This is a genomic window from Streptomyces sp. NPDC048420 (assembly GCF_040651535.1).
Lineage (GTDB): Bacteria > Actinomycetota > Actinomycetes > Streptomycetales > Streptomycetaceae > Streptomyces.
Window position 1 is genome coordinate 1 of record NZ_JBEZKG010000036.1, and the last position, 56178, is coordinate 56178.

General features: G+C 70.5%; 53 protein-coding genes and 2 pseudogenes (1 of these 55 only partly in view). 21 read left to right on the forward strand and 34 right to left on the reverse strand.

Annotated elements, in window-relative coordinates; all coding sequences use genetic code 11:
• Nucleotides 1-474 precede the first annotated feature (474 nt).
• Complete coding sequence (locus AB0D34_RS41695; RefSeq protein WP_362672030.1) at nt 475-1023, reverse strand: M23 family metallopeptidase; 549 nt, start codon at nt 1021-1023, stop codon at nt 475-477.
• A gap of 388 nt (nt 1024-1411) precedes the next feature.
• Between AB0D34_RS41695 and AB0D34_RS41700 the strand changes: the two genes are divergently transcribed.
• Together AB0D34_RS41700 and AB0D34_RS41705 are read left to right on the forward strand one after the other, a co-directional pair.
• Nucleotides 1412-2038: an HAD family acid phosphatase gene (locus AB0D34_RS41700; protein WP_362672033.1), complete on the forward strand. Its 627-nt coding sequence runs from the start codon at nt 1412-1414 to the stop codon at nt 2036-2038.
• Between the two features lie 46 nt (nt 2039-2084).
• Nucleotides 2085-5129 carry an NACHT domain-containing protein gene (locus AB0D34_RS41705; RefSeq protein WP_362672035.1) on the forward strand — a complete coding sequence of 1015 codons (3045 nt, stop codon included), beginning with the start codon at nt 2085-2087 and terminating at the stop codon, nt 5127-5129.
• 63 nt (nt 5130-5192) lie between these two features.
• Here AB0D34_RS41705 and AB0D34_RS41710 read toward each other — a convergent pair whose 3' ends face one another.
• Entirely contained in the window at nt 5193-7718 is a 2526-nt protein-coding gene (locus AB0D34_RS41710) for an ATP-dependent Clp protease ATP-binding subunit (RefSeq protein WP_362672038.1), read from the reverse strand.
• A gap of 430 nt (nt 7719-8148) precedes the next feature.
• On the opposite strand from AB0D34_RS41710, the pseudogene AB0D34_RS41715 reads away from it, so the two are divergent.
• Together AB0D34_RS41715 and AB0D34_RS41720 are read left to right on the forward strand one after the other, a co-directional pair.
• Nucleotides 8149-8550 (forward strand): annotated as a pseudogene (locus AB0D34_RS41715) (SCO3374 family protein); the annotation flags it as partial.
• A gap of 441 nt (nt 8551-8991) precedes the next feature.
• Nucleotides 8992-9177: pseudogene (locus tag AB0D34_RS41720) on the forward strand (hypothetical protein); the annotation flags it as partial.
• Nucleotides 9178-9212: 35 nt separating this feature from the next.
• Here AB0D34_RS41720 and AB0D34_RS41725 read toward each other — a convergent pair.
• The 10 genes from AB0D34_RS41725 to AB0D34_RS41770 all read right to left on the reverse strand — a co-directional run bounded on the left by AB0D34_RS41725 (nt 9213) and on the right by AB0D34_RS41770 (nt 17329).
• Nucleotides 9213-9548, reverse strand: coding sequence for an Lsr2 family protein (locus tag AB0D34_RS41725; RefSeq protein WP_362672040.1), 336 nt, complete (start codon nt 9546-9548; stop codon nt 9213-9215).
• Between the two features lie 171 nt (nt 9549-9719).
• On the reverse strand, nt 9720-10268 hold the full coding sequence (locus AB0D34_RS41730) for an amino-acid N-acetyltransferase (RefSeq protein WP_362672043.1): 549 nt from the start codon (nt 10266-10268) through the stop codon (nt 9720-9722).
• A 9-nt stretch (nt 10269-10277) separates the two neighbouring features.
• Nucleotides 10278-10670, reverse strand: coding sequence for a BlaI/MecI/CopY family transcriptional regulator (locus AB0D34_RS41735; RefSeq protein ID WP_362672045.1), 393 nt, complete (start codon nt 10668-10670; stop codon nt 10278-10280).
• Between the two features lie 156 nt (nt 10671-10826).
• The gene (locus AB0D34_RS41740; RefSeq protein WP_362672048.1) at nt 10827-11003 is read right to left on the reverse strand and encodes a hypothetical protein; all 177 of its coding nucleotides are present in this window, start codon (nt 11001-11003) and stop codon (nt 10827-10829) included.
• Between the two features lie 59 nt (nt 11004-11062).
• The gene (locus tag AB0D34_RS41745) at nt 11063-11743 is read right to left on the reverse strand and encodes a hypothetical protein (RefSeq protein WP_362672169.1); all 681 of its coding nucleotides are present in this window, start codon (nt 11741-11743) and stop codon (nt 11063-11065) included.
• A 130-nt stretch (nt 11744-11873) separates the two neighbouring features.
• Nucleotides 11874-12671, reverse strand: coding sequence for a type III pantothenate kinase (locus tag AB0D34_RS41750; RefSeq protein WP_059209184.1), 798 nt, complete (start codon nt 12669-12671; stop codon nt 11874-11876).
• A 5-nt stretch (nt 12672-12676) separates the two neighbouring features.
• The gene (nadC, locus tag AB0D34_RS41755; RefSeq protein WP_362672051.1) at nt 12677-13654 is read right to left on the reverse strand and encodes a carboxylating nicotinate-nucleotide diphosphorylase; all 978 of its coding nucleotides are present in this window, start codon (nt 13652-13654) and stop codon (nt 12677-12679) included.
• A 5-nt stretch (nt 13655-13659) separates the two neighbouring features.
• Nucleotides 13660-15375 (reverse strand): L-aspartate oxidase, encoded by a 1716-nt coding sequence (locus AB0D34_RS41760; protein ID WP_362672053.1) that lies wholly within the window; start codon nt 15373-15375, stop codon nt 13660-13662.
• A complete protein-coding gene (panC, locus tag AB0D34_RS41765) occupies nt 15372-16403 on the reverse strand; it encodes a pantoate--beta-alanine ligase (RefSeq protein ID WP_362672056.1) in 1032 nt (343 codons plus the stop codon). The genes AB0D34_RS41760 and panC overlap by 4 nt, the downstream gene beginning before the upstream one ends.
• Nucleotides 16400-17329 carry a DUF2520 domain-containing protein gene (locus AB0D34_RS41770; RefSeq protein ID WP_362672059.1) on the reverse strand — a complete coding sequence of 310 codons (930 nt, stop codon included), beginning with the start codon at nt 17327-17329 and terminating at the stop codon, nt 16400-16402. Before AB0D34_RS41770 ends, panC begins: the two co-directional genes overlap by 4 nt.
• Nucleotides 17330-17501: 172 nt before the next feature.
• Here AB0D34_RS41770 and AB0D34_RS41775 point away from each other — a divergent pair, with 172 nt between their 5' ends.
• Nucleotides 17502-18713 (forward strand): beta-eliminating lyase-related protein, encoded by a 1212-nt coding sequence (locus AB0D34_RS41775; protein WP_362672061.1) that lies wholly within the window; start codon nt 17502-17504, stop codon nt 18711-18713.
• Nucleotides 18714-18878: 165 nt separating this feature from the next.
• The gene (locus tag AB0D34_RS41780; protein WP_362672063.1) at nt 18879-19985 is read left to right on the forward strand and encodes a DUF5937 family protein; all 1107 of its coding nucleotides are present in this window, start codon (nt 18879-18881) and stop codon (nt 19983-19985) included.
• 31 nt (nt 19986-20016) lie between these two features.
• On the opposite strand, the gene AB0D34_RS41785 is transcribed toward AB0D34_RS41780, so the two are convergent.
• Nucleotides 20017-20688, reverse strand: a complete 672-nt coding sequence (locus tag AB0D34_RS41785) for a response regulator transcription factor (protein WP_362672065.1) — start codon at nt 20686-20688, stop codon at nt 20017-20019.
• Nucleotides 20689-20769: 81 nt separating this feature from the next.
• Complete coding sequence (locus AB0D34_RS41790; protein WP_362672068.1) at nt 20770-21972, reverse strand: sensor histidine kinase; 1203 nt, start codon at nt 21970-21972, stop codon at nt 20770-20772.
• Nucleotides 21973-22090: 118 nt separating this feature from the next.
• Between AB0D34_RS41790 and AB0D34_RS41795 the strand changes: the two genes are divergently transcribed.
• Entirely contained in the window at nt 22091-23104 is a 1014-nt protein-coding gene (locus tag AB0D34_RS41795; protein WP_362672070.1) for an SAM-dependent methyltransferase, read from the forward strand.
• Here the strand turns inward: AB0D34_RS41795 and AB0D34_RS41800 are convergent.
• Nucleotides 23069-24220: an NADH-quinone oxidoreductase subunit D gene (locus AB0D34_RS41800; protein WP_362672073.1), complete on the reverse strand. Its 1152-nt coding sequence runs from the start codon at nt 24218-24220 to the stop codon at nt 23069-23071. The genes AB0D34_RS41795 and AB0D34_RS41800 overlap by 36 nt on opposite strands.
• 31 nt (nt 24221-24251) lie before the next feature.
• Between AB0D34_RS41800 and AB0D34_RS41805 the strand changes: the two genes are divergently transcribed.
• Both AB0D34_RS41805 and AB0D34_RS41810 read left to right on the forward strand, forming a co-directional pair.
• The gene (locus AB0D34_RS41805; RefSeq protein ID WP_362672075.1) at nt 24252-24755 is read left to right on the forward strand and encodes a PH domain-containing protein; all 504 of its coding nucleotides are present in this window, start codon (nt 24252-24254) and stop codon (nt 24753-24755) included.
• Nucleotides 24752-26095: a PH domain-containing protein gene (locus AB0D34_RS41810; protein WP_362672077.1), complete on the forward strand. Its 1344-nt coding sequence runs from the start codon at nt 24752-24754 to the stop codon at nt 26093-26095. Before AB0D34_RS41805 ends, AB0D34_RS41810 begins: the two co-directional genes overlap by 4 nt.
• Before the next feature lie 30 nt (nt 26096-26125).
• Here the strand turns inward: AB0D34_RS41810 and AB0D34_RS41815 are convergent, their stop codons facing one another.
• Nucleotides 26126-27331, reverse strand: a complete 1206-nt coding sequence (locus AB0D34_RS41815; RefSeq protein WP_362672080.1) for a hypothetical protein — start codon at nt 27329-27331, stop codon at nt 26126-26128.
• Between the two features lie 111 nt (nt 27332-27442).
• Complete coding sequence (locus AB0D34_RS41820; protein WP_362672083.1) at nt 27443-28570, reverse strand: alpha/beta hydrolase-fold protein; 1128 nt, start codon at nt 28568-28570, stop codon at nt 27443-27445.
• Nucleotides 28571-28742: 172 nt separating this feature from the next.
• Between AB0D34_RS41820 and AB0D34_RS41825 the strand changes: the two genes are divergently transcribed.
• From AB0D34_RS41825 to AB0D34_RS41850, 6 genes are all read left to right on the forward strand, one after another.
• On the forward strand, nt 28743-30554 hold the full coding sequence (locus AB0D34_RS41825) for a phosphatidylglycerol lysyltransferase domain-containing protein (RefSeq protein ID WP_362672085.1): 1812 nt from the start codon (nt 28743-28745) through the stop codon (nt 30552-30554).
• 50 nt (nt 30555-30604) lie between these two features.
• On the forward strand, nt 30605-31510 hold the full coding sequence (folP, locus tag AB0D34_RS41830; protein ID WP_362672087.1) for a dihydropteroate synthase: 906 nt from the start codon (nt 30605-30607) through the stop codon (nt 31508-31510).
• Entirely contained in the window at nt 31507-32010 is a 504-nt protein-coding gene (locus AB0D34_RS41835; RefSeq protein WP_362672089.1) for a nuclear transport factor 2 family protein, read from the forward strand. The genes folP and AB0D34_RS41835 overlap by 4 nt, the downstream gene beginning before the upstream one ends.
• A gap of 256 nt (nt 32011-32266) precedes the next feature.
• On the forward strand, nt 32267-32626 hold the full coding sequence (gene folB / locus AB0D34_RS41840; protein WP_362672091.1) for a dihydroneopterin aldolase: 360 nt from the start codon (nt 32267-32269) through the stop codon (nt 32624-32626).
• A complete protein-coding gene (gene folK, locus AB0D34_RS41845) occupies nt 32623-33234 on the forward strand; it encodes a 2-amino-4-hydroxy-6-hydroxymethyldihydropteridine diphosphokinase (protein WP_362672093.1) in 612 nt (203 codons plus the stop codon). Before folB ends, folK begins: the two co-directional genes overlap by 4 nt.
• Nucleotides 33235-33291: 57 nt before the next feature.
• Entirely contained in the window at nt 33292-33777 is a 486-nt protein-coding gene (locus AB0D34_RS41850) for a DUF3180 domain-containing protein (RefSeq protein WP_362672096.1), read from the forward strand.
• Between the two features lie 22 nt (nt 33778-33799).
• On the opposite strand, the gene folE is transcribed toward AB0D34_RS41850, so the two are convergent.
• The 6 genes from folE to dacB all read right to left on the reverse strand — a co-directional run bounded on the left by folE (nt 33800) and on the right by dacB (nt 41452).
• Entirely contained in the window at nt 33800-34405 is a 606-nt protein-coding gene (gene folE / locus AB0D34_RS41855; protein WP_362672098.1) for a GTP cyclohydrolase I FolE, read from the reverse strand.
• Between the two features lie 124 nt (nt 34406-34529).
• Nucleotides 34530-36563, reverse strand: coding sequence for an ATP-dependent zinc metalloprotease FtsH (gene ftsH, locus AB0D34_RS41860; protein ID WP_362672100.1), 2034 nt, complete (start codon nt 36561-36563; stop codon nt 34530-34532).
• A gap of 185 nt (nt 36564-36748) precedes the next feature.
• The gene (hpt, locus tag AB0D34_RS41865) at nt 36749-37288 is read right to left on the reverse strand and encodes a hypoxanthine phosphoribosyltransferase (protein WP_362672171.1); all 540 of its coding nucleotides are present in this window, start codon (nt 37286-37288) and stop codon (nt 36749-36751) included.
• A 75-nt stretch (nt 37289-37363) separates the two neighbouring features.
• Nucleotides 37364-38398: a tRNA lysidine(34) synthetase TilS gene (gene tilS, locus AB0D34_RS41870; RefSeq protein WP_362672102.1), complete on the reverse strand. Its 1035-nt coding sequence runs from the start codon at nt 38396-38398 to the stop codon at nt 37364-37366.
• Between the two features lie 192 nt (nt 38399-38590).
• A complete protein-coding gene (locus AB0D34_RS41875; RefSeq protein WP_362672104.1) occupies nt 38591-39727 on the reverse strand; it encodes a zinc-dependent metalloprotease in 1137 nt (378 codons plus the stop codon).
• 87 nt (nt 39728-39814) lie between these two features.
• Complete coding sequence (gene dacB, locus AB0D34_RS41880; protein WP_362672107.1) at nt 39815-41452, reverse strand: D-alanyl-D-alanine carboxypeptidase/D-alanyl-D-alanine-endopeptidase; 1638 nt, start codon at nt 41450-41452, stop codon at nt 39815-39817.
• 79 nt (nt 41453-41531) lie between these two features.
• On the opposite strand from dacB, the gene AB0D34_RS41885 reads away from it, so the two are divergent.
• Together AB0D34_RS41885 and AB0D34_RS41890 are read left to right on the forward strand one after the other, a co-directional pair.
• On the forward strand, nt 41532-42023 hold the full coding sequence (locus AB0D34_RS41885) for an inorganic diphosphatase (protein ID WP_059193998.1): 492 nt from the start codon (nt 41532-41534) through the stop codon (nt 42021-42023).
• A 101-nt stretch (nt 42024-42124) separates the two neighbouring features.
• Nucleotides 42125-43792 (forward strand): threonine/serine exporter family protein, encoded by a 1668-nt coding sequence (locus AB0D34_RS41890; protein WP_362672109.1) that lies wholly within the window; start codon nt 42125-42127, stop codon nt 43790-43792.
• Nucleotides 43793-43810: 18 nt separating this feature from the next.
• Here the strand turns inward: AB0D34_RS41890 and AB0D34_RS41895 are convergent, their stop codons facing one another.
• Nucleotides 43811-44677, reverse strand: coding sequence for a VTT domain-containing protein (locus tag AB0D34_RS41895; protein ID WP_362672111.1), 867 nt, complete (start codon nt 44675-44677; stop codon nt 43811-43813).
• A 130-nt stretch (nt 44678-44807) separates the two neighbouring features.
• On the opposite strand from AB0D34_RS41895, the gene AB0D34_RS41900 reads away from it, so the two are divergent.
• Nucleotides 44808-45173: a YbjQ family protein gene (locus AB0D34_RS41900; protein WP_266561228.1), complete on the forward strand. Its 366-nt coding sequence runs from the start codon at nt 44808-44810 to the stop codon at nt 45171-45173.
• A gap of 16 nt (nt 45174-45189) precedes the next feature.
• Here the strand turns inward: AB0D34_RS41900 and AB0D34_RS41905 are convergent, their stop codons facing one another.
• Nucleotides 45190-45951 (reverse strand): MerR family transcriptional regulator, encoded by a 762-nt coding sequence (locus tag AB0D34_RS41905; RefSeq protein WP_362672113.1) that lies wholly within the window; start codon nt 45949-45951, stop codon nt 45190-45192.
• 117 nt (nt 45952-46068) lie between these two features.
• Between AB0D34_RS41905 and AB0D34_RS41910 the strand changes: the two genes are divergently transcribed.
• Nucleotides 46069-47349, forward strand: a complete 1281-nt coding sequence (locus AB0D34_RS41910; protein WP_362672115.1) for an ion channel protein — start codon at nt 46069-46071, stop codon at nt 47347-47349.
• 30 nt (nt 47350-47379) lie between these two features.
• Nucleotides 47380-48786, forward strand: a complete 1407-nt coding sequence (locus AB0D34_RS41915; protein ID WP_362672118.1) for a glutamate decarboxylase — start codon at nt 47380-47382, stop codon at nt 48784-48786.
• Nucleotides 48787-48950: 164 nt separating this feature from the next.
• Here the strand turns inward: AB0D34_RS41915 and AB0D34_RS41920 are convergent, their stop codons facing one another.
• From AB0D34_RS41920 to AB0D34_RS41945, 6 genes are all read right to left on the reverse strand, one after another.
• Nucleotides 48951-49712 (reverse strand): ABC transporter permease, encoded by a 762-nt coding sequence (locus tag AB0D34_RS41920; protein ID WP_362672121.1) that lies wholly within the window; start codon nt 49710-49712, stop codon nt 48951-48953.
• Nucleotides 49709-50662: an ATP-binding cassette domain-containing protein gene (locus AB0D34_RS41925; RefSeq protein WP_362672124.1), complete on the reverse strand. Its 954-nt coding sequence runs from the start codon at nt 50660-50662 to the stop codon at nt 49709-49711. The genes AB0D34_RS41920 and AB0D34_RS41925 overlap by 4 nt, the downstream gene beginning before the upstream one ends.
• Before the next feature lie 82 nt (nt 50663-50744).
• Nucleotides 50745-51386, reverse strand: coding sequence for a PadR family transcriptional regulator (locus AB0D34_RS41930; protein WP_362672127.1), 642 nt, complete (start codon nt 51384-51386; stop codon nt 50745-50747).
• Nucleotides 51387-51404: 18 nt separating this feature from the next.
• A complete protein-coding gene (locus AB0D34_RS41935) occupies nt 51405-51941 on the reverse strand; it encodes a DinB family protein (protein ID WP_362672129.1) in 537 nt (178 codons plus the stop codon).
• A gap of 120 nt (nt 51942-52061) precedes the next feature.
• The gene (locus tag AB0D34_RS41940) at nt 52062-53522 is read right to left on the reverse strand and encodes an aldehyde dehydrogenase family protein (protein ID WP_362672130.1); all 1461 of its coding nucleotides are present in this window, start codon (nt 53520-53522) and stop codon (nt 52062-52064) included.
• Between the two features lie 112 nt (nt 53523-53634).
• Complete coding sequence (locus AB0D34_RS41945) at nt 53635-54459, reverse strand: helix-turn-helix transcriptional regulator (RefSeq protein ID WP_362672173.1); 825 nt, start codon at nt 54457-54459, stop codon at nt 53635-53637.
• A 365-nt stretch (nt 54460-54824) separates the two neighbouring features.
• Between AB0D34_RS41945 and AB0D34_RS41950 the strand changes: the two genes are divergently transcribed.
• A complete protein-coding gene (locus AB0D34_RS41950) occupies nt 54825-55325 on the forward strand; it encodes an ATP-binding protein (protein WP_362672132.1) in 501 nt (166 codons plus the stop codon).
• 89 nt (nt 55326-55414) lie between these two features.
• On the opposite strand, the gene AB0D34_RS41955 is transcribed toward AB0D34_RS41950, so the two are convergent.
• From AB0D34_RS41955 to AB0D34_RS41965, 3 genes are all read right to left on the reverse strand, one after another.
• Nucleotides 55415-55657, reverse strand: coding sequence for a DUF397 domain-containing protein (locus AB0D34_RS41955; RefSeq protein ID WP_362672134.1), 243 nt, complete (start codon nt 55655-55657; stop codon nt 55415-55417).
• A gap of 241 nt (nt 55658-55898) precedes the next feature.
• A complete protein-coding gene (gene rpsR / locus AB0D34_RS41960; protein ID WP_224737353.1) occupies nt 55899-56132 on the reverse strand; it encodes a 30S ribosomal protein S18 in 234 nt (77 codons plus the stop codon).
• A gap of 5 nt (nt 56133-56137) precedes the next feature.
• On the reverse strand, nt 56138-56178 hold the 3' end of the coding sequence (locus tag AB0D34_RS41965) for a GTP-binding protein (RefSeq protein ID WP_362672136.1). 1198 nt of this gene lie beyond the right edge of the window; the window shows 41 of its 1239 coding nt (coding positions 1199-1239); the start codon falls outside the window, past its right edge — the gene reads right to left on this strand; the stop codon is at nt 56138-56140.

Here is a 56178-nt window from a genome sequence, read left to right on the forward strand (position 1 = left end):
CACCTTCACGCCCGGCTTCCCACCGGCCGACGGGTCACCTTCACGCCCGGCTTCCCACCGGCCGACGGGTCACCTTCACGCCCGGCTTCCCACCGGCCGACGGGTCACCTTCACGCCCGACTTCCCACCGGCCGACGGGTCACCTTCACGCCCGACTTCCCACCGGCCGACGGGTCACCTTCACGCCCGACTTCCCACCGGCCGACGGGTCACCTTCACGCCCGACTTCCCACCGAGCGTCGGGCCCCCTCGCCGAGCAGCGCGCCCACCTCAAGGCCGGCCACGCCCGCATCGCGTCTTGCGACCGGCCACCCCGGCACGACCCCTCACGCCGGGCACCCCCGCTGTGCGCCGCGCGGCGGACACCCCTCCCGCTCGGACAGCCTCACGCGGCGGAACCCCACCGCCCGCTCACCCGCGCCAAAAGGCACCGCCGCCCGCAACCGACCCAAGCCGCCGGACAGCCCCCGGCCCTCAGACCTTGACGCCCTTGGTCCGCAGGAAGGCGACCGGGTCGATGGCCGAGCCGTAGTTCGCGGTCGTACGGATCTCGAAGTGCAGGTGCGGGCCGCTGGAGTTGCCGGTGTTACCTGACAGGGCGATGCGCTGCCCGGTCTTGACGATCTGGCCGACCTTGACGTTGATCCGGGACAGGTGGGCGTACTGCGAGTACCTCCCCTTGCCGTGCTTGATCACTATGGCGTTGCCGTAAGCGGGGCCGTCACCGGCACCGTTGGAGCCCGCCTTGACGACGGTCCCGCCGTGCGCCGCGACGACCTTCGTCCCGCTCGGCACGGCGAAGTCCTGCCCGCTGTGGGTGGACTGCCACATGCCGCCGGACTGCGCGTAGCTCGCGCTGAGCGTGTACTTCTTCACCGGGTCGACCCAGGAGGCGGACGACGGGGCGGCCGAGGCGACTCCGGCCCCCAGCACAGCCGACGCACCCACGGACGCGGCCATGACGGCAACCCGGGTGCGGAGCAGGGACGTACGGGAGGAGCGGGGGGAGACGCGCTGGAACATCAGAACCTCATGAAGCCGGGGACAGGAAACCACCCGGCGCACGGCGGCGACCGGATGGGGCATCCCTTGGTACCCCGGGTTCCAAAAACCCCAAAACACACGATCTACGACGGCCAGTAGTAAACAACATTGGACGACGATCCGGACACTTCGCATACAAAGCCCCTTTAGTGCCCGACCTCTCCACTACTCCACCTAGTAACGGACAAATCGCCTGTGCGGCACATCACCGGCATCCAAGATCGACCACCCCCGGAATGTGACGGCCGCTACGTTGCACGTCCCTATCCACCTACCAACCAGTAACCCTACGGTTCCCCTCGCGCCACCCTCGCCCCCGAACATGCACCAGACAACGGCATACGGACGTGAGAGGACCCCCACGAAAATGAGAAGCCGACGCCCCTGGGCGCGCCGCACAACCGTGAGCATCGTTTCCGCAGCCGCACTCGTCGCCCTGGCCGCACCCGCCGAGGCCGCGACCACCACCACGAGCAGTTCCACGACCGCCGCGGCCGCCGCCGTCGACTACGCCACCTGGCAGACCGACTGCCAGACCGTGATGAACCAGGCACTCCCGTACCTGAAGTCCCGTATCGCCGCGACCAGGCCCGGCGAGAAGCAGGCGATCGTCTTCGACATCGACAACACCACCCTGGAGACGGACTTCGGCTTCAGCTACCCCTCGCCGGCCAACAAGCCCGTCCTGGAGGTCGCGAAGTACGCCCAGGAGCACGGCGTATCGCTGTTCTTCGTGACCGCCCGCCCCGACATCATCTACTCGTTCACCGACTCCAACCTCAAGCAGGTGGGCTACCAGGTGAGCGGTCTGTACGTCCGTAACTTCATCGACCTGTTCAAGGACGTCGCCGCCTACAAGACCGCCCAGCGCGTCGACATCGAGAACAAGGGCTACACGATCATCGCCAACATCGGGAACAGTGCCACCGACCTCTCCGGCGGTCACGCCGAGAAGACGTTCAAGCTCCCCGACTACGACGGCCAGTTGTCGTAGCCGCCCGTTAGGCTCCATCCGTTCGCACGACACACGGGGGTGGCGGATGGAGCCTGCGGTACTCGGCAGCAAACTGGCGTCCGGTCTGGTCAGTCAGCTGGTGCGGAGACTCTTCCGGCCGGATGGGCCGGGCGCAGGGCTGGTCGACAAACCGGTCCGGCTGAAGGACCTGGTGTCCTTCCGCGGCGAGAAGCACACGCTGGGCGACAAGGACGTGCACAAACTCGCCGAACACCTGGTCCGGCAGGCGGTCGACTCCCCCGGCGAACCACCCTTCAGGACCGGCGAACAGACCGCCGTCGCCGACGCCCTGGCCCGTCGTCTGCTCGCCCTCGGCGACCTGGACATGGACGACATCCAGGCCGTCCGCCTCGGTCACCGCGAACTGGCCAGGAAACTGCACGACAAGGCCCCCGCGCCCGACGGACTCTCCACCGACGCCTGCCACTTCCTCGACTCCGCGACGGAGTGGGCCTGCCTCCAGATCCTGGAGTACTTCACCCGCAGGTCCACCTTCGTGGCCCGCACCCTGGTCGAGCAGACCCGGACCCAGGCCGAACTCATCGCCAAGATCGACGAGTTGATCGCCCGCAGCCCCCGCCCCGGCACCCAGGACCGCTCCTTCGAACGCCGCTACCTCCCGTACGTCGCCGACCACCACAACCACATCACCATCTACGGCATCGACCTGCGCGACTCCCCGGACCGCTGGCCCCTCGAAGTGGCCTACCTGAGCCTGGAGGCGACGGCGGCCGAGGAGCGCGGTCTCCCGGACGACCACCCCGGCACTCCTGTCACCGTCCAACTCCCGGCCGAGGAAGCCCTCCTGGCCCACGACCGCGTCCTGCTCCGCGGTGACGCGGGCTCCGGCAAGACGACCCTGGTGCAGTGGCTGGCGGTCACGGCGGCCCGGGACGGCAGCGGTGTCCCGTACGTCCTCCCCCTGCGCTCGTTGATCCGCGCGGGTGCCCTCCCGTCACCGGCGGACTTCCTGAAGGCGGTCGGCTGCCCGCACACCCCGCCCGAGGGCTGGACGGAACGCGTCCTGACGGACCGCCGCGGCCTGATCCTCGTCGACGGCCTCGACGAGATCCCCGCCGCCGACCGCAACCGCACGCGCGACTGGCTGCGTTCCCTGATCCAGGCCTTCCCGGGCAACCGCTGGCTCCTGACCTCCCGCCCCACCGCCGTGCGCCCCGACTGGCTGGCGCGGGAGGGCTTCCACGAACTGCTCCTGGTCCCGATGCGCCGCACCGAGGTGGCGACCTTCGTCCACCGCTGGCACACGGCGGCCCGGGCCCCGGAGTACGAGGCCCCGCTCCTGGACTCCCTGCGCACCAAGCGCGACCTCGCCCGCCTCGCCACCAACCCCCTGATGTGCGGCCTGATCTGCGCCCTGCACCGCGAACGGCGCGGCTATCTCCCCACCGGCCGCAAGGAGTTGTACGACGCCGCCCTCACGATGCTGCTCGCGCGCCGGGACCGGGAGCGGGGCCTGGGCACGGCGGACGAGGTGGAGCTGGGCGAGGAAGCCCAACTGGAGCTGCTCCAACGCCTCGCGTACGCCCTGGTGTTGAGCGGCCGAACGGAGATGGACACCGAGACGGCCGAGGGCATCGTGGAGCGCTGCCTGCCGACGATCGGCCAGTCGGGCGACGCCCGGCCCGTACTGCGGTCCCTCGTGCTGCGCAGCGGCCTTCTGCGCCAGCCCTCCGACGGTGTCGTCGACTTCGTCCACCGCACCTTCCAGGACTGTCTGGGCGCCCGGTACGCCGTCGAGGAGGGCCACCTCGACGTCCTGATCAGCCACGCGGACGACACCCAGTGGGAGGACGCGATCCGCATGGCGGTGGCCTACGCCAGGCCCCGGGAACGGGCCCTGCTGCTACGGCGGTTGCTTGCCCGGGACAACGCGCGGCTGACCCTGCTGGCACTGGCCTGTCTGGAACACGCCGTGGCGGTGGACCCAGAAGTGCGGACGGCGGTGGAGAGCCGGGCGGGGGCGCTCATTCCGCCACGGTCGAAGACGTACGCGAGGGCCTTGGCGGATGCCGGGCCGCTCGTTCTGGAGCTGCTGCCCGGCCCCGAGGGCCTGACGGACGAGGAGGCACTGGGCGTCACCATCACCGCGTCGCTGCTCGGCTCGGAGGAACCCGAGGGGGCACTGGCGGTGCTGCGCAGGTTCCGCTCGCACCCGAACCTAGACGTACGGCGGCAACTGGCTGGCACCTGGGGCCGTTTCGACACCGAGGAGTACGCGGCGGAGGTACTGGACCACCTGAACCGGCGGGGCCTCATCGCCGTCTGCGAGTCGGCCGAGCAGCGGGCGGCCCTGGCCCGGACGGGGCCCTGGCGCGGTCTCGCCTTTCGCGGGGACCATTCCCTGGAGGACATCCTGGCGGTCGTACGGAGGGCCGACGAGGTCTCCGTCCTGGAGCTGCGGCAGAACCCGCGTCTGACCGACCTGACCCTGCTCCTGTCGTTCTTCTCCCTGCACGGCCTGTGGCTGGTGGGCTGCCCGGCCGCCCACGGCCTGGAGAACCTCGACGTGCTCTCCCTTTCCGAGCTCACCCTCCAGCAGATCGCCGATCCCACAGGCCTGCGCTCGATGGACTCGCTCCGGCGGCTCTCGCTGACGCAGGACCTGCGCTGCGACAGCCTCACCGACGTCCTGCCGGTCGACTCCGCGCTGGAGTTCCTCTTCCTGGGCCGCAGCACCACCAACCGCCCCGGTCTGCGCGGCCTGGAGCACTGGAGCAGCCTCAGGGAACTCGGCCTCGGCCCGCTGTCGGCCCCTCTCGGCGCGGCCGACTGGCGATCCGTCGCCGCTCTCCCGCAGCTGACGGACCTCCACGTCAACGGGCGGTTCGTCACGGACTATCCGGACTCCATCAGTGCCATGCCCGAACTGCCGGAGATCGAGTCCCTCCGCGTCCCCGACATGCACGGCGCCGAGGATCTCTCCGCCCTGGCCGCCCGGCTGCCGGGACTGCGCCGAGTCACCCTCCAGGCCGTCCGCTCCCAGGACTTCCCCGCCATCCGGTACGCCGACGTCTTCCCCGGCGCCGTCGTCGACGTGGTCCGGCCCTGAGACGGCGAAAGGGGCCGGTGCTCCGAAAAGCACCGGCCCCTCACTCGACGTGTCCCCGCGGGGCTACGCGTCCTTGCTCAGATTCGGCCCGGCCCCACCGGCCGCCTGCTCGATCGGCGGAACGTCCGGCAGCGCCGACTTCTCCTCGCCGCGGAAGGTGAAGGTCTGGGTCTCGCCCTCGCCCTCCGTGTCCACGACCACGATGTGACCGGGACGCAGCTCGCCGAAGAGGATCTTCTCCGAGAGCGTGTCCTCGATCTCCCGCTGGATCGTGCGACGCAGCGGCCGCGCGCCCAGGACCGGGTCGTAACCCTTCTTGGACAGCAGCTCCTTCGCGGACTGGGAGAGCTCGATGCCCATGTCCCGGTCCTTGAGGCGCTCGTCCACCTTGCCGACCATGAGGTCGACGATCGAGAGGATGTCGGCCTGGGTCAGCTGCGGGAAGACGACCACGTCGTCGACGCGGTTGAGGAACTCGGGCCGGAAGTGCTGCTTGAGCTCGTCCGAGACCTTGTTCTTCATGCGCTCGTAGTTGGACTTGGTGTCGCCCTGGGCCGCGAAGCCCAGGTTGAAGCCCTTGGAGATGTCCCGCGTGCCGAGGTTGGTCGTCATGATGATGACCGTGTTCTTGAAGTCCACGACCCGGCCCTGGGAGTCGGTCAGGCGACCGTCCTCCAGGATCTGCAGCAGCGAGTTGAAGATGTCCGGGTGGGCCTTCTCGACCTCGTCGAAGAGGACGACGGAGAACGGCTTGCGGCGGACCTTCTCGGTCAGCTGGCCGCCCTCTTCGTAGCCCACGTATCCGGGGGGCGAACCGAAGAGCCGCGACACCGTGTGCTTCTCGCTGAACTCCGACATGTCGAGGGAGATCAGCGCGTCCTCGTCACCGAAGAGGAACTCGGCGAGCGCCTTGGACAGCTCGGTCTTACCGACACCGGACGGGCCGGCGAAGATGAACGAACCACCGGGACGCTTCGGGTCCTTGAGGCCCGCACGCGTACGACGGATCGCCTTGGACAGCGCCTTGACGGCGTCGACCTGGCCGATGACCCGCTTGTGGAGCTCGTCCTCCATGCGCAGCAGACGCGAGGACTCCTCCTCGGTCAGCTTGAAGACCGGGATGCCGGTGGCGGTCGCGAGGACCTCGGCGATCAGCTCGCCGTCGACCTCGGCGACGACGTCCATGTCGCCGGCCTTCCACTCCTTCTCCCGCTTGGCCTTGGCGGCCAGGAGCTGCTTCTCCTTGTCGCGGAGGGAGGCGGCCTTCTCGAAGTCCTGCGAGTCGATCGCGGACTCCTTGTCGCGGCGGACGCCGGCGATCTTCTCGTCGAACTCGCGCAGGTCCGGCGGCGCGGTCATCCGGCGGATGCGCATCCGGGAACCGGCCTCGTCGATCAGGTCGATCGCCTTGTCCGGCAGGAAGCGGTCCGAGATGTACCGGTCGGCCAGGGTGGCGGCCTGGACCAGCGCCTCGTCCGTGATGGACACCCGGTGGTGGGCCTCGTACCGGTCACGCAGACCCTTGAGGATCTCGATCGTGTGCGGCAGGGACGGCTCCGCGACCTGGATGGGCTGGAAGCGGCGCTCGAGGGCCGCGTCCTTCTCCAGGTGCTTGCGGTACTCGTCCAGCGTGGTCGCACCGATGGTCTGCAGCTCACCACGGGCCAGCATCGGCTTCAGGATCGAAGCCGCGTCGATGGCGCCCTCGGCGGCACCCGCACCGACCAGCGTGTGGAGCTCGTCGATGAACAGGATGATGTCGCCGCGGGTGCGGATCTCCTTGAGCACCTTCTTCAGGCGCTCCTCGAAGTCACCGCGGTAGCGGGAGCCGGCGACCAGCGCGCCGAGGTCCAGGGTGTAGAGGTGCTTGTCCTTGAGGGTCTCGGGCACCTCGCCCTTGACGATGGCCTGGGCGAGGCCCTCGACGACGGCGGTCTTGCCGACGCCGGGCTCACCGATCAGGACCGGGTTGTTCTTGGTACGGCGGGACAGCACCTGCATGACCCGCTCGATCTCCTTCTCGCGCCCGATGACCGGGTCGAGCTTGGACTCACGAGCGGCCTGGGTGAGGTTCCGGCCGAACTGGTCGAGGACCAGGGACGTCGAGGGGGTGCCCTCGGCAGGCCCGCCGGCGGTGGCGGTCTCCTTGCCCTGGTAACCGGAGAGCAGCTGGATGACCTGCTGCCGCACCCGGTTGAGATCTGCGCCCAGCTTGACGAGGACCTGGGCGGCGACGCCCTCGCCCTCGCGGATCAGGCCGAGCAGGATGTGCTCCGTGCCGATGTAGTTGTGGCCCAGCTGAAGAGCCTCGCGGAGCGACAGCTCCAGGACCTTCTTGGCACGGGGGGTGAAGGGGATGTGCCCGGACGGGGCCTGCTGGCCCTGGCCGATGATCTCCTCCACCTGCTGGCGGACCGCCTCGAGCGAAATCCCGAGGCTCTCAAGGGCCTTGGCGGCGACACCCTCACCCTCGTGGATCAGGCCCAGGAGGATGTGCTCGGTGCCGATGTAGTTGTGGTTGAGCATCCGGGCTTCTTCCTGAGCCAGGACGACAACCCGCCGCGCGCGGTCGGTGAACCTCTCGAACATCGTTAATCGCTCCTCAGAGCGGTCAGGCAGTGGGGGGAACTTCCCCTCCCTGTCCTTCCGCAGCTTAGTCCCGCAAGCGGGGACCGCTCATTCCAACTGCCGACACCGTCGATGGCCTCCTGACCCGTGACGCCGACATCTGCTCCAACCCGATGGTGCGAGACGATGTTCCCGCAGGCCAGGCAGTTACCCCACTCGCCAGTACGCCGATGGCGAACGTGAGACGGCCCTTCCTGCGTGTCGCCCCCTCCCACTAGGGATGTCTTACCCGCTCGGACTGACAGTCCATGCCGCGCGCCCCCCGTCCCTCCGCTATGGGCGAACAACCTTGCGCCGTCCCGAACCCCCGCACGCCCCCATTTCGGCCACTCTGCGCACACGTAGGTACACCCAGCGTAACTCGCACGCTTCTTCAGCGGTTGCTCTTGTCATGGTTGGCAGCCACCTCCCTCTCAGTACGGACGTCACCGCGATCCCGCTCCCCCGTCGACCCCTCGACGCCACCGCCTACGACGACGATCCGGTCCGCCGCTGGTACGCGAACGAACTGGGCTGGCCGACGGTGCCCGCGAGCACCCCTGGTTCTCCGGTACGGCTGCGCACGGGCCTGCGCTTCGACGTCCTGGACGTGCCGCTGGAGGCGGGCCGGGCGGCTCTGCGCCACCTCGCCGACGGTTCCCCGGTGGCCGTACGGGGCGACCGGATGCGGCTGCTGGTGGCGGCGGGCAGCGCAGAGGAGCTGCCGGGAATCCTGGAGTGGCTGGAGTGGACCTCGCTCCCCCTCGACCTACGAGCAATCGGCGCGAACGACTCCGTCACGGCACCGGTGCTGCCGCGGAAGACGCCGGGCGGGCATGACAGAGGGTCCCGAGGCCCGGACGGACCGACGGGACCGGCGGGGGGCGGGGCACCGGGAACAAGTGGCCTCACGGAGCCGACACGGCACCGGACACCGTGGCCTGGCGCGTGCACGGAGCCATCGCCGACGTGGGGAACGACCGGAGCCACGGGAGCGACGCGGGACCGGACACCGGAGCCGGACAGGTACGCGGAGCGATTGTCGGCGCAGGGATCGAGCGGGTGTACAGAAGCGACGCGGGACCGGACACCGGAGCCGGAGGGGTGGGCGGTGCAGTCGTCGACCGCGCGGAGCCGGGTGCCGGGGCCGGACGGGGCCGGCGAGGAGTCATCGGCGTCGGTGGCGGGCCGGCTCGTGGCGGCGGCGCTCACCGGGCCGGGCCGTGGTGCCGGGGCGCGGCCTCTCGTCCTGGGCCGCCCGGGCGCCCTGCAGGGGGCCGCCGTATGGCTGCGGCCCCCCGAGCCTGGGTGCGAGGTCGAGGCCTCGCTGCCGACGATGTCGGCGCTGGGGGGCGGTGGGGGCGCCCCCGATCTCGTACGCGTCGTGGACACGGTGGCAACGCAGTGCCACCGGCTGCGGCTGCGGCGCGCGCGGCCGTAAGCCTTCGCAGGCCATGGCCTTCGTGGACCTTTCGATCAGGCGTTGGCCTTCTCGTAGGCCTCGCGAATGCTTGCCGGAACACGGCCGCGGTCATTGACCTCCATGCCGTTCTCCTTTGCCCAGGCACGGATCTGAGCGGTGTCCTGGCTGCCGCCGACAGCCGCCCGCGCCTTTCCACGCCCGCCCGAAGCGCGACCTCCGGTACGACGACCACCCTTCACGTAGGGGTCGAGAAGGCCACGGAGCTTGTCCGCATTGGCGGTCGTGAGATCGATCTCGTATGTCTTGCCGTCCAACGCGAACGTGACGGTCTCGTCCGCCTCGCCACCGTCGAGGTCGTCGACAAGAAGGACCTGAACCTTCTGTGCCACCGGATTTCCTTTCATCGTTATATGCAGTACTGCACTACGTCGGAAAGCAAACCGCTTTTCCTGGAAAAACACAAACCCCCGGGAGAGACCGACTGGGACCTCTCGTCCGGAAACATGCGCGTTTCGGACATAGGGAACCTGGGCAGAGCCGATCGACCGAATCCCCGACGATCACAGATGCAGAAGCATCCGACTGTTGCCCAAGGTGTTCGGTTTCACTCGTTCGAGACCGAGGAACTCCGCCACGCCTTCGTCATAGGAACGCAGCAGCTCCGCGTAGACATCGGTGTCGACGGGTGTCTCACCGATCTCGACGAAGCCGTGCTTGCCGAAGAAGTCCACTTCGAAGGTGAGACAGAAAACGCGACGAACGCCGAGCCAGCGGGCGGTCTGCAACAACTTCTCCAGCAACTGATGCCCGACACCGGCACCCCTCAGGCCCGGCTTCACCGCGAGAGTGCGCACTTCCGCGAGGTCTTCCCACATGACATGCAGGGCGCCGAAGCCGACCAGCTCGGCGTTGTCGTCGCGCTCGGCGACCCAGAACTCCTGGATGTCCTCGTAAAGCGTCACCGTCGCTTTGTCGAGGAGGATGCGGTCGTGGACGTAGGAGTCAAGGAGCCGACGGATGCCGGCGACATCGCTGGTACGGGCCCGCCGGACCGTGATGGCTTTTGCGGTGACTTCGGGGTTCTCGGCGGAGGGGCTCTTCGCGGACATGAGCGGACGCTATCGCCCGCCGCCCCGCGATGCCGAGTCGGGGTTCTCCACGGACGGCCCCTGGACCATGCGTACGGCGTCCCGCAGTGCCAGTCGCTGTTCCTCGCTCATCATCCCGAAGAAGGCGACGAGAGCGGCGGCCGGGTTGTCACTCTGGGACCAGGCGTCGTTCATCAGTGCGGCGGCGTAGGCGGCCCGTGTGGAGACCGCCTCATATCGATAGGCCCGGCCTTCCGCCTCACGGCGCACCCAGCCCTTCTGATGGAGATTGTCCAAAACGGTCATCACGGTGGTGTACGCGATGGACCGTTCCTGCTGAAGGTCTTCCAGGACTTCTCGAACGGTGACCGGGCGGTTCCACTTCCACACCCGCGTCATGACCGCGTCTTCGAGTTCTCCCAATGGGCGAGGCACAGCTCAGCACAATAGTGGGAGATCCGGCTATCGGCGTGACGGACGTGCACTTTCGGTGCCAAACGGCAACAAAAAGGGCGTACGACTCGGAAAGCGGGGCGGCTCGGAGAGTCGTACGCCGGGAGGGCTCAGGCGTCGAGGGGCTCAGGCGTCGGAGCCGGAGGGCTGCTTGGCGGCCTCCGCGCGCGCGAGCACGGCGTCGACGGCCGCGTCCTCCTTGGCCTTGTTCGCCCCGCCCTGGGTCTTCACGATCACCCGGATCACACCGATGAAGAACACGGCCATGACGACCGGGGGCACGAGCGCGGAGACATAGTCCATGCGTCCAGGGTAGCCACGGGCGGTAGGACATCTCGGGCGGGGTGCGGCCAAGGGCGGGTTCAGCCCGCGGCGAGCTGCTGCGGCGGGCTCGTCGAGGGCGGAGTCGGTTTGCGGCGCGGGAACACCTCGCCGGGGGTGGGGATGGGGCGGGTGGGTCTCGGCGCGGCGGGCGCCGGTTTCTCCGCGGGCTTCACCGGGGGCTTGGCCGGCTCCTTCCGCGGTTCCCGCTGCGGGTCCTTGGCGTCCTGCTCCGCCGGGCCGTCCTGGGCGGCGCCGGAAAGACCGCCGGAGAGGCCCCCAGGCAGCGCCAGGAGGCGCGTACGGGAGGCGGGGACCATAGGGGCCGTCGAGACGCGCCGGGCGGTCGTGGCGCCCGCCAGACGGGTCCGTACGTCCCGTTCGGCCAGCATCTGGCAGCGGATCAGCAGCGCCGCCGCGACCGGGTTGCCGCGCAGCGCCCGGAGCGCGGCGAGATCGTCGGGGTCGGGCCGGTACCCGGCACCCAGAGCCTCCTCCAGGAGCGTGAGATAGCCGGCGGCGGTGCCGGGCAGCGCGGCGCGGTACCGGCCGAGGTCGGCCACCAGGAAGGCGCGCAGCCGAGCCCCCTCACGCACCGCCTCGTCCAGGGACTCGGCGAGACGATGGCAGTCCTTGATGTCCTCGGCCGAGGCGGGGGCGGGGTGAAGGGCGAGGGCGAGAGCGCGGCGGAGCACACGCAGCTCCTCCACGCCGAACGCCATGCCGCCGCGGGATCCGTATGGCGTGGGCATGCGGCGACAGTACGCGCTAATCAGACAAATTCGTCATAGGGGACGGGTGTGGCGCGACCCGGCCACCCCAATGCCGATCCGCCCTTCCCCGCCCGGCGGGTCACATCCGCGAGACGTTCCGCTCGTACACCAACCGCAGCCCCACCAGCGTCAGCCACGGCTCGTGCTCGTCGATCACCGACGACTCGCCCAGCACCATCGGCGCCAGCCCGCCCGTCGCGATCACCGTCACCTCGTCGGGGTCGTCCGCGAGCTCCCGGGCCATCCGGCCCACGACCCCGTCGACCTGCCCGGCGAACCCGTACACGATCCCGGACTGCATCGCCTCGACCGTGTTCTTCCCGATCACGCTCCGCGGCCGGGCCACCTCGATCTTCCGCAGCTGGGCCCCCTTGACCCCGAGCGCCTCCACGGAGATCTCGATACCGGGCGCGATGACCCCGCCGACGTACTCCCCGCGCGCGGAGACCGCGTCGAAGGTCGTGGCCGTACCGAAGTCCACGACGATCGCGGGGCCGCCGAACAGCTCGACGGCGGCCACCGCGTTGATGATCCGGTCCGCGCCGACCTCCTTGGGGTTGTCGGTGAGGATCGGCACCCCCGTCTTCACCCCGGGCTCGACCAGCACGGCCGGGACGTCGCCGTAGTAGCGCCGCGTCACCTCACGCAGCTCGTGCAGCACCGACGGCACGGTCGCGCAGATCGCGATGCCGTCGATGCCGTCGCCGAGCTCGTCCCCGAGCAGCGGGTGCATGCCCATGAGGCCCTGCAGCAGCACCGCCAGCTCGTCGGCCGTGCGGCGCGCGTCCGTGGAGATCCGCCAGTGCTCGACGATGTCCTCGCCGTCGAAGAGGCCGAGGACGGTGTGCGTGTTACCCACGTCGATCGTGAGGAGCATGACGGCTACTCCGCCTCGCGCAGATCGAGGCCGATGTCGAGGATCGGCGAGGAGTGGGTGAGCGCGCCCACGGCGAGGTAGTCGACGCCGGTCTCGGCGTACACGCGCGCGTTGTCCAGCGTCAGCCGCCCCGAGGCCTCCAGCGCGGCCCGCCCGTGCACGACCGCGACGGCCTCTTCGCACTCCCCGGGCGTGAAGTTGTCCAGCAGGATCAGGTCGGCGCCCGCGTCCACGACCTCCCGCAGCTGGTGCAGGGTGTCGACCTCGACCTCGATCGGCACGTCGGGGAAGGCCTCCCGTACGGCCTTGAAGGCCTGCGCGACGCCGCCGGCGGCTACCACGTGGTTGTCCTTGACCAGCGCCGCGTCGGACAGCGACATGCGGTGGTTGACCCCGCCCCCGCACCGCACCGCGAACTTCTCCAGCGACCTGAGCCCCGGGGTCGTCTTCCGCGTGTCCCGCACGCGTGCCTTGGTGCCCTCCAGCGCGTCCGCCCACGCGCGCGTGGCCGTCGCGATGCCGGAGAGCCGGCACAGCAGGTTGAGCGCGCTGCGCTCGGCGGTGAGCAGGTCACGCGTGCGCGTGGTGACCGACAGGAGCTTCTGTCCGGCCTCCACCCGGTCGCCGTCCTCCACGTGCCGCTCGACCTCGAACTCGTCCTCGCAGACCACCGAGACGACCGCCTCGGCGACCCTGAGACCGGCCACGACGCCCCCCTCGCGCGCGACGAAGTCGGCGGTGGCGACGGCGTCCTCGGAGATGGTCGCGACGGTCGTCACGTCCACGCCGTGGTCGAGGTCCTCCTGGATGGCCACGTTGGCGATGTCCTCGACCTCGACCGGGTCGAGCCCGGCGTCGGCCAGGAGCTGCGCGAGCGCGGGGTCGAGCCCGCACTCCAGGTACTGCTCGTCGCCGTCCGCGCCACAGGCACAGCCGTCGCCGCAGCCTCCGGACGGGGCGAGAGGAAGGTCGTCGGTGCTCACTGGTGTCACTGCTCCTGAAGGGACTGCCGGGTCGGGGGGAAGTCTGCGGTATCGGTGGTGTGTACGGCGAGGGTCCGGTCCGGATTCAGCCGTACGACGATGTGGCGGCGCCATGCCGTGTCGTCGCGGTCGGGCTCGTCCTCGCGCCAGTGGCAGCCGCGGGTCTCCTCGCGCTGCAGGGCCGCGGCGACCAGGACGCGGGCCACGCACAGCAGGTTGGTGGCCTCCCAGGTGTCGACGCCGGGCTCGGCCGTCTTGCCGTTCTCGTCGAGCGCGTCGCGGGCGTCGGCGTGCAGCTTGTGCAGGGCGTCCGCGGCGCCGGCCAGGGACCCGGCGGAGCGCAGCACGCCCGCGCCCTGGGTCATGGTCCGCTGGATCGCGAACCGGGCCTCGGGGGCGAGCAGGGGGTGCGCGGGTGTCCGGGGATGCTCGACGGGTGCGGGCACGCGCGCGTGGAGGCCGTTCGCCTTTTGGACGGCCGCGATGTCGGCCACGATGCGTTCGGCGTAGACCAGGCCCTCCAACAGCGAGTTGGAGGCGAGCCGGTTGGCGCCGTGCACACCGGTGCAGGCGACCTCGCCGCACGCGTACAGGCCGGGGACGGTGGTACGGCCCCGGGAGTCGGTGCGGACGCCGCCGGAGGCGTAGTGGGCGGCCGGTGCGATCGGGATGGGCTCGGTGACCGGGTCGATGCCGTGGGCGCGGCAGGCGGCGAGGATGGTCGGGAAGCGGTGCTGCCACATGTCGGCGCCGAAGTGCCGGGCGTCGAGGAACATGTGCTCGGCGTCCCGCTCCTGCATGCGGCGCATGATGCCCTTGGCGACGATGTCCCGGGGCGCGAGCTCGGCCAGTTCGTGCTGGCCGACCATGAAGCGCACGCCGTCGGCGTCGACCAGGTGGGCGCCCTCGCCGCGCACGGCCTCGGAGACGAGCGGCTGCTGTCCCTCCGCGTCCGGGCCGAGGAACAGCACGGTGGGGTGGAACTGCACGAATTCGAGGTCGGAGACCTCCGCGCCCGCCCGCAGGGCGAGCGCGACGCCGTCGCCCGTCGACACCGACGGGTTGGTGGTCGCGGAGAACACCTGGCCCATGCCGCCGGTCGCGAGGACGACCGCGGGTGCGTGCACGGCGCCCACGCCGTCGTGCTGGCCCTCGCCCATGACGTGCAGGCTCACGCCCGCCGTACGGCCGTCGGCGTCCGTCAGCAGGTCGAGCACGAGCGCGTTCTCGATCGTGCGCAGCCCACGCGCGCGTACGGCCTCGACGAGCGCCCGGGAGATCTCCGCGCCGGTCGCGTCACCGCCCGCGTGCGCGATACGGCGGCGGTGGTGGCCGCCCTCGCGGGTCAGCTCCAGGTCGCCCGCCTCGGACTCGTCGAAGTGGGCGCCGGTCGCGATCAGCCGGCGTACGGCGTCGGGGCCCTCGGTGACGAGGATCCGGACCGCCTCTTCGTCGCACAGGCCCGCGCCCGCCACCAGGGTGTCGTCCAGGTGCTGTTCGGGGGTGTCGCCCTCGCCGAGGGCCGCGGCGATGCCGCCCTGCGCCCAGCGGGTGGAGCCGTCGTCGAGGCGGGCCTTGGTGACGACGACCGTCCTGAGTCCCTCCGCCTCGCAGCGCAGGGCCGCGGTGAGGCCGGCGACGCCGGAGCCGACGACCACGACGTCCGCGTCGATGGACCACCCGGGCGCGGGCGCGTGCAGTCGTATGCCTGTGCTGGTCACGAGGCGGCTCCGAAGGTCAGGGGGATGTTGTCGATCAACCGGGTCGTCCCCACCCGGGCGGCGACGGCGAGGACGGCCTCGCCGGTGAAGTCGTCCTCGATCTCGCTGAAGTCGGTCGGGTCGACGAGTGCGAGGTAGTCCAGGGCGAGCGGCGGGACCTGCCGCGCGGCGTCGTCCAGGATCAGACGGGCGGCCGCGCGGACGGCCGAGGGGGCGCCGTAGGAGGTGCGGCGCGCTTCGTGTCCGTCACCGGGCGGCGGGAATGCCTTCGCGACTGCGTGTGCGTCGGCGGCCGCGCGGGACTCGCCAAGAGCGCTGAGGGCCTCGGCGCGCGCGTGTGTGGCGGGCACTTCGCGGGCCCGCGCGCGCAGGGCCTCCTGCGCCGCGTGCCGGTCGCGGCCCGCGAACAGCGCGCGGGAGAGCGCCAGCGCGGTGCGCCGCTCGGTGGGCGAGAGATAGCGGTTGCGGCTGGACAGGGCCAGGCCGTCGTCCTCGCGCACGGTGGGCACGCCGACGATCTCGACACCGAAGTTCAGGTCGCGCGCCATCCGGCGGATCAGGGCGAGCTGCTGGGCGTCCTTCTGGCCGTAGAGGGCGATGTCGGGGCGGGTGAGGTGGAGCAGCTTGGCGACGACGGTGAGCATGCCGTCGAAGTGACCGGGGCGCGAGGCGCCCTCCAGGCGCTCTCCCATCGGGCCCGCGCTGATGCGGACCTGGGGCTCGCCGCCCGGGTAGACCTCGTCGACGGAGGGCGCGAAGACGGCGTCCGCGCCGGAGTCCTCGGCGATCTTGAGGTCGGCGTCCAGGGTGCGCGGGTAGCGGTCGAGGTCCTCGCCGGCGCCGAACTGGAGGGGGTTCACGAAGACGGTGACGACGACCTCGCCGTCCGGTCCGGCGATCTCGCGCGCGGTGCGGATCAGGGTGGCGTGGCCCTCGTGCAGGGCGCCCATGGTCATCACGACGGCCCGGCGGCCCACACGCGTGCGTGCGTGCAGTTCGTCGGCGGTGCGCAGCAGTGTCGTGGTCATCGGGCGTCTCCCTCGGCGCCGTCGGTCCCGGTCGCGAGTACCCCGAGGAGGTCCTCCGCCAGCTCCGGCTTCAGCAGTCCGTGGGCGAGTGCCCGGTCTGCGGTCGCCCGAGCCATCGCCAGATAGCCGGAGACGGTCTGCGGGGCGTGCTTGCGCAGTTCCGTGACGTGCGCGGCGACGGTGCCGGCGTCCCCGCGCGCGACGGGTCCGGTGAGGGCCGCGTCGCCGGAACGCAGGGCGTTGTCGAGGGCGGCGCCGAGCAGCGGGCCGAGCATCCGGTCCGGGGCCTCGACGCCCGCCGAGCGCAGCAGTTCCATGGCCTGGGCGACCAGGGTGACCAGGTGGTTGGCGCCGAGGGCGAGGGCCGCGTGGTACAGCGGCCGCATCTCCTCGTCGATCCACTCGGGCTCGCCGCCCATCTCGATGACGAGGGCCTCGGCGGCCAGCCGCAGTTCCTCGGGGGCGGTGACGCCGAAGGAGCAGCCCGCGAGGCGCTGGACGTCCACGGGGGTGCCGGTGAAGGTCATCGCGGGGTGCAGGGCCAGCGGCAGCGCGCCCGCGCGCAGGGCCGGGTCCAGGACGCGTGCGCCGTACCGCCCGGAGGTGTGCACGAGCAGCTGCCCCGGCCGCACGGCCCCGGTCTCGGCGAGGCCCTCCACGAGGTCCGGCAGGGTGTCGTCGGGGACGGTCAGCAGGACCAGGTCGGCGCGCTGGAGGACGTCCGCGGGGGTGACGAGCGGGACGTCCGGGAGCATCTGCGCGGCCCGCCGCCGGGAGGCGTCGGAGACTCCGGACACGGCCACCGGGCGGTGCCCGGCGAGCTGGAGGGACGCGGCGAGCGCGGGGCCCACTCGGCCGGCGCCGACGACACCGACGGTGAGCCGCGCGGGGCGGTCCTTGCTGTCTGGCTGTTGGGCTGTACTCACGCGACGGCGGCCTTCCCGTTCCAGTCCGCATCTGGGTACCGGACGATTTCTCGTCATGTTAACGCGATCGGTTCTAGGGGTGTCCGGTTGTCCACAGGCTGTGGGTTTCCCGAGTGCCGTGCGTGCGGAAATCGGCGTGCCCGTGCTCAGGGGCGCACGAGATGATCCGGGCATGACTGAAGCAGCCGAGCAGGGCGCCGGACGGACGACGCACGAGGAACCGCCGGAGCAGGTCACGGAGGCGGAACGGCTCCTGCGCCGCCGCGCACGGCGCCTTAGCGCGTACCGGAGTGCCGAGCGCACGCTGGCGCGTCTGGGGCTGCTCGCACCCCTCCGCGAGCGCCTCACCCTGCTCGACGGAGCGGACGCGTTCTACGACCTGGACGAACCGTCCGACCTCTACGGCAACGGCATCGTCGAGGCCCTGGAGGAGAAGGTCGCGGGCCTCCTCGGCAAGGAGGCCGCCGCCTTCTTCCCCACCGGCACGATGGCCCAGCAGGTCGCGCTGCGCTGCTGGGCGGGCCGCACCGGAAACCCCACCGTCGCCCTGCACCCCCTGGCCCACCCCGAGGTGCATGAGCGCGACGCGTTCCGGGAGGTCTCCGGTCTGCGCCCGGTCCATGTGACGGGCGAGCCCCGGCTGCCCACGGCGGACGAGATACGCGGCTTCGAGGAGCCCTTCGGGGCGCTGATGCTGGAGCTGCCCCTGAGGGACGCCGGTTTCGTGCTGCCCACCTGGGAGGAGCTCACCGAGGCGGTGGAGGCGGCGCGCGAGCGGGACGCGGTGGTGCACTTCGACGGCGCGCGCCTGTGGGACACCACCGTCCACTTCGGCCGCCCCCTGGACGAGATCGCGGACCTCGCGGACAGCGTCTACGTGTCGTTCTACAAGTCCCTCCAGGCCTACGGCGGGGCCGCACTCGCCGGTCCGAAGACCCTCGTCGAGGAGGCGAAGACCTGGCGGCACCGGTACGGCGGCGCGGTCTTCCAGCAGTTCCCGACCGTCCTGTCGGCCCTCGCGGGCCTGGAACGGGAACTGCCCCGGCTGCCCGGGTACGTGACCCACGCGCGCGTGGTGGCCGCCGCACTGCGCGAGGGGTTCGCGGAGGCCGGGGTGCCGTGGGCGCGGGTGCACCCCGAGGTGCCGCACACCTTCGACTTCCAGGTCTGGCTGCCGTACGGCGTCGACGAGCTCTCCGAGGCCGCGATCAGGCCGTCGGAGGAGACGAAGACGGCCCTGTTCATCAACTCGTGGGTCGAGAAGGGCCCGGGCCTGTCCATGACCGAGGTCTACGTCCGTGCCGCGGCCCTGGAGTGGACAGCGGCGGATGTGAGGGCGGCGGCCGCGGACTTCGTGGCCCTGCTGAGGGAGGCCGGCAGCTAGGCCGGGGCCGCCGGTACGACCGTCGGCGCAGCGCCTGCCGTATCCGTCCCCTGGCACCGCCGGTACTCACGCCCCAGCCTGACCGTTCGGCTGCCCCATGGCCTCGATTGACGGCCGCCGGCAATCGAGGGAGGCGTTGTCAGTGCCGGAGTGCACCATGAGGTCATGAGCGTGCGCATCGACATCGCGGGGCTGCGGCCGGAGAGGGTCGCCGTCGTGCCCTCGCCCCTGGCCGAGCTCTGCATGGCGCTGCACGCGCTGGCCGAACCGGGACACCATCCGGGGCTGCAGGCCTGGGTGACGGGTGTGACGGCCCGGCTCGACCCGCATCTGGCCGACCGGATGTGCGAGGCGGACTTCCTGTGGCGGACGACGTTCTCGGACCTGTTCATGCCGTTCGCCGGTGTGCCTGGCGGGACCGCGATCCCGGGAGCGTCCATCGGCGAGGACCTGGACCTCCTCGACAAGCTGACGGACGAGCAGTTCGTGGACGCGGCCCTGGAGTTCACCTGCGCCCTGCCGTACGGCGCGCGCGGCCCGAGCGTGCTCTCCGACGCGGCACTGCGCCGACGTGCCCTGGAACTGGCCGCGTCACGCGGGCCGCGGCAGGTCCGGTTCGCCGAGCGGCTGCTGGCCGACCCGCCGCGGATCCGCGCGTGGTTCCGGCAGTTCGTGGAGGACTGCGACGAGGCGTTCTTCGCGGACACCTGGGAACGGCTGCGCCACCAGCTGGCGGCGGACGGCCGCCACAAGACGGACCTGCTGCGGCGCAAGGGCCTCGCGGAGGCGCTGGCCGCGGTCTCGCCCGCGCTGACCCTCGACGAGACCGGGTCGCGCATCACGGTCGACAAGCTGGGGACGGGACACACCACTACCGGGGAGGGCAGCCTGCTGCTGCTGCCCACGAGCCTGGGCTGGCCGCACCTGAGCGTCCTGCACCGCTACGGCTGGCAGCCCGCCCTGCACTACCCGGTCGGCTCCCCCGAACTCGCCGCACCGCCCTCGGTCGAACAGCTCGCCCTGCGGATGACCGCGCTCTCCCACCCCGTCCGGATGCGCCTGTGCCGTCATCTGGCCCGCAGCGCCCACACCACGAGTGAGCTGGCCCAGGTGCACGGCATGACCGCACCGGAGATATCCCGGCACCTGGGCGTCCTGAAGAAGGCGGGCCTGATCACCACCCGCCGCCGCGGCCGGTACGTCCTGCACCAGCTGGACGTCACCGTGGTGGCCCGGCTGGGCAGCGACTTCCTGGAAGGGATATTGCGATAGCCGCCGCGAGCCCTGGCCGGGCCCCGGTGTCTCAGCCCTGCCCGCCCGCGCGCACCAGCCCCGTCTCGTAGGCCAGGACCACCACCTGCACCCGGTCCCTGAGGCCCAGCTTGGTCAGGATGCGGCCGACGTGCGTCTTCACCGTGGCCTCGGACAGCACGAGCCGGGCCGCGATCTCGCCGTTGGACAGCCCTTGCGCGACCAGCATCATGACCTCGCGCTCGCGGTCGGTGAGCCGGTCCAGCTCCTTGTGCCGGGGCTCCATGCCGGTGGTGGGCAGCATGGGCGCGAACCGGTCGAGCAGGCGCCGGGTCGTCGAGGGGGCGACCACGGCGTCACCGCTGTGCACCGAGCGGATCGCGGCGAGCAGTTCGCCGGGCGGTACGTCCTTGAGCATGAAGCCGGAGGCGCCCGCCTTGAGGCCGGAGAAGGCGTACTCGTCGAGGTCGAAGGTGGTCAGGATCAGCACCTTCGGCGGGTCGGGCTCCGAGCAGATGCGGCGGGTGGCCTCCACACCGTCGAGCTTCGGCATGCGGACGTCCATCAGGACGACGTCGACGGCGGTCGAGCGCAGCACCTGGAGGGCCTCCACACCGTCCCCCGCCTCCGCGACGACCTCCATGTCCGGCTGGGCGGCGAGCACCATCCGGAACCCGGTGCGCAGCAGCACCTGGTCGTCGACGAGCATCACGCGGATCGTCATCGGGCCTCTTCCGTTTCCTCGGGGTCGTACGGCATGTCGCCAGGGGGCGTGACAGGTGTCAACAGGGGGCGTGCGTCGGTGTCAATGCGCTGGTTTGAGCGGCAGCAGCGCACTGATGCGGAATCCTCCGCCGGGGCGGGGGCCCGCGTCCAGGGTGCCGCCGACCATGCCGACCCGCTCGCGCATGCCGATCAGGCCGTGGCCCGCGCCGTCGGCGCCGCCCTCCTCGTACAGCTCGTGCGGGGCGCCCTTGCCGTCGTCCTCGACGAGCAGGCCGAGCCCGTCGTCGAAGTAGACCAGGCGCACACTCGCACCCGCGTTCGGCCCGCCGTGCTTGCGGGTGTTGGTGAGCGCCTCCTGCACGATGCGGTACGCGGTGAGCTCGACGCCGCTGGGCAGCGGGCGCGGGGTGCCCTCGATCTTGAAGTCGACGGGGAGCCCGGAGCCGCGGCACTGCTCGACGAGGTCCTCGATCTGCTCGACGTCTGGCTGCGGGACGTACTCGCCACCCTCCTGGTGCTCTCCGGTGCGCAGCACGCCCAGCAGGCGGCGCATCTCGGCGAGGGCCTGACGGCCGGTGGAGGAGATGGTCTCCAGCGCCTTCTTCGCCTGATCGGGCGCGGCGTCGAGGACATAGGCGGCGCCGTCGGCCTGGACGACCATGACGGACACGTTGTGCGCGACGACGTCGTGCAGTTCGCGGGCGATCCGGGCGCGCTCGGCGGCGACCGCGACCTTCGCCTGCGCCTCGCGCTCCTTCTCCAGGCGCGCGTTGCGCTCCTCCAGCTGCGCGAAGTACGCGCGGCGGGTGCGGATGGAGTCGCCGAGCACCCAGGCCAGGGCGAACGGCACGGTCTGGAAGATCATGAGGGCGATGTTGCCGAGAGCACTGGTGTTCTCGTTCCACCAGCGCATCTGCGCCACAGGAGCCGCGCACAGGCCGACCGTCAGCGCCAGCCGGGAGGCCCAGCGGGCGCCCGTGGCGGCGACCGTGTAGACGATCACCAGGAAGGCGAAGTCGGCGCTCGTGGTCTCCACGTCCAGCGCGAGCTGCACCACGCCGAGCCCGATGGCCAGCAGCAGCATCTTCTCAGGCAGCCGTCGGCGCAGCGCGATGACCAGGCACAACAGGAGGACGACCGGAATGATCGCGAGCGGGGACTCGGTGCCCCGGGACTCCTCACGGGCGGTTTCGCTCGCGAGCGAGATCCCGAACAGGAAGACGGCCCAGAAGACGTCGACCCCTGTCGGGTGCCTGCGGAGGAAGTCATAGAGGCGCTGCACGTAACCCAGCGTAGGGAAGCGCGATGTGTGCAGGGGTCAACCGGAGGACCGATCCGGACCGCCCGCGCGTACTCCCCAAGGTGGAGGCCCCCTTACCCCGTACGCCTAGCCTGACGGCGTGACCGATGACACGACGGACGGCTGGAGCGGCTGGCGGGCCGCCACCGAGGCGGCTCTCTACGGCCCCGGGGGCTTCTACCGCAGGCCGGAGGGGCCGGCCGGGCACTTCCGTACGTCCGTGCACGCCTCCCCGTTGTTCGCCGAGGCCGTGGCCAGGCTGCTGTGCCGGGTCGACGAGGCGCTGGACCGGCCCGCGCGGCTCGACTTCGTCGACATGGCCGCGGGGCGGGGCGAGTTGGCCACCGGCGTCCTCGCCGCCCTGCCCGCGGAGGTGAACGCCCGCATGCGCGTGTACGCCGTCGAGGTCGCCGACCGCCCCGCCGCCCTCGATCACCGGATCGAGTGGCTGCCCCAGCCGCCCAAGGACATCACCGGGCTGCTGTTCGCCAACGAATGGCTGGACAACGTACCCGTGGAGATCGCCGAGACGGACTCCACCGGCCTGCCGCGACGGGTTCTCGTACGACGCGACGGTCGCGAACGTCTCGGAGAACCGCCGGCCGGGGCGGAGGCCGAGTGGCTCGACCGGTGGTGGCCGCTGCCGCCCGAGGAGGGACTGCGGGCCGAGATCGGCCTGCCCCGGGACGAGGCGTGGGCGTCGGCGGTCGCGACGGTCGGAAAGGGGCTCGCGGTCGCCGTCGACTACGCGCACGCAGCGTCCTCACGCCCACCGTTCGGGACGCTCACCGGCTTCCGTGAGGGCCGCGAGTGCACACCCGTACCGGACGGGTCCTGCGACCTCACGGCCCATGTGGCGCTGGACGCGTGCGCGCTCCCCGGCGGGCGCGTGCTGACCCAGCGCGATGCCCTGCGCGCCCTGGGCATCGCAGGCGCACGCCCCCCGCTCTCGCTGGCGTCCGCGCAACCCGTGCAGTATGTACGCGCTCTCGCGCGCGCCGGAGAGGCGGCCGAACTCACCGCGCCGGGCGGCTTCGGGGACTTCGGCTGGCTGTTCCAGCCCGTCGGCGTCGACGGGCTACTTGTCGATGTCCCCGACCACGAAGAACAGTGACCCCAGAATCGCCACCATGTCGGCGACCAGCGTGCCCGGCAGCAGTTCGACCAGCGCCTGGATGTTGTTGTAGGAGGCCGAGCGCAGCTTCAGCCGGTACGGGGTCTTCTCGCCCTTGCTGACGAGGTAGTAGCCGTTGATGCCGAGCGGGTTCTCGGTCCACGCGTACGTGTGCCCCTCGGGCGCCTTCAGGACCTTCGGCAGCCGCTGGTTGATCGGCCCGGGCTGGAGCTCCGCGAGCCGGTCGAGGCAGGCGTCGGCGAGGTCGAGGGCGTTGTGGGTCTGTTCCAGGAGGACCTCGAAGCGGGCGAGGCAGTCGCCCTCCTGGCGGGTCACCACCTTCAGCGTGTCCTGGAGCTCGCCGTACGCCAGGTACGGCTCGTCGCGGCGCAGATCGAAGTCCACGCCCGAGGCGCGCGCGATGGGCCCGCTGACGCCGTACGCGTGCACGGTCCCCGGCGCGAGGACGCCCACGTCCCTCGTCCGCCCCCGGAAGATCTCGTTGCCGAGCACCAGGTCGTCGAAGCGGTCCATGCGCGAGCGCACGGCGGAGACGGCGGCACGCGCGCGTGTGCTCCAGCCGGCCGGCAGGTCCTCCTTGAGGCCGCCGACGCGGTTGAACATGTAGTGCATGCGGCCGCCGGAGACCTCCTCCATGACGTTCTGGAGGACCTCCCGCTCCCGGAACGCGTAGAAGACCGGGGTGATGCCGCCCAGCTCCAGCGGATACGAGCCCAGGAACATCAGGTGGTTCAGCACGCGGTTGAGCTCGGCGAGCAGCGTGCGCGTCCACACAGCCCGCTCCGGGACCTCCATGCCGAGCATGCGTTCCACGGCGAGGACCACGCCCAGCTCGTTGGAGAAGGCCGACAGCCAGTCGTGGCGGTTGGCGAGCATGATGATCTGGCGGTAGTCGCGCGCCTCGAAGAGCTTCTCCGCGCCGCGGTGCATATAGCCGATCACGGGCTCCGCGCTCATGATGCGCTCGCCGTCCAGGACGAGCCTCAGGCGCAGCACACCATGGGTGGACGGGTGCTGCGGTCCGATGTTGAGCACCATGTCGGTGCTCTCCGCCGCGCCGCCGATGCCGACCGTGGTCTCCGTCGTGGGAGTCATGGACACAGTCTCTCCTACGTACGCTGGCCCCATGGAGACGGGGAGCGGGCACGACACGGAGGTCACCGGTCACGAACCGGTGTGGACCGGACTGCCGCCGGGGCTGCTGCGGATGCGTCGGCTGTTGCTGGTGGTGTGGCTGGGACTGCTCGCCGTGGCCCTGGGGTTGCTGCTGGGGCTGCTGTGCGGGCCGGCCTGGGCGGCGTTCGCGCTGCTGCCGCTCGCCCTCACCGGGTGGGGCTGGGTGGTGATCGGCCGCAACTGGCGTTCCTGGCGCTACGCCGAGCGCGCCGACGACCTGCTGATCAGCCGGGGTGTGCTGTGGCGCGAGGAGACCGTCGTACCGTACGGCCGCATGCAGCTGGTGGAGGTCACCTCCGGGCCGGTGGAGCGGCACTTCGGGCTGGCCAGCGTCCAGCTGCACACGGCGGCCGCGGCGACCGACGCGACCATCCCGGGCCTCGACCCGGCGGAGGCGGAACGGCTGCGCGACCGGCTCACCGAACTCGGCGAGGCCCGATCGGCGGGCCTGTGACGACTCCGGGCGTCGACGACGCCGTACAGGAGAAGCCCGGGAAGGAACCCGTCGACGAGCGGCGGCTGCATCCCATAACGCCGCTCAGGCGGGCGTGGGCGCCGGTCGCGGTCGTCATCGGGTGGGCCGTGCACGACCCCGACCAGGCGCAGCGCCAGCTGACCCGGCTGACGACCACCACACTGCTGATCGCGCTCGCCGTCGTCGTCCCGGCCGCCGCCCTGTACGGCTTTCTCACCTGGTGGTTCACCCACTTCGCGGTGACCGACACCGAACTGCGCATCCGGACCGGGCTGTTGTTCCGGCGCACCGCGCACATCCGGCTGGAGCGGATCCAGGCGGTCGACGTCACGCAGCCGCTCCTCGCGCGCGTGGCGGGGGTCGCGAAGCTGAGGCTCGACGTCGTCGGCACCGACAAGAAGGACGAGCTGGCCTTCCTCGGGGAGCGTGAGGCGCGGACACTGCGCGCTGAACTCCTCGCGCGCGCCGCCGGGTTCGCCCCCGAGACCGCGCGCGAGGTCGGCGAGGCTCCGGCGCGCGAGCTGCTGCGTACGCCCCCGCGAGATCTCGCGCTCTCCCTCGTGCTGACGGGCGCCACCTGGGTCACGCTGGTCGCCGCCCTCGTCGTACCGACCCTGCTGTGGCTGGCCACCCACAGCGCGTGGACGGTCCTGGCGACCGCCGTGCCGCTGCTCGGCGCGGCGGGCGCGAGCAGTGTGGGGCGGTTCGTGACCGAGTACGACTGGACGGTGGGCGAGTCCCCGGACGGGCTGCGCATCGACCACGGCCTCCTGGACCGCACCCACGAGACGGTGCCGCCCGGGCGGGTGCAGACCGTACGGATCGTCGAGCCGCTGCTGTGGCGGCGGCGCGGGTGGGTGCGGGTCGAGCTGGACGTGGCCGGGTCCTCCAACTCCGTGCTGGTGCCGGTCGCCCCGCGCGAGGTCGCCGAGGCGGTCGTCGCGCGCGTGCTGCCCGGAGTGACCGTGCCCCCGCTGTCGGAGCTGTCGCGGCCCCCGCGGCGGGCCGGCCGCTGTGTGCCCGTGTGGTGGCGCGGCTACGGACTCGCCGTCACCGACGCGGTGTTCGCCTCCCGTCAGGGACTGCTGCGCCGGAGCCTGGCACTGGTCCCGCACGCGAAGGTCCAGAGCGTACGGCTCACACAGGGGCCCTGGGAGCGGCTGTGGCGGGTCGCCGACGTGCACGTGGACACGGGAGCGAACAAGACCGTCACAGCCCGTCTGAGGGACGCTCAGGAGGCCACGGAGCTGCTCGGGGCGCAGGCGGAGAGGTCGCGCACGGGACGGAAAGGGGCACGGCCCGACCGTTGGATGGTCTGACCGTGCCCCCGTCGAGCACCTGTGCGTCCGTCAGGAGACCGCGCTGCGCAGCCCCTTCAGGTTGATCTGTTCGGTCTCGTCGTGGGCCGTCAGGTCGATGACCTGGCCGATGCCCCGCGACCCCTCGTCGGCCGGCTTGAACTCGGACTCCGACTCGGCCTTGTGCAGGGCGAGGGCCTCCTGTCCGACCACGTCGGCGAGGTCCTCGTTCTGCACGGCTTCCAGGGCGTCCCGCGACGCTCCCGGCTTCGTGCCGAAGAAGTCGAAACCGCCCTCGACCCGCGGGCGCCGGGCGGGCGCGGCGGGCACGACCGCAACCGCGGTCGGCGCGATGAAGTGTCCGGCGGGCTGCTGCTGCGGCTGGGCGGGTCTGGCCGTCGTGGTGGCGGCCGCGCGCTCATGCCCGTCGACCGCCTCGGGCTTCCCCCGCGCCTCGTCCTCCTGCGCGGCCTCCGCCTCGGTGCCGTCGGCGTCCGCCGGGCCGGAACCGGCGTCCACCGACTCGGGCTCGACCTTGGCCGGGGCCTCCGCCCTGGTGCCCCCGTCCCCGTCGCCGCCGCCCTCGTCGAGCCGCTTCAGCGCCGCCTTCGCCCGCAGGAACAGCCGGGAACCCTCGGGGGAGAAGATCGCGGGCCGCTCCGGCTTGTCCTGCCCGGCCTCGGAGGCCTCCGTATCCGCGGCATCCGCCGTGGCCTTCGCCTCGTTCTCGTCCTGCACCGCGGCAGCCACCGCCACGGCCTTCCCGTCGGCCGGCTCCGCCGGGGGCAGTGCCCGCGCCGGAGCGGCCTCTATCTCCAGCAGCCGGCGGCCTTCCAGGGCGCTCGCCCGCTCGGTCTCCGCCGTGGCGTACCGCCGCAGCAGCGCCGCGTGTTCGTTGCGCAGCCCCGCCAGCTCCGCGCGCTTGGCCCTCAGCCGCTGCTCCAGCTTGACGCGCAGCTCCCGCGACTCCTCCAGGTCGGTCTCGAGTTCGGCGACCCGCTCCTCGTGCCGCCATTCGTCACCGGCACGCGCGCGCGTGAGGTCGGCGACCTGTTTGCCCGCCTGCGCGTCCCAACGGCGCATGACGGCTGCCCCGACGACCGCGACCGCCGCGGCGAACGCGGCTATGACGCGCAGCACGGCCTGCTGCGAGAACACCCAGGGGCCGAAGGCGCAGACGAGGGAGACGCCTGCGATCGCCGACGGAGGCAGCAGCCTGTGCAAGGGCGGGGAATGGCGGTGACGTCCACGTGGCATGGCCAGAAACTTACCGCGCGTAGGCGAATGATGGTGCCCCGCCCCGTAAAAACACAGCCACCCCGTGGCCTTCGCACGACATCAGGAATCGGAACCGCCGCCGAATTCGGCTCAGCGATCACTCAACCGCCCACTGACCCACTGCAAGGTCGCCGGGATCTCCCGGCGCCAGGTGTTGAAGTTGTGCCCGCCGCTTTCCAGGATGATCGACGAGATCCGCGTCGTTTCCGTGGCCTTCACGCGCTCTATGAACTTCAGCGTGTCCTTGTAGTTCGCCTCGCCCACCTTGCTGCTGCTGACGAGCAGTGAGGTGTCGGGCGCGGGCAGGTGCTTGAGGCACCACCACAGGTTGGCGCGGTCGCGCAGGGCCTTGTCGCCGTGGAAGAGATCGCCCGTGGTGGGGTCGACGGGCGCGTTGTAGTACGGCGACAGGCCCGCCCCTGCGGCGTACACCTTGGGGTGGTGCATGGCGAGCTTCAGCGCGCAGTAGCCGCCCGTGGAGTCCCCGATGATCCCCCAGCTCCCCGGTTCCCTGCCCACCCTGTAGTGCTCGGTGACCGCTTCCGGAAGGTCCTTCGCGAAGAACGACTCGGTCTGCGGACCGTCCGGAACGTTCGCGCACTCCGTGTCGCGCGGCGGCGCCACCGTCGGCCGCAGCATCACCAGGATCATCGGCTGCATACGGCCGTCCTTGGTGAGTTCCAGAGCCGTGCGCGGATAGTGGAGTTTGTCCACCAGCGCTCTCGCGGTGCCCGGATAACCGGTGAGCACGACGGCCGCGGGGAAGGTGCGCGTCTGATAGCGGGCCTGGAAATACTCCGGCGGCAGATAGACGTACGCGGGACTGGCGATGTGTGATGTGGGGCCGACGATGTCGACCTTCTGGACCTGCCCGGCCGACGACGGCCGAAAGCCGCCCCTGCCGGGCACGTCCCCGACCTCGGTCACCCTCAGGGGCCCGCCCGCACGGTCGCCCGGGGTGTGGTCGACCACCACGCCCTGATCGGTCTCCCGGCCCAGCAGGTCGGCCCAGGAGGCGTAGAACCCGAAGGCCTGGTTGGCCGCGAGACCCACCGACACGAAGAGCGAGAGCTGTGTCGCGAGCAGCAGCCCGACACGGCCGCTGACGGACCGCCAGCTGCGCCGCGCCAGCCGTGGCCACAGCCACACCGTGCCGGCGAACAGCGCCACGGCGGCCAGAACCGCCAGCACCAGCGTGTTGTTGCTCGTGAGACCCATTGCTTGCTTTCGCTTTCCTCGGCCTTTGAAACGGCTTTGAGAAGATGAGTGAACCTCTCCTCACGAGACACCGTCCTAGAGGGCGCAATGTCGCCGGATGCCCGAATCGGCTCCGGATCCAAGGTCACTCGCAGAACTACGGGATGCGATGTCTGTCAGGACAGATGAGGAAATGTCGGGCGGGGTTCCGATCCGATCAACACGGTTGCGGCGTGCACTGCACGGACCGCGCCCCGAGGCCGTCCCCGTCCTCGTCGCCAGAGCCTGCGCCCTCGTAGGCGTTCTGGACATCGCCGCCGGCGTCTTCCCACGCTTCCGGCACAGCCGTATGCACACCATGGCCGAGGTACTGCCCGGCGCGCTCGGCCCGTTCGCGGCCGCGCTCTCGCTCAGCACCGGCGTCCTGTTGCTGCTGCTCGCCCACGGCCTCAGGCGCCGCAAGCGCCGGGCCTGGCGGGCGGCCGTGGCACTGCTGCCGGCGGGCGCGCTCGCGCAGTTCACATACCGCCACTCGCTGGTCGGGGTGGCCATCTCGCTCGCCCTGCTCGCGCCGCTGCTGCGCCACCGCGACCAGTTCAAGGCGCTGCCGGACCCGCGCAGCCGCTGGCGCGCGCTCGCCAACTTCGTCCTCATGGGCGCCGGTTCCCTTGTCCTCGGGATGATCATCGTCAGCGTCCACCCGAACCGCATGATCGGCGACCCGAGCCTGGCCGATCGCATTACGCACGTCCTGTACGGCCTCTTCGGCTTCGAGGGCCCCGTCGACTACCAGGGCGACACCTCGTGGACCGTCGGCGTCTCCCTGGGCGCCCTGGGCCTGCTCACCGCGATCACCACGATCTACCTCGCCTTCCGGCCCGAACACCCCGCCGCCCGCCTCACCGAGGAGGACGAGTCCCGCCTGCGGGCCCTCCTGGTCAAGCACGGCGGCCGCGACTCCCTCGGCCACTTCGCGCTGCGCCGCGACAAGGCCGTCGTCTTCTCGCCCAGCGGCAAGGCTGCGGTGACCTACCGCGTCGTCTCCGGCGTGATGCTCGCCAGCGGTGACCCGATCGGCGACGTCGAGGCCTGGCCGGGCGCCATCGAGCGCTTCATGGACGAGGCCCAGGCCCACTCCTGGACGCCCGCCGTCATGGGCTGCTCGGAGACCGGCGGCGAGGTGTGGACCCGCGAGACCGGCCTGGACGCCCTCGAACTGGGCGACGAGGCGGTGGTGGACGTCGCGGATTTCTCGCTCGCCGGCCGCGCGATGCGCAACGTGCGCCAGATGGTCAAGCGCATCGAGCGCGCCGGTTACGAGACCCGGGTACGGCGCGTCCGTGACCTCGGGGAGACCGAGCTGGAGCGCGTACGCCAGGCCGCCGACGACTGGCGCGGCACGGACACCGAGCGCGGCTTCTCGATGGCGCTCGGCCGCATCGGCGACCTCGCCGACGGCGACTGCCTCATCGCCACCGCTCACAAGGCCGACGAGCAGCCCGGCCCGTACGGCGACCTCAAGGCGATCCTCCACTTCGTGCCCTGGGGCACCGACGGGGCCTCCCTGGACCTGATGCGACGGGACCGCTCGGCCGACCCCGGCATGAACGAACTGCTCATCGTCGCCGCCCTCCAGGCGGCCCCGAAGTTCGGCATCACGCGCGTGTCGCTGAACTTCGCCATGTTCCGCTCGGCGCTCGCGCGCGGCGAGAAGATCGGCGCGGGCCCGGTGCTGCGCGCCTGGCGCGGTCTGCTGGTCTTCCTGTCCCGCTGGTTCCAGATCGAGTCCCTGTACAAGTTCAACGCGAAGTTCCAGCCCCGCTGGGAGCCCCGCTTCGTCGTCTACCGGGCCTCCGGAGACCTCCCCCGCATCGGCTTCGCCGCCATGCAGGCCGAGGGCTTCGTCAACCTCGCCCTCCCGCTGCCGCGGTTCCTGCGCGGCCGCTCGCACACCGCACGCGCGTGTGCGCACGCGATCGGCGAGCGGGACGTCAGAGCGGCCTGACCCCCAGGCCGCGCGGTCCCACCGCCGCACGCGGGGCCTAGGCTGAACGCATGAGCAAGCAGAGCGGACGCGGGCGCGTCGCCGGCCTTCCGGAATGGGACCGCTGCGCGGTCATGGGGGTCGTGAACGTCACCCCCGACTCCTTCTCCGACGGCGGCCGCTGGTTCGACACGGCGGCCGCCGTCAAGCACGGGCTCGCCCTCGTCGAGGAGGGCGCCGACCTCGTAGACGTCGGCGGCGAGTCCACCCGCCCCGGCGCCACCCGTGTCGACGAGGCGGAGGAGATCCGGCGCGTCATCCCCGTCGTCCGCGGCCTCGCCTCCGAGGGCGTCACCGTCTCCGTCGACACCATGCGCGCCTCGGTCGCCGAGCAGGCCCTCGCCGCCGGCGCGGCCCTCGTCAACGACGTCAGCGGCGGCCTCGCCGACCCCGCGATGATCCCGGTCGTCGCCGACGCCGGCGCCCCCTTCGTCGTCATGCACTGGCGCGGCTTCCTGGCGGGCGGCAACGTCAGGGGCGTCTACGCCGACGTCGTCGCCGAGGTCGTCGGCGAGCTCCACGCGCGCGTGGACGCCGTTCTCGCCGGCGGCATCGCCCCCGACCGTGTCGTCGTCGACCCGGGTCTCGGCTTCTCCAAGGACGCCGAGCACGACCTGGTCCTGCTCTCCCACCTCGACCGCCTCCTCGGCCTCGGCCACCCCCTCCTCGTCGCCGCCTCCCGCAAGCGGTTCCTCGGCCGGGTGCTCGCCGGCCCGGAGGGCGCCCCGCCGCCCGCGCGCGAGCGCGACGCCGCCACGGCCGCCGTCTCCGCCCTCGCGGCGCACGCCGGCGCGTGGGCGGTGCGCGTGCACGAGGTGCGCGCGACTGCGGACGCGGTACGGGTCGCACGCGCCGTGGAAGGGGCGCGTACCGAGAGCGCGCGGACCGAGGACAACAGCGCGGAAGGAGCCCGGTGAGCGCCCCCCACACGGACGTGGAGCAGGTGGAGGCCGCCAACACCTCCTTCTACGAGGCACTGGAGCGCGGCGACTTCGAAGCGCTGTCCTCGCTCTGGCTCACCCCGGCCGACCTGGGCGTCGACGAGGAGTACCACGACCCGGCCGACGTCGGCGTGGTCTCCTGCGTCCACCCCGGCTGGCCCGTGCTGACCGGCCGCGGCGAGGTCCTCAGGTCGTACGCGCTGATCATGGCGAACACCGACTACATCCAGTTCTTCCTCACCGACGTGCATGTCTCCGTCACCGGCGACACCGCCCTGGTGACCTGCACCGAGAACATCCTCAGCGGCGGCCCCGCACCCGAGGGCGGCGAGGAGCTGGGCCCGCTCGTCGGCCAGCTGGTGGTCGCCACGAACGTGTTCCGCCGCACTCCCGAGGGCTGGAAGATGTGGTCCCACCACGCCTCCCCGGTACTGGCCGAGAGCGACGAGGACGAGGACCAGGAGACGCCCTCGTAAGCCGTAGTACGCCGTCGTAAGCCGTCAGGACCAAGAAGTGGTTGGAATCACGAACCCCTGGGTATGGGCGGCTACCAACCCGTGAGCCGCCGGGTTCCCCAGGGGAAACACACGGTGAAACCTCCTGTACCCGGCACGGGCCCGCGCCCCCGTGGCCCGGCCCTGTCAGTGCTCGCAGGTAGATTCGTTCGAGGCCGGTGTGCCGCCCGCACACGGCACGGACCGGCCGTGACCGACGATTGCAGGAGTGATTCGCGTGGATCGTGTCGCGCTGAGCGGCCTGAAGGCCCGCGGGCACCACGGGGTGTTCCCCGAGGAACGCGAGAAGGGCCAGACCTTCGTCGTGGACCTCGTGCTGGGCCTGGACACCCGGCCTGCCGCCGCCGACGACGACCTGGCGAAGACCGTGCACTACGGCATCGTGGCGGAGGAGGTCGTGGCCGTCGTCGAGGGCGAGCCCGTCAACCTCATCGAGACCCTCGCCGAACGCATCGCCCAGGCCTGTCTGAAGCACGACGGGGTAGAGGAGGTCGAGGTCCGGGTCCACAAACCCGACGCACCGATCACCGTCCCGTTCGACGACGTGACCGTCACCATCACCCGGAGCCGAGCATGACCGCGTCCTTCACCGCGGGTCACAGCGACCCGACCGTACAGCCGGTACCCGCCTCCGTCGTGCAGCAGGTGGACGCCGCCGACACCACCCTGCACAACCCGAAACGTGCCGTGCTCTCCCTCGGCTCCAACCTAGGCAACCGCCTGGAGACGCTCCAGGGCGCCATCGACGCCCTGGAGGACACCCCCGGCGTCCGCGTCAAGGCGGTCTCCCCCGTGTACGAGACCGAGCCGTGGGGCGTGGCGGCCGACAGCCAGCCGTCGTACTTCAACGCGGTCGTCGTGCTGAAGACCACGCTCCCCCCGTCCTCGCTGCTGGAGCGGGCGCACGCGGTCGAGGAGGCCTTCAACCGGGTGCGGGACGAGCGCTGGGGCCCGCGCACCCTCGACGTCGACATCGTCGCGTACGCCGAGGTGGTCTCCGACGACCCGGTCCTCACCCTGCCCCACCCCCGCGCCCATGAGCGCGCCTTCGTCCTCGCCCCGTGGCACGACGTGGAGCCCGAGGCCCAGCTGCCCGGGCGCGGCCCGGTCGCCGACCTCCTCGACACCGTCACCCGGGAGGGCGTGGAAGCCCGCAAGGACCTGGAACTCCAGCTGCCCGAATAGCCGTTAAGGTCAAGACGGCCGCACTTCGTGGGACGACGGGGGAGCTGAAGGAACACCGTGAGAGAGCTGCGCATCAGGCTGCTGGCCGGCGTCTTCGCCGTCGCCGGGGTCCTGTCCTGGGCGGGCGCCCGCCTGTGGAACTCGATCGGGACCCTGCCCAGCGTCCCGCTGGCCGCCCCCATCGTCCTCGCCCTGATCGCCGTGGTCCTCATGGCCACGGCCCTCTCCATCCGCGCCCGCCTCAAGGCCCAGCGCGAGCGGACCCCGGACGCGAAGGGCGTCGACCCTCTGATGGCGGCCCGCGCGGTCGTCTTCGGCCAGGCCAGCGCCCTGGTCGCCGCTCTGGTCTCCGGTATGTACGGCGGCACCGGCGTGTTCCTTCTGGAGTCCCTCGACATCCCCGCCCGCCGGGACCAGGCCATCTACGCCGGTTTCTCGGTCCTGGCCGGCATCGCGGTGATAGCGGCGGCCATTTTCCTGGAGCGGGTGTGCAAACTCCCGGAGGACGACGACCGGAACACGGGGGCCGCGTCGGCGGCCTGAGGCTCCACAGCCGCCAGGCAGCTCAGCGGGCCATGATCAGGCTCATCGCCTCATTGCGCGTCGCTGCGTCCCGCAGCTGACCGCGCACGGCCGAGGTGAGCGTCTTGGCGCCGGGCTTGCGGATGCCCCGCATCGACATGCACATGTGCTCGCACTCCACGACGACGATCACACCACGCGGCTCCAGGATCTCCATCAGGGAGTCCGCGATCTGCGTGGTGAGTCGTTCCTGCACCTGCGGGCGACGGGCGTAGACGTCCACGAGCCGGGCCAGCTTCGACAGCCCCGTGATCTTGCCGCTGGTGGCCGGAATGTAACCGACGTGGGCGACGCCCCGGAACGGCACCAGATGATGCTCACAGGTGCTGTACACCTCGATGTCCTTCACGAGCACCATCTCGTCGTGCCCCAGGTCGAACGTGGTGGTCAGCACGTCCTCGGGCTTCTGCCACAGCCCCGCGAATATCTCCTTGTACGCCCGCGCCACCCGTGCCGGGGTCTCCCGCAGCCCCTCGCGGTCCGGGTCCTCTCCGACCGCGATCAGCAGTTCGCGTATGGCGTTCTCGGCACGCTTCTCGTCGAACTCGCCGATGGAGCCCTCGCCGTCCAACGTCACGGGGTCGGTCATCTGGTGCCTCGTTCCTGGAGTCCCTCCACGGCCGAAAAACGCCGCGACCCCCCAGGCTAAAACCTGGGGGGCGCGGCATCCATTCCGGACCCGGTGGGTGAGACCACCGAGGTGGAACCAGAGGTCAGCTCTCGGGACGCTCCTCGGGAACCGCCTCCGTGGCTGGCTCCGACGCGGTGGCCTTGGCGGTGGTGATCGCCGGGGTCGCGCCGTTGGCGCCGTTCGTCAGTGCGAGCTCCTTGGGGGAGAGCACCGGCGGACGGGTGGAGGGCGTGCGCCGCGACGAGCCCGTCCAGGCGGGCCGTGCCGGGCGCTTGACGATGGCGGAGAAGATCTCGGCGATCTCCTCCTTGCCCAGCGTCTCCTTCTCCAGGAGCTGGAGCACCAGGTTGTCGAGGACGTCGCGGTTCTCGACCAGGATCTCCCAGGCCTCGTTGTGCGCGTTCTCGATGAGCTTCTTGACCTCTTCGTCGACCAGCGCGGCGACCTCTTCCGAGTAGTCGCGCTGGTGAGCCATCTCACGTCCGAGGAACGGCTCGGTGTTGTCCCCACCGAACTTGATGGCGCCGAGACGCTCGGTCATGCCGTACTGCGTGACCATCGCGCGGGCCGTCGCCGTGGCCTTCTCGATGTCGTTAGCGGCGCCGGTGGTCGGGTCGTGGAAGACCAGTTCCTCGGCAGCGCGGCCGCCCAGCATGTAGGCGAGCTGGTCGAGCATCTCGTTGCGCGTGGTCGAGTACTTGTCCTCGTCCGGCAGGACCATCGTGTAGCCCAGAGCACGGCCTCTCGAGAGGATCGTGATCTTGTGGACCGGGTCGGAGTTCGGGGAGGCCGCCGCGACCAGGGCGTGTCCGCCCTCGTGGTACGCGGTGATCTTCTTTTCCTTGTCCGACATGATCCGGGTCCGCTTCTGCGGGCCCGCCACGACGCGGTCGATGGCCTCGTCGAGCATGTGGTTGTCGATGAGCTTCTTGTCGGAGCGGGCCGTGAGCAGCGCGGCCTCGTTGAGGACGTTGCTCAGGTCCGCGCCGGTGAAGCCCGGCGTGCGGCGGGCGACCGCCGACAGGTCGACGTCCGGAGCGACCGGCTTGCCCTTCTGGTGGACCTTGAGGATCTCCAGACGGCCCTGCATGTCCGGGCGGTCGACCGCGATCTGGCGGTCGAAGCGGCCGGGGCGCAGGAGGGCCGGGTCGAGGATGTCGGGCCGGTTCGTCGCGGCGATGAGGATCACACCGCCCTTGACGTCGAAGCCGTCCATCTCGACGAGCAGCTGGTTCAGGGTCTGCTCGCGCTCGTCGTGACCGCCGCCGAGGCCGGCGCCGCGGTGGCGGCCGACCGCGTCGATCTCGTCGACGAAGACGATCGCCGGGGCGTTCGCCTTGGCCTGCTCGAACAGGTCACGGACTCGGGAGGCACCGACACCGACGAACATCTCGACGAAGTCGGAACCTGAGATCGAGTAGAAGGGGACACCGGCCTCGCCCGCGACGGCGCGCGCGAGCAGGGTCTTGCCGGTGCCGGGAGGGCCGTACAGCAGTACGCCCTTGGGGATCTTGGCCCCGACCGCCTGGAACTTCGCCGGTTCCTGGAGGAACTCCTTGATCTCCTGGAGCTCCTCGACGGCCTCGTCCGAGCCGGCGACGTCCGAGAACGTCGTCTTCGGGGTGTCCTTGGTGATGAGCTTCGCCTTGGACTTCCCGAAGTTCATGACCCGGGAGCCGCCGCCCTGCATCTGATTCATCAGGAACAGGAAGACGACCACGATGAGGACGAAGGGGAGCAGGGAAAGCAGGATCCCGACGAAGGCGTTCTGCTTCGTCGGCGAGACGGTGTACCCGTCGGGGATCTGCTTGTCCTGGAACTTGTTCTGCAGCACATTGGCGAGGTCACGGCCCTGGTCGCCGATGTAGCTCGCCTGGATCTTCGAGCTGCCCTCGACCTTTTCGCCGTCCTTGAGCTGCACCTTGATGGTGTTCTCGTCGCCGGTGGTCAGCTTGGCCTGTTCGACCTTGTTGTCATTGATCGCCTGGACGACCTGGCCGGTGTCCACCGTCTTGTAGCCGCCGGACGAGCCGACGACCTGCATCAACACGACCACGGCAAGGACGGCCAGCACGATCCACATGACCGGCCCACGGAAGTATCGCTTCACGTCCATCCATACGGAGCGGTGTCGCCCCGTCCCTCCTGCCATAGTGAGTTTGATAAAGACAGTTCTTCTGACGGTACCCCAGCATTGTGGGCCGAAGCCGCACGGGAGGGCTGGCGAACCCGTCTGCATGCTCCAACGGCGCGAAACCCGCTGGGGTTCCCGATCGTCGTACAGGGCTTGGGCTGTTTGGCTCAGCCGCCGTAGACGTGGGGCGCGAGCGTACCGACGAACGGGAGGTTGCGGTACTTCTCGGCGTAGTCGAGACCGTAGCCGACGACGAACTCGTTGGGGATGTCGAAGCCGACCCACTCGACGTCGATGGCCACCTTGGCGGCGTCCGGCTTGCGCAGCAGGGTGCAGACCTTGAGCGACTCCGGCTCGCGGGAGCCCAGGTTGGACAGCAGCCAGGACAGGGTCAGGCCGGAGTCGATGATGTCCTCGACGATCAGGACGTGCCGGCCCTTGATGTCGGTGTCGAGGTCCTTGAGGATCCGCACCACACCGGAGGACTGGGTGCCCGCGCCGTAGGAGGACACGGCCATCCAGTCCATCGTGACGGGGGTGGACAGGGCCCGGGCGAGGTCCGCCATGACCATCACCGCGCCCTTGAGGACGCCGACGATCAGCAGGTCCTTGCCCGCGTACTCCGCGTCGATCTTCGCGGCGAGCTCCACGAGCTTCGCGTCGATCTCTTCCTTGGTGATGAGTACCTCTTTGAGGTCGGCACCCATGTCTTTCGCGTCCACCGCATCACTTTCGGTCGTCCCAGCGGCCGCCCGGCACCCCCCGGGAGGGGAGCCAGGGATTCAGCCTTGCCGAATCACCAGTCTGCCACCCTGCCGCTGGGCGACGACCTTGCCGGGGAGATTGATGGCTCCCTGGCCGCGCCAGCCGGTGATCAGCCGGTCGATTTCCTCGATGTGGCGGGCGAACAGCGAACCGGCCGGGGCGCCGGCCTCGATGGCCGCCTGGCGCAGGATGCGGCGGCGTACGGCGGGCGGCAGGGCGTACAGCTTGGCGCACTCCAGCAGGCCTGCCGCGTCGCGTACGGAGGCCTCGGCCTGGCGGGCCCAGGCGTCGAGGGCGTCGGCGTCGTCGCGGGAGAGCTGGGCGGTGCGGGCGAGCGCCTCGACGACCCCTTTGCCGAGTGCCTTCTCCAGGGCGGGCAGGCCCTCCTGGCGCAGCCGGGAGCGGGTGTACGCGGGGTCGGCGTTGTGGGGGTCGTCCCACACGGGCAGGGACTGGACCATGCAGGCCTTGCGGGCGGTCTGCCGGTCGAGTTGCAGGAAGGGCCGGCGGTAGCGGCGGGCGGCGCCCGGGCCCCCGGACACCGCGGCCATTCCGGACAGCGAGCGGATGCCGGAGCCGCGGGCGAGACCGAGCAGGACGGTTTCGGCCTGGTCGTCGCGGGTGTGGCCGAGCAGGACGGCGGTCGCGCCATGGCGTTCGGCGGCGGCGTCGAGGGCGGCGTAGCGGGCGTCGCGGGCGGCGGCCTCGGGTCCGCCTTCGCGGCCGACGCTCACGGCGGTGGACTCGACGGGGTCCAGGCCGAGTTCGCGGAGCCTGAGGACGACTTCCTCGGCGCGCAGGTCGGAGCCGGGCTGGAGACCGTGGTCGACGGTGACGCCGCCGGCGCGGACGCCGAGTTTGGGGGCCTCGAAGGCGAGGGCGGAGGCGAGCGCCATGGAGTCGGCGCCCCCGGAGCAGGCCACGAGCACGAGCGGCGACGGCGGGCGCTCGTGCGGGTTGTGCTCGGCTGCGGCATGGTGGTCGTTGAGGATGTCGTGGAGGACGCGGCGGACCGCCAGGCGTATCGCCGCGACCGCAGGATGGGGACCCATGTCCGGTTCCCTTCATGAAGTTTTCGGGGGTGAGCCCGAGGTTCGGTCACTCAGAGTATGTAGATGGTGACAGAACCGGGCCGTTCCCCGAGCATTGCACGCCTACCCATGGCTCACGGTCCCTCAGACGGGTGATTGAAGGGGCGTTCGCCTGCCGTCGGCCGGATTCCTCTCACGACGTGGGCGCGCGGTTCACGACTCGGCCTTGCGGTGCACCCGCGCGACCCAGTCCGCCGGTTTGGCGATCTCCGTCTTGGTCGGGAGGGTGTTCGGGGAGGTCCACACGCGGTTGAAGCCGTCCATGCCGACCTGGTCGACGACGGCCCGCACGAAGCGTTCGCCGTCGCGGTACTGGCGGAGTTTGGCGTCCAGGCCGAGGAGCTTGCGCAGGGCCATGTCCAGGCGGGAGGCGCCCTTGGCCCGGCGCTGCTGGAACTTCTCGCGGATCTCGGCGACGCTCGGCACGACGGCCGGGCCCACCCCGTCCATGACGAAGTCGGCGTGGCCCTCCAGGAGGGACATCACGGCGGTGAGGCGGCCGAGGATCTCCCGCTGGGCCGGGGTCTGCACGATCTCCACGAGCGAGCGCCCGCCGTCGTCGTCCTCCTCGCCCTCGGGCCGTCCGCCGGCGAGCGACTGGGCGGCCTCACGGATGCGCTCCAGCACGGTCATGGGGTCGACCTCGGTCTCCCCCAGGAACGACTGGATTTCGCCCTCCAGGTGGTCGCGCAGCCACGGCACGGCCGTGAACTGCGTGCGGTGGGTCTCCTCGTGCAGGCAGACCCACAGGCGGAAGTCATGGGGCTGGACGTCGAGTTCGCGTTCCACGTGCACGATGTTCGGGGCGACGAGGAGGAGTCGGCCGCCGCCGTTCTCCCCCGCCGGGAGTTCGCGGGTGGCCGGGGCGAAGGTCTCGTACTGGCCGAGCACGCGGGACGACAGGAACGACAGCAGCATCCCCAGTTCGACGCCGGTCACCTTGCCGCCGACGGCACCGAGGACCGCGCCGCCGGGGGTGTTGCCGCGTCGTTCCTGCATCTTCTCCAGGAGCGGTTTGAGGATCTCCCGGAACCCTGCGACGTTCGCCCGGACCCAGCCGGGGCGGTCGACGACGAGTACGGGAGTGTCGTGGACGTCCTCCGTCGCCATCCGGGTGAAGCCGCGGACGTGTTCCTCCGAGGCCTTGGCGTGCCGGCGCAGTTCCGCGACGACGGCCCGGGCCTCGTCACGGCTCACCTCGGGGCCCGGCCGTACCAGCCGGGTCGCGGTCGCCACCGCGAGATTCCAGTCGACCATCTGAGAAGAAGCAGCACCACCGATGCTCGTCATGCGTCAACCGTACGTGAGCGTTCCCACTTGGGGCAGGTCGCTCGGGTGGGCAAACCCGACGCCTGCCCCAGCGGGCCCGCGGCCGGTTCAGCCGCAGCCGCAGGCCGCCAGCGCGGTCGCGGTGCGGTCCAGGGCGCTCTGGGCCGCCGCCGGATTCGTCGTGTCCGACGCGAGGAACGCGAAGGCCAGCAGTCGGCCGTCCTGGTCGACGACCGTCCCGGCCAGCGTGTTCACTCCGGTCAGGGTGCCCGTCTTCGCCCGTACGACCCCTGCCGCGCCGTTCGCGTAACGGCTGGTCAGGGTGCCGGTGAAGCCGGCCACCGGAAGACCCGTGAGGACGGGACGGAGTTCCGGATGGCCGGGGTCGCCGGCCTTCACCAGCAGTGAGGTCAGCAGGTTCGCGGTGAGCCGGTCGGCGCGGTCGAGTCCGCTGCCGTCATGGAAGTCGGCGCCGGCCAGCGGGAGTCCGAGCTTCCTCAGCTGGGCGCGGATCGCCCTGCCGCCGCCCTCGAAGTCGGCGCGCTGCTTCACCGCGACGGCGGTCTGGCGGGCGAGCGCCTCGGCGATGTCGTTGTCGCTGTTGGTGAGCATGCGTTCGACGAGGTCGGAGAGCGGGGGCGAGGAGACCTCGGCCAGGGTGTCCGCGCGGCCGGTCGCCTTGGAGGGGCCCGGGGACGTCGTCTTGATGCCGTGGGCCGACAGGAACGTCGCGAAGGTGCGGGTCGCGTCGGTCGCCGGGTCGCTCACGCGCGGGACGGGCCCGCTCGTCGAGTCGTCGGTGCGGGCCTCGTCGGTCATCAGGGCGGTGACGGGGGCGAGGTTGTCGTTGACCCCGATCGGGTGGATCTCGGGGCCCGCGTACAGGGTCTTGTCGTAGGAGAGCGTGACGGTGGTGATGTCCCGCTTCTTGAGAGCCGCGGCGGTCTCGTCGGCCAACTCGCGCAGGCTCGCCCAGCCGTCGGCGTCCTTGCGGGCGGTGAGCGTCGGGTCGCCGCCGCCGACGAGCACGAGCTCCTTGGTGTCGGATTCCAGGGCCGCGCGCGTGGTGAGGCGGTGGTCGGCGCCGAGGGCGGAGAGGGCGGCGACCGCAGTGGCGATCTTCGTGGTGGAGGCGGGGGTCAGCGCGGCGCCCGCGCCCGCTCCGTACAGGCGCTTGCCGGTGGAGACGTCCACCACCGCCGCGGTGTGCTGGGTGCCGAGTGCCGGGTTCCCGAGGAGCGGGCCGAGGACGCCCGCGAGGGCCGTACCGGTCGGGGCGGACTTCACGGAGTTGCCGGCGCCGCCGAGCCCCACGAGCACGGACGCGGCGCTCGGGGCGGGACGGGGGGCCGCGTCCGTCGTACCGGAATCACCGCCGTGATCTGTGCCACCCGGCTGCTCCAGTGCGGCGGCCCGGTCCCGCTCGGCCGTACGCTGACCCGTGGAGTCCCACGGACCGGCGGCGGTCGCCACGGTGGCGGCCAGCGCCAGACCGGCGCCGGCGGCACCGGCGGTGTACTGCCAGGTCTTCAGGGTCTTCGGCCTCTGGAGTCCGGTCAGCCGTGTGACCTGCGGTTTCACGGCGGCGACGGTTCGCTTGAGGTGCGGCCGTACGGTGTCCGTGGCCCGGGTGAGTCCTGGACGTACGGCGTCCGCGGCGCGTGCCAGACGCGGTCGTACGGCGTTCGCGGCCCGCACCACATGCGGTCTCGCAGCCCGCCAAGGCCTCAGTTCAGGCACGACCAACAGCCCCTTTCGCGATCACACACCGGCGTGAGGGACACTTAACCACCAGAACTATGTGTTGATCATGGAGGAGCCACCGGTGGAGTTCGACGTCACGATCGAGATCCCGAAGGGTTCGCGGAACAAGTACGAGGTGGACCACGAGACCGGTCGGATCCGCCTGGACCGTCGACTCTTCACCTCGACCGCCTACCCGACCGACTACGGCTTCGTCGAGAACACCCTCGGCGAGGACGGCGACCCGCTGGACGCGCTGGTCATTCTTGACGAGCCGACGTTCCCGGGCTGTCTCATCAAGTGCCGTGCGATCGGCATGTTCCGCATGACGGACGAGGCGGGCGGCGACGACAAGCTGCTGTGCGTCCCGGCGACGGACCCGCGTGTCGAGCACCTGCGCGACATCCACCACGTCTCCGAGTTCGACCGCCTGGAGATCCAGCACTTCTTCGAGGTCTACAAGGACCTGGAGCCCGGCAAGTCCGTCGAGGGCGCCGACTGGGTCGGCCGCACCGACGCCGAGGCCGAGATCGAGCGGTCCTACAAGCGCTTCAAGGACCAGGGCGGCCACTGAGCCCCGAGTCGCTGACGGGCCGCACGCACACGCGTGTGGCCCGTTCGCATGCCCGCGCATACTGAGGCTTACGGAATGTGTCGTTCAGGGAGCGTTACGGAGTGACGGAGGCGGAGCACCGCAAGCCGCAGTCGGACGAGGCGAGGAGTTTCTACGACTCCGAGATCACGTCCGAGTTCGCCGTTCCCGACGGGCTCGCCATGCCCAGAGGCGTCGGCGGCGAGCCGGAGACCACGTCGGAGTTCGCGGTGCCCAAGGGGCTGGAGGTGCCGCAGCCGTCCACCGCCGAGCCGGAGGGGTCGGCGTTCAACACGCCCCGCACGTACAGCGCGAGGGACGCGCCCCCCGCGTTCACTCCGGCGACCGGCATACCAGTGGTCAGTCTCACCAAGGACGTGCCCTGGCAGGACCGGATGCGCACGATGCTGCGGATGCCGGTGGCCGAGCGGCCCGCGCCGGAACCGGTGCAGAAGTCCGAGGACGATGCCGGCCCGGCCGTCCCGCGTGTGCTCGACCTGACCCTGCGTATCGGCGAACTGCTGCTCGCGGGCGGTGAGGGCGCGGAGGACGTGGAGGCGGCGATGTTCGCCGTCTGCCGGTCCTACGCTCTCGACCGCTGCGAGCCGAACGTCACCTTCACGCTGCTGTCGATCTCCTACCAGCCGTCGCTCGTGGACGACCCCGTGACGGCGTCCAGGACCGTGCGACGGCGCGGAACCGACTACACGCGTCTCGCGGCCGTCTTCCAGCTGGTGGACGACCTCAGCGACCCCGAGACGGCCATCTCCCTGGAGGAGGCGTACCGGCGGCTCGCCGAGATCCGGCGCAACCGGCACCCGTATCCGACCTGGGTGCTGACCCTGGCGAGCGGGCTGCTCGCGGCCGCGGCGTCCGTACTCGTCGGCGGTGACCTGGTCGTGTTCGTCGCGGCCATGCTCGGCGCGATGCTCGGCGACCGGCTGGCGTGGCTGTGTGCGGGGCGGGGGCTGCCGGAGTTCTACCAGTTCACGGTCGCCGCGATGCCGCCCGCGGCGATCGGGATCGCCCTGACGCTGGCCCACGTCGACGTGAAGGCGTCCGCGGTCATCACCGGTGGACTGTTCGCCCTGCTGCCGGGGCGGGCCCTGGTGGCGGGCGTCCAGGACGGCCTGACCGGCTTCTACATCACCGCGTCGGCCCGCCTGCTGGAGGTCATGTACTTCTTCGTCGGCATCGTCGTGGGCGTGCTGGTGATGCTCTACGTGGGCGTGCAGCTGGGGGCGCGTCTCAATCCCGACGAGGCGCTGTCCACGGGGTCGCAGCCGCTCTGGCAGATCGCGGCGTCGATGCTGCTGTCGCTGACGTTCGCCGTGCTGTTGCAGCAGGAACGATCCACCGTGCTGGCCGTGACCTTGAACGGTGGTGTCGCCTGGTGTGTGTACGGGGCGATGCACTACACCGGGGAGTTCTCGCCGGTCGCGTCCACGGCCGTGGCGGCGGGGCTGGTCGGGTTGTTCGGGCAGTTGCTGTCCCGGTACCGGTTCGCTTCCGCGCTCCCCTACACGACCGCGGCGATCGGGCCGCTGCTGCCGGGTTCCGCCACGTACTTCGGGTTGTTGTCGATCGCCGGGAACGACGTCGACGAGGGGCTGGTGTCACTGTCGAAGGCGGCGGCGCTGGCTATGGCCATCGCCATCGGGGTCAACCTGGGGTCGGAGATTTCCCGGCTGTTCTTGAGGGTGGGGTCTGCGGGGAAGCGGCGGGCCGCCAAGAGGACGCGGGGGTTCTGACCCGCGCCCCGGCAGGTCTCAGTACCCCTGGTTGTAGGGGTTCTGCTGGTTCTGCTGGCCGTACTGCTGGTTGCCGTAGTTCTGCGGGTACTGCTGGGCATACGGCTGCTGTTGTTGCGGCTGCTGGCCGTAGTACTGGTCGTAGCCGTTGTGCTGCTGCTGAGGTGGCTGCTGCTGCTCGTCCTCAGACGGGATGCGGCGGAGCTGGGTCGTCGCGTCGTCCATCGGCTGGTACGGCTGCTGGGGCGGGGCCTGTGCCGCCGCGCGCTTCTTCTTTCCGCGCTCGCGCAGGTACTCGATGATGATCGGGACCACCGAGACCAGGACGATCAGGACCAGGATCGCCTCGACGTTCTTCTTGATGACGTCGATCTGGCCGAGCCAGTAGCCGGCGAGGGTGACACCCGTGCCCCAGGCCACGCCACCGATGATGTTGTACGTCAGGAAGGTGCGGTACTTCATCCGGCCGGCGCCCGCCACGATGGGGGCGAAGGTGCGCACGATCGGGACGAAGCGGGCCATGACGATGGCCTTGGGGCCGTACTTCTCCATGAACTCGTGGGCCTTCTCCAGGTTCTCCTGTTTGAAGAGCTTGGAGTTGGGGCGGCTGAAGAGCTTCGGTCCGAAGAACTTGCCGATCATGTAGCCGACCTGGTCGCCGAGGACGGCGGCCAGCACGATGAGCGTGCAGACCAGCCACAGGGGCTGGCTGATGAAGTTCCCCTCGGCCACGAACAGGCCCGCCGTGAACAGCAGGGAGTCGCCCGGCAGGAACGCGAAGAGACCCGACTCGGCGAAGACGATCAGCAGGATGCCTGGCAGGCTGAAGGTCTGGATCAGATAGTCGGGACTGATCCACTCGGGGCCGAGCGCGAGCGTGGTCACGGGATTGTGGCTCCTGCTGGTGGGGCGGGCGGGGCTGGCTGCCCAAAAGTATCAACGCAGCCGTGGGGACCCAGGTTCCATGGGGCTCCCCAGGATGCACTGTGGCCCGTCCGGGACCAAGCTGTGAGCCATGGGTATTGACGAATACGGCGGCGGCCAGGGGCCCCAGCCAGACGTGCTCGTGGTGACCACGAACGACGTGCCCGGCCACCGGGTCCAGGAGGTGCTGGGCGAGGTCTTCGGGTTGACCGTGCGCTCCCGGCATCTCGGCAGCCAGATCGGTGCCGGGCTGAAGTCGATGGTCGGCGGTGAGCTCAAAGGGCTCACCAAGACGCTGGTGCAGACCCGCAACCAGGCCATGGAGCGCCTTGTCGAGCAGGCACGCGCGCGTGGGGCGAACGCCGTGCTGATGTTCCGCTTCGACGTGACGGAGGCGGCGGACGTGGGCACGGAGGTGTGCGCCTACGGTACGGCGGTGGTCCTGACCCGGGAGTAGATCCCGGGCCGGACGACTACGAGGTGTGGCGGGCCGCGTTGGCCGTGATCGCCTCCCTGAGGTGCTCTGCCAGACCGGGGCGCATGGAGTCGTAGAACGCCTTGAAGCGCTCGTCCGACACGTACATCTCGGCCAGACCCTGGTGCATCTCGTACGGGCAGTCGTAGAACCAGCCGCAGATGTGCTGCCGGTGCTCCTCGGCCATGTCCATGGCCGCCTCGCCGGTGGATGGTTCGCCGGCGGCCATCAGGGCGTCGTAGCGCTCGCCCCAGTCGGCCACCTCGGCCTGCATGCGCTTCCAGTCGTCCTTGGTGTAGTTCGCGGCGCGGCGCTGCGACTCGGCGTATGCCTCCGTGCCGCCCCAGCGCTGTTCCGCCTCCTCGGCGTACTGCTCCGGGTCCTTGTCCCCGAACACCTCGAACTTCTCCTCCGGCGTCAGATTTATCCCCATCTTGCGTGCCTCCATGGCGTGTTCCACGGCCGCCGCCATCTTCTGCAGCTTCTCGATCCGGGCGGTCAGCAGTTCGTGCTGGCGGCGCAGGTGCGCGCGCGGGTCCGCGGCCGGGTCGTCGAGCAGGGCGGCGACCTCGTCGAGCGGGAAGCCGAGCTCGCGGTAGAACAGGATCTGCTGCAGCCGGTCGAGGTCCGCGTCGCCGTAGCGCCGGTGGCCCGCGTGGCTGCGCTCGCTCGGGGTGAGCAGGCCGATGTCGTCGTAGTGGTGCAGCGTGCGCACGGTGACACCGGCGAAGCCCGCGACCTGTCCCACGGAGTAGCTCACTTCGTCTGCTCCCTTCTCGGTACGCGCTCCACGGTGGCTCCTCACGCCACGTGAGGTGCAACCCCGGCAGGAGAACCTCCGGATGTCACGCCCGTTTTGTGCGCTTATCGTGAGCCCGTGGCCCAGGACACCGCGCAGCAGGCACCCGCCCCGGCGACTCCGGCGCGCGCTCTGCTGCCGCTGATCCTCCCGGCTCTCGTGGTGGGCGTGGGCGCGAGTCTGCTCCTGGTCGGGGTGAGCGTGGCGGCCGAGGAACTCCAGCACCTGCTGTGGCGGAACCTGCCGGACGCGCTGGGGGTGGGCCGGTACTCCGTGCTGTGGATGCTGGTGATGCTCACGGCGACCGGGGTGGCCGTAGGTCTGGTGGTGTGGAAGGCGCCCGGGCATGCCGGGCCGGAGCCGGCGACCATGGGGCTGGACGCGCCCGTGCTGCCGCTCGCGGTGCTGCCGGGGCTGCTGCTGGCAACCGCTCTGATGCTCGCCGGCGGGCCGAGCCTCGGGCCCGAGAACCCGATCATCGCCGTGAACGTGGCCCTGGCCTTCTGGCTGGGGCGCCGGCTGCTCCCCCGTATGCCGCGTGGGCTGTGGCCGGCGCTGGCGGAAGCGGCGACGATCGGCGCGCTGTTCGGCACCCCGGTGGCGGCGGCCCTGGTGATCTCCGAGGCACTGGCCGGACGGCAGCTCAGGGGGGCGCTGTGGGACAACGTGTTCGGGCCGTTGCTCGCGGCCGCGGCCGGCGCGCTGACGACCACCCTGGTGGCCCATCCCTCCTTCGACCTGCATCTGCCCCCGATCGGGCGGCCCGGCTGGGGCGATCTGCTGGCCGCGCTGGTGATCGCGTCGGCGGCGGCGCTGCTCGGCATGGCGGCCGTGCTGGCGTTCCCGTACGTCCACGGCGCGTTCGTGCGGCTGCGGCACCCCATGGTGGCGCTTCCGGTCGGCGGGCTCGTGCTGGGGCTGCTGGCGGCCGTCGGTGGCCATCTGACCCTCTTCAAGGGGCTGGACGAGATCGGGGAGCTGGCGGCCGATCCGGAGGGCTGGTCGGCCGGGGAGTTCGCCACCATGACGGTGGTGAAGCTGGCCGCGCTGCTCGTCGCCGCCTCCTGCGGCTTCCGTGGCGGGCGGATCTTCCCGGCCGTGTTCGTGGGAGTCGCCTTCGGGTTGTGCGCCCACGCGCTGGTGGACGCCGTGCATCCCGCCGTCGCGGTGTCGGCCGGGGTGCTCGGAACGCTGCTCGCCATCACCCGGCAGGGCTGGGTGAGCCTGTTCACCGCTGCCGTGCTGGTGTCCTCGCCCACGATTCTCGCGCTTCTGTGCATGGCCTCCCTGCCGGCCTGGCTGCTGGTGACCGGGCGGCCGCAGATGCAGCTGCGCGAGGACGGAACCCCAATCCACTGACCAACGTTGATCTCTCCAGGAGGCGCGCCCATGGCACTGCACAAAGGGCCCGAGAAGCCCGACGAGCGTCCGATGTCCGTCAATCCCTTCTACGGCGAGGCCGATCCGGTCGGCGGGATGACCGAGGCCCCGCCCAAGCACCGGCTCCCCACCGCCCCGATGCCCCCGGCGACCGCACAGCAGCTGGTCCACGACGAGCTGATGCTGGACGGCAACTCCCGGCTGAACCTCGCCACCTTCGTCACCACCTGGATGGAGCCGCAGGCCGGGGACCTGATGGCGGAGTGCCGGGACAAGAACATGATCGACAAGGACGAGTACCCGCGCACCGCGGAGCTGGAGCGGCGCTGTGTGGCCATGCTCGCCGACCTGTGGAACGCGCCGGATCCCTCGGCGGCGGTGGGCTGTTCGACGACCGGTTCCAGCGAGGCGTGCATGCTCGCCGGCATGGCGCTCAAACGGCGCTGGGCCCACCGCAACGCCGACCGGTACCCGGGGGCGCGGCCCAATCTGGTCATGGGGGTCAACGTCCAGGTCTGCTGGGAGAAGTTCTGCAACTTCTGGGAGGTGGAGGCCCGTCAGGTGCCCATGGAGGGCGACCGGTTCCATCTCGACCCGCAGGCCGCCGCCGAGCTGTGCGACGAGAACACCATCGGGGTCGTGGGCATCCTGGGCTCCACCTTCGACGGCTCCTACGAGCCGATCGCCGATCTGTGCGCGGCCCTCGACGCCCTCCAGGAGCGCACCGGGCTGGACGTCCCCGTGCACGTCGACGGGGCGTCCGGCGCCATGGTCGCGCCCTTCCTCGACGAGGACCTGGTGTGGGACTTCCGGCTGCCGAGGGTCGCCTCCATCAACACCTCCGGGCACAAGTACGGCCTCGTCTACCCCGGGGTCGGCTGGGCGCTGTGGCGGGACAAGGAGGCCCTGCCCGAGGAGCTCGTCTTCCGCGTGAACTACCTGGGCGGCGACATGCCGACCTTCGCGCTCAACTTCTCGCGCCCCGGTGCCCAGGTCGTCGCGCAGTACTACACCTTCCTGCGGCTGGGCCGCGAGGGCTACCGGGCCGTGCAGCAGACGGCGCGGGACGTGGCCCGGGGTGTCGCCGACCGTGTGGAGGCGATCGGCGACTTCCGGCTGCTGACCCGGGGTGACGAACTCCCGGTGTTCGCGTTCACCACGGCCCCGGGGATCGAGGCGTACGACGTGTTCGACGTCTCCCGGCGGCTGCGCGAGCGCGGCTGGCTCGTCCCGGCGTACACCTTCCCGCCGCACCGCGAGGACCTGTCGGTGCTGCGGGTGGTCTGCCGCAACGGCTTCTCGACGGACCTGGCCGATCTGTTCGTGGAGGACCTGGAACACCTCCTGCCCGAACTGCGCCGCCAGCCGCACCCACTGACCCACGACAAGGGGACGGCGACCGGCTTCCACCACTGACCGCACCCACCCCGCCACCCTGCCGCTCCCCCGGTCCCGCACCATGACGATCCCCCGATCCGACCTCTCCGCTCCGCGCTGTCACTCCTGGTACACCGCTCGCCGCGCCGGGGTTCCCACTTTCCCGCGGCGGGCTCGAAACCCCGGCCGGTTCGGGGCGGGCGTCACCTGCTCAGCGCCCCGAACCTCCGTACCGCCAGCGGGAAGAACACCGCCAGCAGGGCCAGCGGCCACACGATCGCCGCCCAGACGTGGCCCGGTTCCCCGCCGGGGCCGCCCAGCAGGTCGCGGACGGCCGTCGCCGTGTGGGAGAGCGGGTTCCACTCGACGGCCGTGCCCAGCCAGCCGGGCATGGAGTCGGGGGTGGCGAAGGCGTTGGACAGGAAGCCGACCGGCCAGACCAGGATCTGCACGGCCTGCACCAGCTCCGGCTTCCCGGCGACCATCGCCAGATGGATGCCGATCCACAGCATCGCGAACCGGAAGAGCAGCAACAGGCCCACCGCCGCGAGGAGTCCGCCGGCACCTCCGTGCGTCCGCCAGCCGATCGCGTGTCCCACGCCGATCATCGCGGCCAGACCCAGCGCCGACTGGAGCATGTCGGCGGCCGAACGGCCGACCAGTACGGCCCCGTTGGCCATCGGCATGGACCGGAAGCGGTCGATCACGCCCTTGTTGAGGTCCTGGGTGACAGCGATCATGGTCGCTTCCAGCCCGAAGGCCATGGTCAGCGCGAGCATCCCGGGGACCAGGTAGTCGACGTAGTCCCCCTCGACACCCCGGCCGCCGCCGACCAGGTAGCCGAACATCAGCAGCAGCATCACCGGGAAGACGAGCCCGACGAGGATCCGCACCGGCTGCCGGGTCCAGTGGGCGAGTTCGCGCCGGGTCATGGTCCAGGAATCGGTCAGCGCGTAGGTGCTCACACGGTCTCCTTCACTCGGTTCTCGTCGCCGGTGAGGTGCAGGAACACCTCATCCAGCGTGGGCCGGCGCAGGGCCACGTCCACCGCCTCGATCCCGGCCGCCTCCAGGGCCCGTACGACACCGGAGAGCGCCGCCATCCGGTCGGTGACCGGGGCGCTGAGCAGCCGGCGGTCGGGGTCGACGGAGACGGTGGCCGCGTCGAGGGGCAACAGGGCGACGGCCGCGCCCAGTTGGCCCGCGTCGCGCAGGACCACGTCGATGCGGTCACCGCCGGTCCGGGCCTTCAGCTCGTCCGCGGTGCCGTCGGCGATGACCCGGCCCCGGTCGACGACCGAGATCCGGTCGGCGAGCTGGTCGGCCTCCTCCAGGTACTGCGTGGTCAGCAGGACCGTCGTACCGCCGTCGGCGAGGGAGCGGACCGCGGCCCACACCTCGGCGCGGCCGCGCGGGTCGAGGCCGGTCGTGGGTTCGTCCAGGAACAGCACCTCCGGATCGCGGATCAGGGAGGCCGCGAGGTCCAGGCGGCGCCGCATGCCGCCGCTGTAGGCGCGGACCGGTTTGCGGCCGGTGTCGGCGAGGCCGAAGCGCTCCAGGAGCTCGTCGGCGCGCACGCGCGCGTGGCGGGCGCCCAGGTGGTAGAGGCGGCCGAACATCTCCAGGTTCTGGTGGCCGCCGAGCTCCTCGTCGAGGGCCGCGTGCTGGCCGAGCAGGCCGATGCGCAGCCGTACCTCGTAGGCCTGGCGCACCACGTCGTGGCCCGCCACCTCGACGCGGCCCTCGTCCGGCCGCAGCAGTGTGGACAGGACGCGGACCAGGGTCGTCTTGCCCGCGCCGTTCGGGCCGAGCACGCCGTGGACGCTGCCGGGCGCGACCCCCAGATCGAGCCCGCCCAGGGCGTCCTTGTCGCCGTAGCGCTTGCGCAGGCCTTCCGCGACGATCGCGTCGGTCATCGGGCTCCCTCCGGAATCAGCATGTAGTCAAACTTGACTACAGCTCCAAAGTAATGCCCTCGCTCGTACTCGTCAAACTTGATTAGTGGGCGTCCTCGGGATGCCGCTCCCCGGTCGCATACGGGTTCTCCTCGCCCTCGGCGAGGACGCCGACGAACGGCTCGCCCTCCCCGGCGAAGGTGTACGCCCCGTCCTCGATGCGGGCGATGAGCCCCTGGGTCCACTCGGCCTCGGCGTCGGCCGTGTGGATCCAGAGGTTCATGATCTCGCCGATGTGGCCTAGCTGCCCGGGGCCCTCCTCGGGCACATAGTGCTCGGTGACGGCCGAGCGCCACTCCTCGATGCGCCGGATGCGGTCCTTGAGGAGGGCCACCGCCTCGGCGCGGGGCAGGTCGACCATGAAGCCGATGGCCGCCGACTTGATGTCCATCTTCTGGTCGTAGGAGGTCAGGGCCTCGCGCACCAGCCTCAGGAACTCCGCGGTGCCCACGTCGGTGATCTCGTACTCGGTGCGCGGCGGCCCGCCGGCCGTGGAGGGCGCGATCTCGTGCGCGTGCAGCAGCCCCTGCTTGGCCATCTGCTTCAGCGCGTGGTAGATCGAGCCGGGCTTGGCGTTGGACCACTCGTGCGCGCCCCAGTACTCCAGGTCGTTGCGCACCTGGTAGCCATGGGCCCGCCCGTGCTGGCGGACCGCACCGAGCACGAGAAGACGGATCGTTGACATACGGTCCAGGTTATGGCCTCACTTTTCGGCGAGGGCCACCAGCTCGAACGCCGTCTTCCCGTCCAGGGACTCGCGGATGATGTCGGCGTGGCCGGCGTGCCGGGCCGTCTCGCGGATCAGGTGCAGCAACACCCAGCGGACCGAGACCCGGCCCTCGGGCGGGAACCAGGGCTGGTTCGGGAGCGCGAAGGTGTCGTCGAGGCTCGGGGCCGAGCGGGCGAACGCCTCCGTCTCGGCGGCGACCTTCTCCCAGTACGCCAGCTGCGACTCGAGCGTCTCACCGTCGACCAGGGCGAAGCACTCGTGCCAGTTCGACTCGTCCCGCCGTACGGCCGGCTCCTCGCCCTTGGCGCGGGCGATCCAGCCCTGTTCGACCTCGGCGACATGCTTGACCAGCCCGGCCAGGGACAGCTCGCTCGCGCTCGGCCGGCTGCCGGCCTGCTCGTCCGTCAGCCCGAGCACCGCTCGCCGGATACCGCCCCGCTGCTCCTCCAGGAAGGAGAGAAGCGCTCCGCGCTCGTCGCCGTTCGCCTCTGCCGGAACGTGAGTGACCATGACGGCCGCCTTTCGCTTTCGTGGAGCCGGGGGGCTTTCCTCCTGACACCGACGAAGCTACGGGCTCTTTAGGACAGTTCCGGTCCTAAAGAGCCCGTGGCAGCGGTCGTACTCGATGAATCAGAACGGGAAGCGGCTGCGCCCGTGCTGGACCGAGATCCACTTGGTGGTGGTGAAGGAGTCCAGCATGGTGTCGCCGTTCAGGCGGCCGATGCCGGAGTGCTTCTCGCCGCCGAAGGGGACGATCGGCTCGTCGTGGACGGTGCCGTCGTTGACGTGGAACATGCCGGTGTCGATCTGCTTGGCGAAGGCGACACCGCGCTCGATGTTCGCGGTGTGGACGGCGCCGCTCAGACCGTACGGAGTGTCGTTGACCAGGCGTACGGCCTCCTCCTCGCCGTCGAAGGGGACGAGGAAGGCGACCGGGCCGAAGACCTCCTGCCGCAGGAGGGCGGAGTCGGCGGGGACGTCGGTGAGGACCGAGGGCTCGACCAGGTTGTCGGTGGTGGTGCCGTGCACCAGCGCGGTGGCGCCCTCGGCGATCGCCTGCTCGACGACACTCGAAAGGGCGTCCGCCTGCGAGGAGTTGATGACCGGGCCGATGACGGTCTCGGGGTCGCTCGGGTCGCCGACCTTCAGGGTCCGCACCTTGGCCACGAACTTCTCGGTGAACTCGTCGGCGACGCTGCGGTCCACCAGGACGCGGTTGGCGGCCATGCAGACCTGGCCCTGGTGGACGTAGCGGCTGAAGACCGCCGCGTCGACCGCGTAGTCGATGTCGGCGTCGTCGAGGACCACCAGCGCGCTGTTTCCGCCGAGTTCGAGGACCGAGCGCTTGAAGTTGGCCGCGCAGACCGTGGCCACGTGGCGGCCGACCTTGTCGGAGCCGGTGAAGGAGATGACCTTCGGGATCGGGTGCTCCAGGAAGGCGTCGCCGATCTCGGCGATGTCGGTGATGACGACGTTGAGCAGACCGCCGGGCAGGCCCGCGTCCTCGAAGAGCTTCGCGACCAGGGAGCCGCCGACGATCGGGGTGTTCTGGTGCGGCTTGAGGACGACGGCGTTGCCGAGCGCGAGCGCCGGGGCGACCGACTTGAGCGACAGCAGGAAGGGGAAGTTGAAGGGGCTGATCACGCCCACGACACCGACCGGGACGCGGTAGACGCGGTTCTCCTTGCCGTCCACCGGCGAGGGAATGATCTTGCCCTCGGGGCGCAGGGAGAGGTGGATCGCCTCGCGCAGGAACTCCTTGGCGAGGTGGAGTTCGAAGCCGGCCTTCAGGTGGGTGCCGCCGAGCTCCGCGATGATCGCCTCGGCGATCTCGCCCTCGCGCTCCTCGATGAGCTTGAGGGCCTTCTCGAACACCGTCCGGCGGGCGTAGGGGTTGGTCGCGGCCCACTGCTTCTGTGCGCGTGCGGCGGCCTGGAAGGCCTCGTCGACCTCGTCGACCGTGGCTATGGTGATCGACGCCAGCTTCTCGTCGTCGTACGGGTTGAAGTCGATGATGTCCCAGGAACCGGTACCCGGGCGCCACTCACCGTCGATGTACTGCTGGGCCAGGTCAGTGAAGTACGACGACATGTGATCCCCAAATCACTAGCAGACACACGATCAACGTGACGGTCTGATCACACGTCATCGTACTTGCGCGGCCCGCCAGTTGGGCACGCTGAGCAATCTTCTGGGGAGAACCCTAGGAGAGCTGGAGGAGACCCCGCAGGAGATCCCGGCTCTCGTCCAGGCCCGGACTGTCCTGCTGGAGCTCCTTGAGCGCCTTCTCGTACTGCGCCACGTCCTCGCGCTTGTCGAGGTAGAGCGCGCTGGTGAGCTGCTCCAGATAGACGACATCGGTCAGGTCGGACTCGGTGAAGCTGAGGATCGTGAACGCGCCGCTCTCACCGGAGTGTCCGCCGAAGCCGAACGGCATGATCTGCAGCCGTACGTTGGGGCGTTCGGAGATCTCGATGAGGTGCTGGAGCTGGCCGCGCATCACCGCGCGGTCGCCGTACGGGCGGCGCAGGGACGCCTCGTCGAGGATCACGTGGAACTCGGGGCCGCCTTCGTCGGCGAGGTGCTTCTGACGCTCCAGGCGCAGGGCCACCCGCTTCTCTACGTCCGCCTCGCTCGCGCCCTTCATCCCGCGCCGGACGACTGCACGTGCATACGCCTCGGTCTGCAGCAGCCCGTGGATGAACTGGACCTCGTACGCGCGGATGAGGGAGGCGGCGCCCTCCAGGCCGACATAGGTGGGGAACCAGCTCGGCAGGACGTCGGAGTAACTGTGCCACCAGCCCGCGACGTTGGCCTCGCGGGCGAGGGAGAGGAGTGAGGCGCGCTCCTGCTCGTCCGTGATGCCGTAGAGCGTCAGCAGGTCCTCGACGTCACGCGTCTTGAAGCTCACCCGGCCCAGTTCCATCCGGCTGATCTTCGACTCGGAGGCGCGGATCGAGTAACCCGCCGCCTCGCGCGTGATGTTGCGTGCCTCACGCAGTCGCCTGAGTTGCGAGCCGAGCAGCATCCGCCGCACCACCGATCCGGGCTCTCCCGCGCTCACGTTCGCCAGCCTCCCCAACGTCTTCAGGGGCCGAAGTCTGCCACTAAAACACTCCGAGCAGTACTCGTCCGATTACAGAGATGGAAAGAAGCCAAAGATTGCGCACAGGGGCGGGACAGGAGATGGAGAGAAAGAGGCAAGAAGTAGGGGAGAAGATGGCGGAAAAAATGACCAAGAAGCGGTACGGGAGGGTCCAATTCGGTCACGTGCACGTGCATCTGCACCTTGCATCTGCACCGCTCATCCGAAACCATGGTCCCGCGCAACCGCTGTATCGCAACGACCGCGAATTCCCGGGAGTGCCTCGCATGGGGATGAATGGATCGACCATGCTCGAGCCGTTACGGCAGGGCCTTCCGCCGCTGGATCCCGCGGCCGTGTCCGACGCCGCCTCCTGTTCTCTGCCCGGCTGCTACGAAGCGGTGGGCGACGCACGGAGGTTCACCCGCAGAACGCTCGACCAGTGGGAGCTGGACGACTGCTTCGACGACGTCTGTCTGGTGGTCTCCGAACTCGTCACCAACGCGCTGCGGCACGCCATGCCGGCGAACGGCGCGTACCCCGGGGAACAGAACCCGCCCGTGCGGCTGCATCTGATGCGGTGGACCGAGCGGTTGGTGTGCGCGGTGCGCGATCCCAGCCAGGACAGTCCGATCGCGCGCGATTCCGACGACTTCTCGGCGGAGTCGGGACGTGGGCTGTTCCTCGTCGACTCCTTCAGCGACGGCTGGGGATGGCACCCGATGGCGGGGGCGCTGGGCGGCAAGGTGGTCTGGGCACTGTTCCGGCTCCGGCCGCACTCGGCAGCCCCGTCGGCCTCGACCGAGTGACACACCGCGGCGTTTTCGACGCCGCGGTTCTACGCGCGTTACCCAGCGCACGACCCCGGTCACCCTCGGTCGTCCGAGGTGACCGGGGATCAGCCCGCGATCAGATGGTCGAACTCGCCGTCCTTGATGCCGAGCAGCATCGCCTCGATCTCCGCGCGCGTGTAGACGAGCGCGGGACCGTCCGGGAAACGGGAGTTGCGCACGGCGACGCCTCCGTCCGGCAGGCGCGCGAACTCCACGCAGGATCCCTGCGAGTTGCTGTGCCGACTCTTCTGCCAGGCCACCCCGTGCAAAGTCGTGGCCGTCATGCCGTTGTACACGTCGAGGTCCACAAGTCGCTCCCCGGTGGTGCGGTGGCCATGTGGCCAGTGATGCAGTGGTCAACTGGTCCGGATCATAGCTCTGTTCACGTGCAGATGCATGAGCAGATGCACGTGCACGAGGGGTGTTCCTGTGGTTACAGATGTGACGTGTGAGGCGCGCCATCCGTTCCCTGTGCCAGGGACGACCCCGTACTCCTAGGAAGAGACGCGGATGACGCCGCCGGTGTTCCACCTTCCGGGGAAGGACGGCTCAGCGGCTGCTGTACGGCAGCAGTGCCATCTCCCTCGCGTTCTTGATCGCTCGCGCCAGCAACCGCTGCTGCTGGGCCGTCACGCGGGTGACCCGGCGACTGCGGATCTTGCCCCGGTCGGAGATGAACTTCCGCAGCAGGTCGGTGTCCTTGTAGTCAATGTACGTGATCTTGGCCTGGTCCAGCGGGTTGGGACGGTTCTTGGCGGGCTTGCGTTCGGGCTTGCGGGGCATGCGGGTCAGACCTCCAGGAGGGTGTCGAAGGCGGGCGGGAGCTGCT

Excerpts from the sequence above, each read along its gene's own strand:
- AB0D34_RS41695 (WP_362672030.1), bottom strand. The coding sequence starts at position 1,023 with ATGTTCCAGCGCGTCTCCCCCCGCTCCTCCCGTACGTCCCTGCTCCGC.
- AB0D34_RS41700 (WP_362672033.1), top strand. The coding sequence starts at position 1,412 with ATGAGAAGCCGACGCCCCTGGGCGCGCCGCACAACCGTGAGCATCGTT.
- AB0D34_RS41705 (WP_362672035.1), top strand. The coding sequence starts at position 2,085 with ATGGAGCCTGCGGTACTCGGCAGCAAACTGGCGTCCGGTCTGGTCAGT.
- AB0D34_RS41710 (WP_362672038.1), bottom strand. The coding sequence starts at position 7,718 with ATGTTCGAGAGGTTCACCGACCGCGCGCGGCGGGTTGTCGTCCTGGCT.
- AB0D34_RS41730 (WP_362672043.1), bottom strand. The coding sequence starts at position 10,268 with ATGTCCGCGAAGAGCCCCTCCGCCGAGAACCCCGAAGTCACCGCAAAA.
- AB0D34_RS41740 (WP_362672048.1), bottom strand. The coding sequence starts at position 11,003 with ATGGACTATGTCTCCGCGCTCGTGCCCCCGGTCGTCATGGCCGTGTTC.
- AB0D34_RS41745 (WP_362672169.1), bottom strand. The coding sequence starts at position 11,743 with ATGGCGTTCGGCGTGGAGGAGCTGCGTGTGCTCCGCCGCGCTCTCGCC.
- AB0D34_RS41750 (WP_059209184.1), bottom strand. The coding sequence starts at position 12,671 with ATGCTCCTCACGATCGACGTGGGTAACACGCACACCGTCCTCGGCCTC.
- panC (WP_362672056.1), bottom strand. The coding sequence starts at position 16,403 with ATGACCACGACACTGCTGCGCACCGCCGACGAACTGCACGCACGCACG.
- AB0D34_RS41775 (WP_362672061.1), top strand. The coding sequence starts at position 17,502 with ATGACTGAAGCAGCCGAGCAGGGCGCCGGACGGACGACGCACGAGGAA.
- AB0D34_RS41780 (WP_362672063.1), top strand. The coding sequence starts at position 18,879 with ATGAGCGTGCGCATCGACATCGCGGGGCTGCGGCCGGAGAGGGTCGCC.
- AB0D34_RS41785 (WP_362672065.1), bottom strand. The coding sequence starts at position 20,688 with ATGACGATCCGCGTGATGCTCGTCGACGACCAGGTGCTGCTGCGCACC.
- AB0D34_RS41800 (WP_362672073.1), bottom strand. The coding sequence starts at position 24,220 with ATGACTCCCACGACGGAGACCACGGTCGGCATCGGCGGCGCGGCGGAG.
- AB0D34_RS41805 (WP_362672075.1), top strand. The coding sequence starts at position 24,252 with ATGGAGACGGGGAGCGGGCACGACACGGAGGTCACCGGTCACGAACCG.
- AB0D34_RS41815 (WP_362672080.1), bottom strand. The coding sequence starts at position 27,331 with ATGCCACGTGGACGTCACCGCCATTCCCCGCCCTTGCACAGGCTGCTG.
- AB0D34_RS41820 (WP_362672083.1), bottom strand. The coding sequence starts at position 28,570 with ATGGGTCTCACGAGCAACAACACGCTGGTGCTGGCGGTTCTGGCCGCC.
- AB0D34_RS41825 (WP_362672085.1), top strand. The coding sequence starts at position 28,743 with ATGTCGGGCGGGGTTCCGATCCGATCAACACGGTTGCGGCGTGCACTG.
- folP (WP_362672087.1), top strand. The coding sequence starts at position 30,605 with ATGAGCAAGCAGAGCGGACGCGGGCGCGTCGCCGGCCTTCCGGAATGG.
- folK (WP_362672093.1), top strand. The coding sequence starts at position 32,623 with ATGACCGCGTCCTTCACCGCGGGTCACAGCGACCCGACCGTACAGCCG.
- folE (WP_362672098.1), bottom strand. The coding sequence starts at position 34,405 with ATGACCGACCCCGTGACGTTGGACGGCGAGGGCTCCATCGGCGAGTTC.
- ftsH (WP_362672100.1), bottom strand. The coding sequence starts at position 36,563 with ATGGACGTGAAGCGATACTTCCGTGGGCCGGTCATGTGGATCGTGCTG.
- hpt (WP_362672171.1), bottom strand. The coding sequence starts at position 37,288 with ATGGGTGCCGACCTCAAAGAGGTACTCATCACCAAGGAAGAGATCGAC.
- tilS (WP_362672102.1), bottom strand. The coding sequence starts at position 38,398 with ATGGGTCCCCATCCTGCGGTCGCGGCGATACGCCTGGCGGTCCGCCGC.
- AB0D34_RS41875 (WP_362672104.1), bottom strand. The coding sequence starts at position 39,727 with ATGACGAGCATCGGTGGTGCTGCTTCTTCTCAGATGGTCGACTGGAAT.
- AB0D34_RS41900 (WP_266561228.1), top strand. The coding sequence starts at position 44,808 with ATGGGTATTGACGAATACGGCGGCGGCCAGGGGCCCCAGCCAGACGTG.
- AB0D34_RS41915 (WP_362672118.1), top strand. The coding sequence starts at position 47,380 with ATGGCACTGCACAAAGGGCCCGAGAAGCCCGACGAGCGTCCGATGTCC.
- AB0D34_RS41925 (WP_362672124.1), bottom strand. The coding sequence starts at position 50,662 with ATGACCGACGCGATCGTCGCGGAAGGCCTGCGCAAGCGCTACGGCGAC.
- AB0D34_RS41930 (WP_362672127.1), bottom strand. The coding sequence starts at position 51,386 with ATGTCAACGATCCGTCTTCTCGTGCTCGGTGCGGTCCGCCAGCACGGG.
- AB0D34_RS41935 (WP_362672129.1), bottom strand. The coding sequence starts at position 51,941 with ATGGTCACTCACGTTCCGGCAGAGGCGAACGGCGACGAGCGCGGAGCG.
- AB0D34_RS41940 (WP_362672130.1), bottom strand. The coding sequence starts at position 53,522 with ATGTCGTCGTACTTCACTGACCTGGCCCAGCAGTACATCGACGGTGAG.
- AB0D34_RS41945 (WP_362672173.1), bottom strand. The coding sequence starts at position 54,459 with ATGCTGCTCGGCTCGCAACTCAGGCGACTGCGTGAGGCACGCAACATC.
- AB0D34_RS41950 (WP_362672132.1), top strand. The coding sequence starts at position 54,825 with ATGCTCGAGCCGTTACGGCAGGGCCTTCCGCCGCTGGATCCCGCGGCC.
- rpsR (WP_224737353.1), bottom strand. The coding sequence starts at position 56,132 with ATGCCCCGCAAGCCCGAACGCAAGCCCGCCAAGAACCGTCCCAACCCG.